We start from the raw sequence: 57,671 nt of genomic DNA on the forward strand, positions 1-57,671 counted from the left end.
GTACTGGGGCGACCCTCCGCCTTGCGATCGCACGCACCGGCCGCCTCCGAGCCCGCCCTCCGGGCGGACGGCGCTACTTTGAAGACAGGACCTAGATGCCGCCTGCGTCTGGCAGGGTGCGTCGTGGAAGACGGCCGGCCACTGCGGCGGGCCGCAGAGCGTTTCCAGGTCAGCCACACCACCGCGGCCCGGCGGGAATGGAGGACCGCTCCAGCCGCCCACACCACCAGCCCCTGCGCACACCCGACGCCGTCGAGGAACAGGTCATCCGCCTGCGGCGCCTGCCGGGCCACCCATGTCCGCGGCCAGCGCCGCGTAGATGTACTCGCTGCCCCAGCGATCCCCGTCGAGGTCGTTCTCGACCAGGTGCGCCTCCCGACGCATCCCGAGGCGCTCACAGACCCGCACAGACCCGGTGTTCTCCACATCCAGCCGTGCGTAGAGCCGATGCACGCCCAGCCTGTCGAAGGCAAACCCGGCCAGCGCCACGGCCGCCTCGGTCGCATAGCCGTGCCCCTCGTGACGTGGGTCGAGAGTCCAGCCGATCTCGGCCTGGGCGGCGTGGGCACTGGCCAGGGTGAGCGTCACCTCGCCGAGAACGCCGGGCTCATCGCGTCGGCACACAGCGAGCGCCAGCTTGTCCCCGTCGGCGCGCCAAACCGAGTGCGCCGCGCGCTCGGCCGCAACCTGCTCGCTGCGCTCCCGCGTGTGCGCCGGCCGGTACAAGTAGCGCGCCACGCTCGGCAGGCTCTGGTAGGCGTGAAGGTCGTCGACGTCGCCGGGAGTGAACAGACGCAGCGACAACCGGGGCGTGGTCATCGGCAGCAGAGAGGCGATGTCCATGCGGACCTCCGGAACGCGGATTTGATCAAGATGCGGACCGATTGTCGCATCACGACTGACGGGCAGCCACGCCTTTTCAACAGCAGCGCCCGACAGCCCCACTCCACCACCCGGCGCGGCATTCCAGGAGTTGTTCACTGACCCACGCTCCTAGGGCCTGTCTCAAATGTCACGTCTGTCCGGCGAGCCGTCGACGGGAAGCGGGGCCGGTGGGAAGATCACCGCCCGCAGGGGCGCCAGCAGTTCATTGACGTGCTCGATCCCCTCGGGCGTTCCCAGCGGGAGCGGCGTCGTCGCCGAGGGTTTCAGCGCGTCGGGGGCACCGCGGTCGCCGAAGAACATCAGGGACTCCAGGGGCCGGTTGCGGCGCGCCTGCCAGCGCAGGCCCTGGGCCCAGGGGGCGCTGTCGCGCAAGTACCGGGCCCAGCGGCGGGTGAAGGCGTACTGCGGGCCGTCGGCCTCGACGAGCCAGCCGTCCTGGCACACCGCCGCCAGTTCCACCGCCGAGCACAGCGACACCACCCGCAGATCCTCGGTGACCTCCAGCGCGGACAGGGTCCGCTCCGCGACCTCATGGCCGAGGATCACCCGTACCCCGAGCCTCATGTCGAAGTCCCGGTCGCGCAGCAGCACTTCGGCGAGCGCCGTCGCGGGGTCGGGCGCGGCGTACAGGAACGGGTACGGGCTCTCGGTGACGCCGTCGAAGCGTGAGCCGCCGAAGTAGGGATCGGCGGGACGGGGGTTGAAGTCCGTCACCGCGCGGGTGGATCTATGGACCCGCCACAGCACCGTTCCGGCGGGGACGGTGTGCGCGTGGGGGAAGACCGGTACGTCCGGCAGGGCCTGCGCGGTCATGTCAGTCCTCCCCCAGGGTCGCACCGGCGCAGGCCACCAGATCGTCGTCCCTGTCCGCGCCCAGCAGATCGGCGGGCGGGTTCCCCAGCCAGACGTTCGTGGCCAGCCACCAGGCGGTCACGCCCCATGGGTCCCGGTCGGCGCCGAGCAGCCGGTTGACCCGTACCACCACCTCCCGGGGCCGGCCCGAGGGCTCGAACTGGAAGCGGGGGAAGGCCGTCGCCGCTCCGGGCCTGTCCAGCCGGATGAGGTCGCGCGCCACTCCGTTCCGGCGCAGGGCGCGTGCCTCGTCGTCGCTGAGCACGGGGGTGACCGCGAGCACGCGCTTGCGGACGAGGTCCATGAGCGCGGCGGGTCCGGGGACCGTGGTACCGGCGCCCTCCGGCTCGAAGGAGAGACCGGCGAGGGCCAGGATGGCCGCCGCCTCCGCGTCGATGGCCGCGCGGTCCAGTACGTCCGGAGCCCGCCAGTTGGCCTGCCGCAGGATCGCCAGCGCCACCGGGTGGTCGGGCGGCAGCGCCTCGGCGAGGGCGAGCAGCAGCCGTCTCGCGTACGGCTTCGGGTCACTGGCGGCTCGCATCCGGGCCTGGATCGAGGCGACTTCGGCCCGGTCGCGGGCGTCGAGCCGCGCGACCAGGTCGGCCCGGTGGTCCGCCACGATCCTGTTCAGGTCTGCCAAGCTCATCGGCGTCAACTCCGGCTGGACGGTGGGAGGTCAGCGGCCCTGGTGGGTGTACGCGGCCCAGGCGTGGATGTGGAGGTGTTCGGGGTCGGTCACCTGCCCGGCCATCAGCCGGCTCATGCCGGGGACGGGCGCGCGCTCCGGGTCGAGCATCCACAGCTGCGCGGCGCGCAGGGCGTGTGCGGGGGTGACGCCCTGGGAGAGATGGTGATGGAGCACGGTCATGAGCAGGCCGCTCGGCCGGTCCGGTACGTTCCAGCGCGAGCCGACGACACCGGTCGCTCCCGCGGTCAGGAAGGCGGTGGCGAGAGTAAGTGCCTCGTCATGGTCACGTTCGCTCAGATCGCTGAGACAGGCGTTGAGCACGACCAGACCGCCGGGGCTGCCGGGGCGGCGGCCCGCCGCCCGTTCCAGCACCCGGGAGATCGGGAGCTTCAGCTCGGTCCGCGCGGCACGCTCGCTCTCCCGGGTCCCGCCGAAGAGCAGGGCCGAATCGAGCGGGACCTCTCGGGTGTCGGCGTGGCAGCCGAGATGGAGGAGGGAGGCGCCCGGCTCTCCCCGGCCGGGCAGGCAGGCGAGTACGCGCTCGGGAAGTCGGGCGTGTTCCTCGGCCGTTTCCGTCTCGGCACCCAGGATGCGGGCCTGTGGGTAGTGGGCGTCGCGGATGCCCTCCGCCTCCAGGACCGGCCACAGGAGGTCGCCGCTGGGGTCGAGAACGATGACGGGGTCGTCGGCGGGCGGCAGTTGGTCGCGTCCGGCCGCCTCCGCGAACTGCCTGCCACTCGCCGCGTAGGACACCACCGCGTCCTGGATCACATACCGGTACGCCGTCGCGTCGCCGGTGCCGGGGGCCGGGGCACGGGCGGCGTGCCAGGTGACCACGCCGAGGGTGGAGCAGGGCACAAGCACCAGATGCGGGGGCCGGGCGCGGTCCCGGTCCCAGGCCGCGATCTCGTCGAGCACCGGTCCCATGGCCGCCGGGTACGCCCAGTCGCAGAGGCGATCCAGCGCGGCCCGCCAGTCGCTCTCGGCGCTTTCGCGCCCGGCGCCGCGGGCCCGGGAGAACGCCGTGCGGGCGGAGATGTAGGACCGGAGTGGAGCACAGGCACGCCGCGCCAGTCCGGGCAGGGGTACGTGGACGACGCGGCCCTCCGTGTCCACCAGCAGCGCGGCGCCGGGGGCGTCGCTGTCCTCGGGCCCGTCCAGGAGGTAGACCAGCGCGTCGGCGTCCACCGCGGCGAGGGACTTGCCGAGCGCCGCCGGGGTGAGCGCTTCGTGCAGGTTGTGCCGGCCGTCGTGTTCGGCGAGTACGCCCAGTGCCTCCCGCCGCAGCTCGCTGGGGATCTCCCCGCCGGGCATGCCCTGTTCGAGGAGGAGCCGCACCGTACCGCGCAGGCTCTCGGTCAGGACGGCGTCCCGGTCCGCCGCGCCACCGGATCCGGGTGCGGGCGCGGGCGCCGAGGGGGGCACCGGAGGCAGCACCGGCTCCGGGCTGTCGAGTACACGCTCGCGCCAGCGGTCGGCGAGATCCGACCGCCCGGCGGCCACCAGCCGGTCCGGTACGTCGGTCGCGGTGGTCGAGGCGCGCAGTACGAGCGCCCGCCCCAGTTCCAGCGCCTCCACGGCCGTGCGCGGATGTCCGTCCGCCAGACTCCAGTGCGCGACGCGTACGGCCCTGCGCGCCGCACCCCTGGCCGGGAGCAGTCCGTGGTGGGCACCGCGCTGGAGCATCACCTCCGCGGCCACGGTCCGGATCACGGCGAGACCCGCGTCGACCGCGGCGGAGGGGTCGCCCGCCGCGGGGTCGCCGCGCCGCCGGTATCCGTCGGCGAGGCCGTCCAGTACGGCCACGGCCGCGATGGGCGGCGTATCGGGGCCCATCCGCTCGCGGGCGCGCTCCAGGCCGAGCAGCGCCGTCGCCAGTACCTCCGGATCGTCGTTGAGCAGGTTCAGCAGCAGCCGGGCCGAGCCGAGGGCGCAGTGCCCCACGAGGCGTACGTCCGCGGGAAGCCCCGACTCGTCCGCCATCAGCTCTTCCAGCAGGGACGTCCCGCGCCGCAGTTCGGCGGTGTCCCCGCGGACCGTCCCTCGCACCACGGCGGCCAGCCCGCCGAACGCGGCCGCCATCGGCCGGAACCAGGCGACGGAGGGGTCGTCACCGAGCGCCGCCTCGTCCAGGAGGTCCAGCGCGGCGGACAGTTCGTCCCAGTTTTTGTTCGTCTCGGCCTGTCTGATCGCGCCGAAGGCCCTGGCGATACTCAGCGATGCGGGCCACAGGTGTGAGCCGTCGCGCTCGACGAGGGTATGGAGCTCGGCGAGCGCGTCCGCCGCGCCGGCGCCTTCCTCATGGGCACGCAGTTGCAGGGCGAGGGCCCGGAAGGTCTCGCCGAACTTCTGATATCTGGCGGGGCGCTTCAGCGGCCGGTGCGCGGCCGCGGCGCCGGTGGCGTGGTCCAGGAAGATCAGTCCCGTATCGGCGTCCTGGCGGGTGCCGTGGCGCAGATAGTGGTAGCCGAGCGTGCCGCCCAGCATCGCCAGAGCGGCCGGGGCGACGGCGTGCTCCGCCGGGATCAGTTCGGTGGCCCTGCGCAGATGCGCCAGGGCGCGCCGGCTGTCCTCCGTCTCTCCGGAGATCACGGCCCGGAGCATCAGCGAACCGCCCACCTGGAGATGGGCGACGCCGGGGTGGGAGTCGTCCGGGGCGAGCCCGGCCGTACGCTCCAGCATGTCGTCCGCGGCCTCCAGCGCCTCGGACAGACCGTTCGTCGGGACGGCCCGGGGAGCGGGCGCGCCGTCGGGACGCCAGCGCAGCAGCGCGCGCACCCCGGCCACGACCGACTCGTCCACCAGCTCCGGGGAGCGGTGCCGCAGCGCCTCCAGGAACTGCCGCGAGCCGAGAAGATCCAGCACCGAGTCGTGCCACGGGCTGCCGGCGGTGATCTCCGCCCTCGCCCTGGCCAGCACGGCGGACGCGGCCTCCAGATCCTCGTCGGTGCCCGAGTCCGACGCCCGGTCCAGATACTCCTGCGCCAATTCGCCGAGCAGCGCGTCCCGCAGGAGGTGTCCCGGGGGAAGCGTGTCGATGGCCTCCTCCAGCGCCGGGCCGGTCTCACCGGGCGTGCCGTCGGTGTGGCGGGACACCTCCAGGGCGGCCAGTCGCGCGAAGGACTGGAACTCGGTCCGGTTCACGGCGCCCTTGGGCATCAGCCCCACCCCCTGCTGGAACAGGGGCAGCGATCTCATCAGCGACAGGGGATCGAAGGGCTGTCCGAGCGCCATGCGCAGCACCGGTACCACCCCGAGCATGAGCTTCAGCGAGCCATGGACGGGTTCCGGCCACCGCGGGCAGGCGCTGCTGTACTGGAGATAGCCGATCGACTCGTCGAGATGGGCGACGAGTCGCGCCCGCACCGCGGGATCGCTCGGCGGAGCCTGCATCGATCGCCTGGCCGACTCGAAGTCGACGGGGGCGCCGAGTCTCAACTGCCGTGGCAGTGCGGGGAAGAAGAGCATCCAGCCGAGCCACAGCTGGGCGTAGTCATGGTCCCAGGTGCCCGGCCGGGCGGTGTTGAGAACGCGCCGGAACACCGTCAGCGCGAGCTGCCGTTCCTCGTCCTCGCCACCGAACCGGATGTGCCGGATCATCAGTACGCTGCCGAGCCTGACGTCCAGGCGGAGGCGACGGGGATCGTCGAGGGGCAGTTCCCGGTCGGCCTCCATCAGCACGTCCCGTGCCTCCCGCACGGCCAGTTCACTGCTCTTCATCTCCCGTACCCGGTCGGGCGCGAGGGGATCGGCCCCGGTCGTACGGTCTCCCAGCCGCAGGAAGCGATCGGCCAGCGCGATCCCCCAGTCGGCGAGTTGCCGCGCCCGCCCGACCGGGTCCATTCCTTGGATCTCCGTCATCGCGATCCTCCCCTGCGGTCGTCACTGACGTACCGTCAGTGCCACTTCACCGTAACGCCGTTGCCCGTGCCCGGGGGCGGTCATGCCGCCACTGTGCGGTGCGGGGAGGCCGTACGGAGGGGAGCGCCCGGAAGACAACCGGAAGGCGACCTGAAGGCGACCGCTCGAAGGGCCGGCCTTCTCCGGCGGATTTGTTGTCCAAGCCTTTGACGTTGCCGGGCTTGGCAAGGAGTCCCCGTCGGAGCACCGTATAGGGCGACTGGGCGGCCGGGAGCGATCACATCGAACCGGGCTCGCGTACTTGCTTGTTGAACGCTGCGCAGTTCGCCGCGCCGCCAGTCGACCCCCGGTGCGGTGAGCCGCACTGAGGGAAGAGTGGAAGAGACCGGCGTGGAACGAGTCAGCGGGGGACACTCCCCGGACATCACTCTGGAGTCACTGACGACGGAGCCTCTGCTCGGGCGTGAGTATCAGGACCACCCGGAGGCCGTGCACGAGCGGTTACGAAGCCGGCACGGCGCGGTGGCTCCCGTGGACCTGTTGGGTGTACCCGTCTGGCTGGTGCTGGGATACCAGGAAGCCCTGCACGTGCTCCAGAACGACGCGATGTGGCCCAAAGGCATACAGCACTGGCGCGCCCGCAACGAAGGCCGCGTTCCGGACGACTGGCCGGTCGCTCCCGCGCTGGAGGCCGACAACACGATGGCGCGCGGCGGGGCCGACCACACCAGGTACAGGACCGCGTGGGACGCGGCGCTGAAACCCTTCCAGGACCCGGGTCATCCGCAGTCCCGCCGGCTCAAGGACAACATCCGCAGGACCGCGAACGAGCTCGTCACGCTCCTCGCCCAGGAGGGCAGGTCGGGTGCGGCGGATCTGGCCGCGCGGTTCACCCGGCCGCTGCCCCTGATGGTGGCCGGCGAGCTGCTGGGCGCCTCGGGATCCCAGAGCGAGCGGACCCTCATGGACATCTGGCGGATCCTGGACGCCGGACCCGACTCGGCCGTGGCCTCCGGGCGCGTACACACCGCCATGTACGCCCTCGCCGAGGAGAAGCGGCGCCGGCCCGGCGAGGATTTCCCCTCCTACATGCTGGCCGCTCAGCCCCGGCTGACGTCCTCGGAGCTGGCCCACGAACTCACCATGCTCATGGGGATGATCGCCGACCACGCGGGCATCCTCATCGCGAACGCCGTCGTCGAGATCATCACCGGCGACGGCCGCGCACGCGCGAGCCTGTCGGCGGGCATGATCCGCGAGACCGTCAACCATGTCGTCCTCCGGAAGCCTCCGCTGGCCAACTTCATGCCGCGGTTCCCGCTCAGGGACCAGCGGCTGGGTGAGTACGTCATCCGGGCGGGCGAGCCGGTATGGATCGCCACCGCGGCCACGCACGCGGACCTGCGCTCGGCGGCCGGGGCGTCGGCGGACCGGGCGACGAGCACGCGCGCGCATCTCTCCTGGGGAGCGGGACCGCGGCAGTGCCCGGCGCGTGAGCTCGCGACCACGATCACCACCCTGGCCCTTGAGTGCCTGTTCGAACATTTCGCACTGCTGGAACTGGCCGTACCGGCGGACCAGCTCCCCTGGCGCTCCTCGCCGTTCATAAGGGGCCTGCGCTTCCTGCCCATCAGATACGAGCTCAGGGCCGACTACGAGATCCCCTCCCCCGAGCGGTCGGCGGCCGACGAACGGACGGCGAGCGAGGAACGGTCCGCCCCGGCCTCCACACTGCGGCGGCTCCTCGCCGGCACGGTCACCGGGACGGTAGATCCCTACTCGTTCTAGGCCCTGTCTTCAAAGTCCCGCCTGCTCGGCGACGCCCGGCACGCACGCTCGCCGCGTTGTCGGGATCACCCCAGTACATCCAGTACTGGGGCGACCCTCCGCCTTGCGATCGCACGCACCGACCGCCGCCGAGCCCGCCCTCCGGGCGGACGGCGCTACTTTGAAGACAGGACCTAGCCCTGTCCGGTCGGACAGAAGCTAGACGCTTGCTTGAGGGCGTGGGGGGCGGGGCGGGTCAGGGGGTGTCGCCCTGCCAGTCCCACAGCCCCGGGTCCGCGGGCCCGGGGCCGTACAGCGCGTGACCCCCGGGCCCGTACGCGCCGATCTCGGTGGCCAGCACGGCGCCTTCCCGTAGCTGTCCGGCCGTCCAGCCGGTGACATCGAGAAGCAGGCCGTCCAGCGGGCCCGCGACCAGCTCCCGGTAGACATGGCCGGGCCGGGGCCCCGGGTCCGGGTCGTCGTGGTCGGCGCCGTACACCCGCCGCCGTATCAGTTCGTCCATGACAGCCAGCGTCCCACCCACCACTGACACTCACGCTCAGTGGACGAGCCGGCCCCTCAGACCGCGACCGGCAGCGATTCCAGTCCGCGGATCACGAAGTTCGGCTTGCGTACGGGCTCGGCGGCCAGACGCAGTCCGGGGGCCAGCTCCAGCACGGCGGCCATGGAGGCGGCCAGTTCGATACGGGCCAGTGGCGCGCCGATGCAGTAGTGGATTCCCGCGCTGAACGATATGTGCGGGTTGTCCCGGCGGGCCAGATCCAGGCCGTCCGGGTCGGCGAAGACCGCCGGGTCGCGGTTGGCGGAGCCGAAGAGCAGGGCGACCTCGGCTCCGCGCGGCACGGTGGTACCGCCGATCTCGACCGGATCGAGCACCCAGCGCTCGAAGAGCTGGAGCGGCGTGTCGTAGCGCATCAGCTCCTCGACGGCGGTGGGCAGCAGGGCCCTGTCCGCGCGCAGGGCGGCGAGCTGTCCGGGGTGCCGGAAGAGCGCGTACCACCCGTTGACGGTGGCGTTGACGGTCGCCTCGTGCCCGGCGTTCAGCAGCAGCGCGCAGGTGGCGACCATCTCGGCCTCGGTCAGCTTCTCGCCCTGGTCATGGGCGGCGATGAGCCCCGAGATCAGGTCCTCGCCCGGCTTCTCGCGCCGTACGGAGATGAGTTCACGCAGATACGCGGAGAACTCCTGGGAGGCGACGACCGCGCGGCGGGCCGTCTCCTCCGACGGGTTCAGCTCGTACATGCCGACGATCGCCGCCGACCACGGCCGCAGCAGCGCCCGGTCCGCCGCCGGGACGCCCAGCATCTCGGCGATGACGGCGACCGGCAGCGGTTCCGCGACGGACTCCAGCAGGTCGCCCCCGCCGCGCTCCACAAGCCGCTCCACCAGCTCGGTGGCGAGCCGCCGCACATACGGCTTGAGCTGTTCGACCGTACGCGGGGTGAACGCCTTCGACACCAGGCGCCGGATCCGGGTGTGGTCCGGTGGCTCCAGCTCCAGCATGCCGTGGTCGTTCAGCTCGTGGAACGGTTCACGGCCGGGCGGCGGCGCGGTCTTCCCGAACTCCTCGTGGCTGAATCGGTGCCCGTAGGAGCGGCCGAGCCGCCGGTCCCGGAGCAGCGCCGCCACGTCCGTGTGGTGCGGGACGAGCCATTGGTCGCTCGGCTCGTAGTAGTGCACCCGGCCGCGGGCGCGCAACTCCGCGTAGGCGGGGTAGGGGTCGGCGAGGAACGCGCTCGACCGGGGGGCGAAGTCAGGCATTCCAGGAAGGTATCCGGTGGCGGGAACGAAGACCAGTGCGGTCCGGCCGTGACGGAGTGGGGCAAAGGGGACAGCGCGCCGCGCGCGCCGGGCACCGCGACCGGCAACGACGTACCGGTGCCGATGCTCCAGGCCCGGCGCGACGACAAGGTCCGCTACGAGGCGGTGACCTTGTGCACGGTTGGCCTGTCCATGACCATGGAGCGCCGGATCACTCACGCAGCCGTGGAAGGGACTCGCCATGCCGCAGCACCCCACCGGGATACCTCGAAGGACCGCCCTGTCCGCCACCGTCGCGACCGCCGTCGTGGGCGTTCCCGCGCTGGCTTCGACGGCGACGGCGCTCCCCGCGGCCGCGTCCACCGGGCGGGGATCCGCGGACCGTCCCGCCACCGCCCAGTCCCCCGACCGGGAGTTGCGGGAACTGCTCAAGGAGGTCGACCGTGACCGGATCGAGGCGACCGTACGCCGGCTCGCCGCCTTCGGGACGCGGCACACGCTGTCCTCCCAGGACGATCCCGAGCGCGGGATCGGTGCCGCCCGGGACTGGATCTTCGCCGAGCTGAAGCGGTACGCCGAGGCGTCCGGCGGCCGGATGACGGTGGAACTCCAGTCGTATGTGCAGGAGCCCGCCTCACGGATCCCGGTGGCGACCCGTATCACCAACGTCGTCGCGACACTGCGTGGTTCGGTCGACCCCGACCGCATCCATGTCGTCTCCGGCCACTACGACTCGCGTGCCACCGACGTCATGGACGCGGTGAGCGACGCGCCGGGCGCCGATGACGACGCCTCCGGTGTCGCGGTGGCGATGGAGCTGGCCCGTGTGATGGCGAGACGGCGGCCCGCCGCGACCATCGTGTTCGCCGCCGTGGCCGGTGAGGAGCAGGGGCTGTACGGGGCCGCGCACATGGCGGAACGGTTCAAGGCGGCGGGCGCCGACGTCCGGGCCATGTTCACCAATGACATCGTCGGCAGCCCCCGGGCCGACGACGGCAGCCGTGACCCGTACACCGTGCGGCTCTTCGCCGAGGGCGTGCCCACCTCCGAAACCCCGCAGGAGGCCGCCACCCGCCGCTCGATCGGCGGCGAGAACGACTCGGCGACCCGTCAGCTGGCGCGATTCGTCCGGGACGTCGCGAGCAACGACGCCACGGGCATGGACATCCGGGTGATCTACCGCCGCGACCGCTATCTGCGCGGCGGTGACCATATCCCCTTCCTCGAACGCGGCTACAGCGCGGCCCGGTTCACCGAGCCGGCCGAGGACTTCGCGCACCAGCACCAGGACGTCCGGGCGGAGGACGGAACGCAGTACGGCGATCTGCCCGAGTTCTGCGACTTCGGCTATATCGCCCGCGTGGCGCGCGTCAACGCCGCGGTGCTGTGGACGCTCGCCCAGGCCCCGGCGACGCCGGGCGGGGTGAAGATCGTCACCAGCTCGCTGACCAACTCCACGGAGCTGGTGTGGGAGCCGGGGACCGAACCCGGTCTGGCCGGTTACGAGGTGGTGTGGCGCGAGACCACCGAGCCGGAGTGGACGCATGTGATCAGGGTCGGTGACGCGACGAGTCACACCGTTGACCTGTCCAAGGACAATGTCTTCTTCGGCGTCCGCGCGGTGAACCGGTCCGGTCATCGCAGCCCGGTGGCCTTCCCCGTACCGCAGCGCTGACCGTTCCCCGTCCGTCGAACGGCCGCGGGACGAAGCCCCGGGGCGGGGCGCCGCGCGCCCTGTCCCGGGGCTTCGGATCACGCGCGTACGTCAGTGCCGCAGGGCCCGGAACCGGCCATTCGCCGGCACCTGTCCACTCCTCAGACGAAGGGCACGTCAAGGCACGCGAGCCGGGCCCCCGCGGTTCCCGCCTCACCTGGATCCGTCATCGTGCCGTGGTCGTGGATCACCACGGAACGCGCCTCGCCCCGCCGGAAGCGCCAGTCGTGCCCGGACTCGGCGGCGCCCCGCCCCCGGACGTCGGTGGTGAGGTCCAGCCAGACCTCGTTGGCCGCGTTCGCGTAGGCGGGGTCGGTGGAGGGCTGGTGCGGATCCTTGACGTTCTGGTAATGCGGCCCCGCGTCCTCCGGGGCGCGGCCACAGGGCTTGGTGTGCACATGCGCCCCGTACACACGGTCCGGGCGCAGTCCGGACACGGCGAGTTCGATCCCGGTGGTCCTGGCACCGGTGCGCTCGACGACGGTGATGTGCGCGCCCACGGGCACCTTCGTCACGTCGTACGTCACCACGTCCGGCGGGAAGTACGGGGACGGCGGCAGGAATCGGCCCTCGGCCCTCACCGCGGGGGACGCGCCGTGGGCCGATGCCGCCGATGCCCCCGTGGGCGGCGTCGCGAGCATCGCGCTGACCGCGAGAACGGCTGAAACCGAAGCCTTGGAACGGAACGTACGGAACCTCACGAGCGGCCTCCTTCGACGGGTCTGAACAACGAGTCAACGGAGAGGGGCGCGCGGAGGTTGTGCGGGAACCCGAACGGGTCGCGGCCGACCGCCGGCTGACGCGGGGACGGATGACTGTACCTTCCCCTAATCCGAAACGTGCTAATTGCGCCCGGGGCCCCGGTATCGGCCTACCGCTAGGCTCCGCTCAATGCGCTCCCCACACCTCGTGCTCCTACGACTGGGCGCGGCGCGGCGTCGCTATGGAGACGGCCGTCGCCGGCCGCTGTCGCATGGGACGGAGCGGGGCCGGGCCGTCGGTATCACGGCCGCCGCGGCGATCGTGCTGGGCGTGGCCCTGACCGGATACGCGTCCGACACGGGGGTACGGGACGCGGGTACGGCGGCGGACCTGCCGGCGCCGGCGGACCAGGCCCCGCGGGGGCCGGACGAGACAGGGTTCGGGGGTCCCGCCCTACCCGCGCCGGCGCCGTGCTCGTCCCCTGCCGGTGTCGTCCTCTCCGGGCACAACGCCCTCGGGAGCTTTCCCGCCACCGCCGGCCGTATCGCTCTGCCCGCTCTCCCCCGTACGTTCACCTACGGCGTGCCGTCCCGTACCGGAACAGCGAGGACCCTGCCATGACCACCGCCCGTGCCCTCCTCGACGAGCCCGCCGAACCGCACATCCTGTTCGTGGAGGACGACGCGGTGATCCGCGACACCGTCCGGATCGCGCTCCAGCGCTACGGCTTCACCGTCTCCACCGCGGCCGACGGCCTCACCGGCCTTGAACTCTTCCGGAGCGCACACCCGGATCTGCTGCTGCTCGACGTCATGCTGCCGGAGCTGGACGGTATCGGACTGTGCCGGAAGATAAGGGAGTTCAGCCTCGTGCCGATCCTCATGGTGACGGCGCGCGGCGACGACCTGGGCATGATCTCCGGTCTTGAGGCGGGCGCCGACGACTATGTGGTCAAGCCGTGCGAGAGCGCGGTGCTCGTCGCGCGCATACGGTCGCTGCTGCGCCGTGCCTCCTTCGCGTCCGTACGTGAGGAGCCCGTGCGCGAGGAGGCCGGGACGGCGCGCGCCGGGACGCCGGACGGCGCGCGCGGCGAGGAGAGGGCGGGGGCGGCGGACGGCAGGGGCGTCCTCGCCTTCGGCGACCTGACCATCGACACCTGCGGCATGGAGGTGCGGCGCGCGGGCGAGGTGGTGGCGCTGACCCCTACGGAGCTGCGGCTGCTGCTGGTCTTCGCCGCGTCGCCCGGTGTCGTACTGGAACGGCGGACGCTGCTGAGGAAGGTATGGGACCACGCCTGGGACGGTGACGCCCGGGTGGTGGATCTGCATGTGAAGCGGCTGCGCGCCAAGATCGACGCCGAGCGGATCGAGACCGTACGCGGCTTCGGATACAAGCTGCGGCGCTGACCATGCCCGAGCGTCGGCTGTCCTCCCTGGCCTCCGGGTTCCGGCCGCGGTCCTTGCAGTGGCGCATCGCGGGGCTGGTGACCGCGGCGGCCTGTCTGGCCGTTGTCGTCCTGATGGTGCTGGTCCACCGGGCCTCGCGCGCCTTCGAGTTGGAGCAGTCACGCTCGGTCGCCATGCTCACGCTCGAACGGGCCTCCGTGTCCTATGCGCGTACGGGACTGGTCAGCGGCACGGGCGCCGAGCTGGACGCGGCCGGGGTGCCCGGCGAGCTGCGGTCGCTGGTGCGCCAGGGCCGGCACGGTACGCAGTACGCGGACGGTCCCGATGGCCCCGCGATGTGGGCGGCGCGCCCCGCGGGCCCGCGGATCCTGTCGGTGCGGCTCGCGTTGAGCACCACGCTCGGCGATCTGGACGCGTTCAACAAGAGCATTCTGCGGGCGGGCCTGCTGACGACCGTGGTCGTACTGCCGCCCGTCTGTCTGGTGGCCCGCGGGATGAGCCGCAGACTGCGCATGGCCGCGGGCACCGCGCGGCGGATAGCTGCCGGTGATCTGGACGCCCGGATATCCGCGCGGCCCCGCCCGTTCGACGAGATAGCCGAGATCTCCGGCGCGGTCGACTCGATGGCGGCCTCGCTCCAGGCGCGGCTGCGCGGCGAGCAGCGCTTCACCGCCGATGTCGCGCATGAGCTGCGCACGCCGCTGATGGGTCTGGTCACCTCCGCCGAACTCCTCCCGGACGGTGAGGCGGAGCGTTATGTACGGGACCGGGTGCGCACGCTGTGCGCGCTGGTGGAGGATCTTCTGGAGATCTCCCGGCTCGACGCGGGCGTGGAGCGGGCGGACCCGCAGCACTGCGCGCTGGTGGAACTGCTCGAAGAGACCGTGGAGCGGGTCGCGGTCCCGGCGGCGGTGCTGGGCCCTGTCGCCGTGATCCGTGGCGCGGCGGGCCCCGCGGACATTCGGGTGTGGACCGATCCCCGCAGGCTGGAGCGTATCGTCGCCAACCTCGTCGTCAACGCGCACCGGCACGGCCGGCCGCCGGTGACGGTCACGGTGGGCGTGGACGCCGACACCGGCGTGCCGACGGTCTCCGTGCGCGACAGCGGCCCCGGCTTCCCGGCCGGGCTGCTCGACGACGGCCCCCAGCGGTTCCGTACGGGCGCCCCCGAACGCGGTACGGGACACGGTCTCGGGCTGACCATCGCGCTCGGACAGGCACAAGTCGTCGGCGCCACGCTGACGTTCGGCAACGCGCCCGACGGCGGGGGCGCCGTGGTCGTCGTACGCCTGCCGCGCGGTCCGGCGGCGGAGCGGATACCGGGCTGACGCGAGATACCGGGCTGACACGCCGTCGACACCGTACAGACACACGGCGGACGTGCCGAGGCCGCACAGCCGAGCCAGTCCTGACCTCCCGTCCGGCCCGGGGCGGACACATTCGCCTCCCAGGATGGCATCACTTCGCGGACGGTCGGGCCCTCCTGGGCCACGCCGCGGAGAGCACCTGAACTGACGACGTCGCAGGGAAGGACTGCCGCGATGAACATGAACACCGCGCGAGAAGAGACCGAGGCCGACGAGACCGTGGTCGACCTCGCGGCGTACGGCGCGCGATTCGTCGAGAACCCCTATCCCGTATACGAGGAGCTGCGCGCGAAAGGACCGGTGCACCGGGTCCGCCTGCCCGGCCAGGAGCGGGACTGGTGGCTGGTCGTCCGCAATGAGGAGGGCCGTCTTCTCCTCGCCGACGCGCGCTTCAGCAAGGACTGGCGCTCCTCGGGGGTCTGGCCGGCCGACGCCCTGCCGATCAACGAGAACATGATCGAGAGCGATCCGCCCAAGCACACCCGACTGCGCGCCCTGGTGACCCGTGAGTTCACCTCGCGGCGGATCGAGGCGCTGGCCCCCCGGGTCCATGAACTGACCGCGGATCTCCTCGACTCGATGGCCGCGGACCCGGACGGGCAGGCCGATCTCGTCGCCGCCCTCTCCTTCCCGCTCTCCATGTCGGTGATCTGCGAGCTGCTGGGCGTGCCGGACCTGGACCGGCGGTCGTTCAAGGAGTGGTCCAACGAGATCGTGGCCCCCACCTCTCCGGAGGCGACCGTCGAGGCCGTACAGGCGGTCACCGCCTATCTCACCGGCCTCATCGAGCACAAGCGCGCCGAACCGGGCGACGACCTGCTGAGCGCCCTCCTGCGCACGACCGACGAGGAAGGGGACAAGCTGAGCCCGGACGAACTCGTCGGCATGGCCTTCCTGCTCCTCGCGGCCGGGCACGAGACCACCGTCGGGCTCATCTCGAACACGGTGCTCGCGCTGTTGCGCCACCCCGACCAACTCGCGCTGCTGCGGGCCGACTACTCCCTCGCCGGCAACGCGGTCGAGGAGACGCTGCGCTACGACAGCCCGGTGGAGAACTCCACCTACCGGTTCGCCACCGAGGACATGGACTTCTGCGGCGCCCGCTTCGAGAAGGGCGATCCGGTCCTCGTGTCGCTCGCCTCGGCCGGGCGCGACGGCGAACGCTTCGAGGACGCCGATCGCTTCGACATCACCCGCACCGCGCGCGGACACCTCACCTTCGGCCATGGCATCCACTACTGCCTGGGCGCCCCGCTCGCCCGGCTGGAGGCCCGGGTCGCGGTCCGGGCCCTGCTGGAGCGCTGCCCCGGTCTGCGGCTCGACACCTCCGAACCCCTCGTGTACCTCCCGGGGATGCTCGTCCGCGGTGTGCGCCGGCTGCCGGTGCGCTGGACCGCGTGAGCCCCGCGACCGTACCGCTCACCCCCCTCTCCACTCCTGCCTCGCTTCTTCCTGTCTCTGTCCCGAGCAACCCGAGCATCCCAAGCACCCCGGAGCACTCCATGAGTACCCATACGGTGAACCCGGCGCGCGACACGGCCCGCAGCCGGATCAGCAAGATCAGCACGGACGACAGCCACACCTTCTTCTTCGATCACCCCCTCGACCACATACCGGGCATGCTGGTCGTGGACACCGCCCTGCGTCAGGCGGAGGACCTGGCCGCGCGGACCGGCCGGGGCGCCGCCGAGCCGCTGCGGGTCCGGGCCCTCGACCTGGCGTTCAACGGTCTGTGCGAGCGGAGTTCCGACGCCTTCGTCCATCTCACGGAGGGTGAGCCCGGCGGGCGCGCGCTCACGGTGGACGTACGCCAGGACGGTGCGAGCGTCTGCTCGGGCTCGCTGCGGCTGGAGCCGGCTCCACGGCGCGAACTCTTCACGGAGGAGCCCCGGCGGGAGGGCCGCCCGGCACGCGCGCCGGCGGAGCTGGTCCACAAACAGTCCGAGGACAATGTGCTGATCGGGCCGCTGACACGGACCGGCGAGCACGCCTACACCACCGTCATGGTCGGGCCGCCCGCCCACCGCTGGCCGGATGTGCACCCCGCGACCGTACTGGTGGAGGCGATCCGGCAGACCGCCACCGCCACCTCCCACACCGTGTGGGACATCCCCACGGACTGGCAGTACATCCTGATGTCGATCCGCCTGACGCTCTCCGACACCCGCACCTGGCCCGCCACCCCCGAACTGGTCTGCCGCGTCAGCCCGTTGAAGGGCCGCGCCCGTGGCGGGATCGACATCGACGTCCTGGTGCGCGGGGCGCGGGTCGGCCATATGCGGCTGGAGGCGCGCGCCGTCCCTCCGGCCGCCTACCGGCGGATGCGCGAGGCGCACAACAGCCCGGCGCGCGACGGGGAGACGGCGCGATGAGGCAGTGGATCACCGAGAAGTTCCCCGCCCTCTTCTTCGTCACCGGATTCCTGGCCGGCGCCGGCGCTCTCGTCCGGGCCGCGCGGGACGGCGCGAGCCCCGCCTTCCCGATGCCCGCGGTGATGATCGGCGTCTATCTCTGCTGGGTCCTGCTGGAGGCGCGGATCACCTTCCGTACGGCGCGAATGCGGGACACCGAGGACGACCACGGTACGGAGATCCTTTACGGTCTGTCACGCTTCGCGACGGTCCTGGCCGCTCTCTACGGTCCGCTGCCGGACGGCGCGCCGCTGCCGGCGGCCGGCCCGCTGCTGCTCCTGCTCGCCGGGATCGCGCTGCGGCTCGTCTCGATCCGTACGCTCGGCGCGTTCTACTCGCACCGGGTACGGAAGGACGCCGACCACCGGATCGCCACCTCGGGCCCGTACCGGCTGCTCAGGCATCCGGCGTACGCGGGGATGATCCTCGCCCATGTCGGGCTGGTGGCGTATTTCCTCAATCCGTTCAGCGTCGCGCTGTTGCTGCTGCTGTTCGTCCCCGCGGTCGTGCGCAGGATCTCCGTCGAGGAGAAGGTGATGTCGACCGTCGCCGGCTATCGCGACTTCATGGCCGGCCGCAAACGGCTGGTGCCGTTCCTGTGGTGACGGGGGCGCGGGGCGCGGACCGGCTGCCGAGGATCGCGCTGACCGGGGCCACCGGTTATGTGGGCGGCGCCTTTCTGCGGCATCTGGCCGGGATGCCGTCGCCCTGGCCGGTCACCGCGCTGGTGCGGCGGCCGCCTCGGCGCCCGCTCCCGTTCGTCACCTACGTACAGGGCGAGATCCCTGGGCGGCTGCCCGTCGGCTTCCCGCCGCCGGGCACCGATGTCCTGGTCCATCTCGCCAACGAGAACCGGAGCCGCGACCGGGAGGTGCTGCACGCCGTGAATGTGGCGGGCACCCGCGCCCTGCTCGGCGCGGCCCCCGACTCCCTGAAGGGCGTGCTGCTCGGCAGCTCCATGTCCGTCTACGGCAGGGGCGCGCAGATCAGGGTGGCCGAGACGGCGCCGGTCCGGCCGTCCACGGCGCTGGGCCGGGCCCGGCTGGGCGCCGAGCGCGCGGTCGCCGAGGGCATGCGGCGCGGCGGGGGAACGGCGTATCTGCTGCGGCCCCGGTTCATCACCGGACGGAACGACCTCTCCTTCCTGCCCGGCATCAGCAGGCTGAGGCGGCTGCCCCTGCGGGTGCGCGCGGAGCGGACCCACTTCAGCGTGATCGATGTCGAGGACTACGGCTCGGTGATCGCCCAGCTCGCACGCCGGGTGCTGGAGCGTGCCGCACACAGCACACCCGTACGTACGGCGGTGAACGTCGGCTACCGCAGGCCCGTGGCCCTCCAGGAACTGTTCGACCTGCTGGCGCCGCCGCCCGGCCCCGGCCCCCTCCGCTGGCTGCCCGCCGCTCCGGCACGGGCCCTGTGTTCCGCCCTGCCGGGGCACGGGGCGTCCCGGCTCAGCGAACGGCTGGATCTGGTCACCCGCTCGCACTGGGCCGATGTCGGCCTCCTGGAGAGCGAGATCGGAACCGCCCTCACCGCGAAATCACCGGAAACGGTGGTGCGCTCCTACCGGGCGTACGAACCCGAACAGGAAACCTCATGATCGAGACACTTGGCGAAGCCATGTCCCCCGACGCCGTCGGCTGGAAGTTCGCCCGGCTGAAGACCCTCCATGACCGGGGTGTCCGGGTCCCGGGACTGTTCTGCCTCACCGGTGCGGCCTTCCACCGTGCGGTGGCACCGGTCGCGGACACCATCGACGCCCTGGTGCGGGACACCGACCTGGACGACTGGGAGCGGGTGCGTGCCACCAGCGCCCGGATCCATGACGTCATCGCCGGGGCGGGCCTGGGTCCCGAGGTGGAGCGGGCCCTCGAAGACCGGCTGGCCGCCGACTTCCCCGACGGTCCACTGCTGGCGGTGCGCGCTTCCGTCATCGGCGCCGGGGGCCAGGGCGAGGACTCGGCGCGGAACCCGTTCGCGGGCATGAGCGACAGCTTCCTCTATGTCCCGCCGTCCGGGGTCAAGGAGGCGGTGCTCAAGTGCTGGGCGTCGGCGTTCAGCCCGGAGGGCCTGCTCTACCGGCATCGTCAGCGCCTGCCGTTCTCCGGCCTTTCGGTCGCGGTCGGCGTCCAGCGGATGGTCTTCGGGGAGCGCTCCCTCGTCCTGTTCACCTGCGATCCCACCAGCTACGCGCGCGATACGGTCATCAGCGCGAGCTGGGGCATCGGCGAGGGCGTCGTCCAGGAGAAGGCCCCGGTCGACCACTACTTCGTGCATTCGCGCACCGGGAACGTCGAGAGCGTCGTGGCGCGCAAGACGACGATGGTCACGCTCGACGCCGAGCGGGGCCACGGCACCGTCGAGACCGCAGTGGCGAGCGAACGCGTCGACGTCCCCGTCCTGAGTGACGAGGAGGCCGGGTCGCTGGCCGCGCTCGGCCGCGACATCGAGAAGGTCTTCGGTGAGCCGCAGGACATCGAGGCGACGATCACCGAGGACGGCCTCGTGCACGTGGTGCAGTCGCGGCCCGTCACCATCGAGGCCGACCGGCACCGTATCTGGAGCAGCGCGAATGTGTCCGAGAGCTTCCCGGACACGACGACCCCGATGACGTACTCGGTGGCCCGGCGCTTCTACTGGCTGCTCAACCACGACTATCTGCGCCGCAGCGGGGTCCCCGAGAGCGAGCTGCACGATCTGCACGAGACGATGACCCGGCTGCTCGGCTTCCTCGACAACCGCATCTACCACAGCATCAACTCCTTCATCAGGATGCTGTCCGCCGTGCCGATGTTCGACAGCGTCCGGCGCGACTGGGAGCGTCTCGTCGCCGAACTCGACACCTTCTACCACCACGAGTCCGCCAAGCCCGCGGGCCTCGGGGCGCGCGGGCGCCGGGCGGTCCGGCTGGTCACCGGCTGGGGCCGGGTGGTACGCGGCTACCGCACCCTGCCACGCGACTTCAAGGACTTCGAGGAGCGGTGGGGCGCGCTGCTGGGGGAGGTACGGACCGGTACGACCGCGAGCGAGCACCCGCTGAAACTCGTCGCCGACTACCGGCACACCTGGCGCACCGCCGGGCAGCTGTGGGGCATCACACTGGTCAACTACCAGTTCATGGTGCTGTTCCACAAAGCCGTCGAGCTGGCCATGGACCGCTGGGGCGTCGATGAGCAGGAGACCCTTTTCAGCCAGCTGCTGTGCGGCGGCCGGCAGCTCAAGGGGGCGGAGATCGCGCTGAGCGCGGTGCGGCTGGCCGAACTGGTACGCGCGGACGCCGGACTCCACGATCTGTTCCTCGGCGGGCGGCCCCGGCGGATCTGGGACGGCTTGGCGGCCGGGAAGCTCCCCCGGGACTTCACCGAGGAGGTGCGCCGGCACATCGAGCGGTACGGCGACCGCGGTATCGCGGAACTGAAGCTGGAGAAGGCCAACCTCCGCGACACCCCGTGGGAGCTGATCCGGCTCGTCCAGCAATACGCGGCGAGCGATCTGACCGTCGCGGACATGGAGGAGGTCGAACGGGCCACGCGGCTGGCCGGAGAGGAGCTGCTGCGTGGCAAGCTGCCGCGTGCCCGGCTGCGGCGCGCCGTCCTGCTGGGCCTGTTCGACCGGCTGCGCACCACCCTGTACTACCGGGAGGTGGGCCGGTACATGCGCAGCGAACTGTTCGGTTACAGCAAGCAGGTGATCCGCGCCCTGGGCGTGGAGCTGCACCGCCGCGACGTGCTCGGCGATCCCGAGGACGTCTTCTTCCTCGATCTCGACGAACTCTTCGGTTTCGTGGACGGGACCGGCTCCACCCGTGATCTGGCGGGGCTGGTCGCGATCAGGCGGCGTGATCTGGAGAAGTCCCGCGCGCTGCGGCCGTTGCGGGAGTTCGCCACCGGCGATGTGGTGGCCACGTCCGTACCGCAGGAGGTGGAGGTGTCGCCGGCCGATACGGAGCGGGGGCTCGCGCTGCGCGGGCTCGGCTCGTGCCCGGGAAAGGTCCGCGGATACGCGCGGGTTCTGTCGAACCCCGGCCTGGACGGGGATTTCCCCGCCGACAGCATCCTCATCACCCGCGAGACGGACCCCGGCTGGCTCTATCTCATGCTCGCCTCGAAGGGGATCGTGGTCGAACGGGGCAGCCTGCTGTCGCACACCGCCATCACGGGCAGGAAGTTCGGCATACCGACGATCGTGGGCGTGCCGGACGCGACGCGGCGGATCCCCGACGGGAGCCTGATCGAGGTCGACGGGGGCACCGGCAGCGTCGTGATCCTGGACGAGGCCCCGCGATGAGTCCGCTGCGAGCGTTCTGGCGGTTCTTCTCCGGGCGCTTCCCCGCCCCCCGCTATCTGGCATACGTGGTGCTGTGGCCGGCGGGCGTCCTGGGCGCGCTCGCACCGCTGCGTCCACCGGGCGCGGCGGTGGGGCCGGGCGCGGCCGAGCAGGTGTGCGGCGCGCTGGCCGTGTTCGTGATCCTGTTCTTCATGCGGGCGGTCGACGAGATCAAGGACCTGGACTACGACCGGGAGTTCAACCCCGACCGCCCGCTCGTGACCGGCGAGACGGAGGTCGCCGCCGTCCGGGTCTATCTGGCGGGGTCGGCGGTGGCCGCTGTGGCGCTGAGCGCGGTCGTGGGCGCGGCGGCGGTCCTGACGGCGGTGCTGATCATGGCGTACAGCCTGTTCCTGCTCCTGCTGGAGCGGGTCTCCGAGCGCTTCCGCGAGAGCGTCTGGGGGAACATCGTCGTCACCATCCAGCTCAAGACCGGGCTGGTCTGCTATGTGGCGCTGCTGGCCCGGTCCGGTGGCGCCGGGACGCCGGCTCTGCCGACGGCGCTCGTGGTGCTCTCCTTCGTACTGGCCTATCTCCACTGGGAGATCGCGCGCAAGACGGTACGGGCGCGGTTCGCCCTGCCCGGCGAGAAGCTGTACTCGACGGCGCGCGGGGCCGCGTGGAGCCTGGGCGTGGCCGTGGTGCTGATGCTCGGGGCCTGTGCGCTGCGCGTGGTGGTGGCCCTGGGGCCGGACGCGGCCGAGGTGCGGCCGGCCGCGCCGGCCGTCCTGGCGGTGCCGCTCGCGCTCGTGCTCCGGAACGTCCTCGGCTTCCGTGGGCACGGCGAGGCGCGGCACAGCGCCGGGGGGCCCGCGTTCGCGGCCTATCTGGCCTTTCTCGCGGCGGGCGCGGCGCAGCCGGCGCTGATGGGCGAGGCGCCGGTCTGGTTCGGCTGAGGCGGGGCGGGCCTGCGTTGCCCCTGCCCTGCCCATTTCCCGTTTCTTCCTTCTCTTGTCTTCTGCCTCTTATCTTCTGCCGAAATGTGTGGTGAGTCATGAACGGACGTGTGATTTACGCCGACTTCGAGTACCCCATCCCGCTGGGCGGCGCGCGCATCCTGTCGGCACATGTGAAGCTCCTCGCGGAGGCGGGGGTGGACGCCTACCGGTGGTCGCCGACGCCGGGCTTCCGGTACGCGTGGTTCGACGACAGCGGCGTACCGACCCTCTCGGGCATGGAGATCGACCTGACGGCCGACGACCTCCTGGTCGTCCCGGAGATCTCGGTCCTGCCCGGCCATGACCCGGCGCCGGGTGCCCGCAAGGTCGTCTTCAACCAGGGGCACTTCCTCACCTTCCTCACCAGCGGCGCAGTCGACCGGTATCCGGGCTTCACCCCCGACCCCGGCATCTGGACGATCTCCCGGGAGAGCGTCGACGTCCTCGGCCGCGCGCACCCGTATCTGCCGACGCCCCTGCTGATCCCGAACCCCATCGACGGCGAGCGGTTCCGGCCCGCCGAGCGGCGGGTGGCGAGCATCGCGTGGATGCCGCGCAACCGGCCCGCCGAGTCGCTGCTGCTGGAACGGCTGCTGCGCAACGATCCGCGCCGCGAGGGCGTCGAGCTGCGCCCGATCCGGGGACTGAGCCACGAACAGGTCGCCGACGTCCTCGCCGACACATCGGTCTTCGTCGCGCTCGGCTCACCCGAGGGGGAGGGGTTCGGTCTGCCCGTCGCCGAGGCGCTGGCGAGCGGTTGTCTTGTCACCGGATATCCGCTGGGCGGCGGGGAAGAGCTCTTCGACGCGCCCTCGGCCTGGCGCGTACCGGATCTGCGTACGGGCCTGCTGGCCGACCGCGCCCTGGAACTCGTCCGGCGACCGGAGGACGGCGTACGCGCCGAGGGGCGCCGCTGGCTGCTGGAGCGTTACCACCGCAAGACGACCACGGAAGCGCTGCTCACGGCGGTCGACGCGGCACGGACCCTGCCGGGCGGCCCGGCCCGTGCGACGCATTTCCTGGCCTGGTCGGAGGAGTACCGGCCGTTCTTCGTGTCGCAGGTAGCGGCCATGGAGGCGGCCCACAGGCCGAGTTGAGCACGTCCGGGGCGCTCAGGTCCTGTCTTCGAAGTCCCGCCTGCTCGGCGACGCCCGGCACGCACGCTCGCGGCGTTGTCGGGATCACCCCAGTACATCCAGTACTGGGGCGACCCTCCGCCTTGCGATCGCACGCACCGCGGCGACATCTTGCCGCTGCCGCGGCGGGCGCCGAGCCCGCCCTCCGGGCGGACGGCGCTACTTTGAAGACAGGACCTAGCCCGCGTCGGCGGGCGAGGGATCGGCGAACACGCCGCGCAGCATGCCGGTCGCCTGCCCCACCTCCACCAGATAGCCGTCGGGATCGCGCAGATAGCAGCGCAGCTCGGCCTTGCGGTCGAGCGGTTCGGTCAGGAAGTGCGCGCCCTTGGCGGTGGCCTGCTCGTAGAACGCGGCCAGATCGGCGACCCGCACATTGAGGAACGACGACACGGGGTCGCCGGGCTCTGGCGGGGTGAGGACGACCTCGGGCTTGTCCGGGGTCGGCCCGCCGCCGGGGTTCATGATGATCCAGCCGTTGGCGATCCTCACGATGCCCGGGTTCTGCTCGAGCACCACCTCGCCGCCGAGGATGTCCGCGTAGAAGCGGCTGGAGACACGCACGTCCCGCACGGTCAGGAAGTGTGTCAGCACCAGCCCCTGCGCGGGGGCCGGCAGATCCTCTCGCTTCGCCATGGGTGTCGCCCTCTTTCGGCCTGCGGGGAGTCGAGGCAGTCGCCTCCACCCTGCTGGCCGCGGAGTACCCGGGCAACTCGGTGTCCGGACTCGGGCACGTTCGAACATCCTCACCGCCCGCGTCGTACGGACCGTCGGTGACGCCGGCTCACGGCTGAACAGCCCTGCCTCAGGCCGCCATTGACATGATCGAAGACTTGTCCAATCATCATCCCGACAGTGATGCCAGTGACATGAGCGACGCGAGTGATTGAAGGCACATGCTGATCAAACTGGTGAGCACAAGGCGCGGGTGTACGGACGAGACACCCCGATTCCGCGCCCGGCCGGCTGACTCGTCCCGGTTGATACGTACGGGTTGACGCGTGCGGGTTGATGCGTACGAGGAACGATCGCCGGCGCCTCGACCCACCCACTCAGGCACCGCCGCGATCCCACCTCCGCACTGAGCCTCCCCCAGGGGAAAGGGCTGGTCTTGTCGGCTATACGCACCTCCCAGACCACGGCCTCGGCCGCCACCCGCACGACCGGACAGACACCTCCGGCGCTGTCCCTGGCGCAGGAGCGACTGTGGGTGCTGGCGCAGATGGACGGCGCCAACGCGGCGTACAACGAGCCGGTGGCGTTCGCGCTGCGGGGTCCGCTGGACCGCGCGGCGCTGGTCCGCGCGCTGGACGCGCTGGTCGCCCGGCACGAGGCGCTGCGTACCCGCTTCATCCCCGTGGCGGGCGAGGCGTACCAGCGGATCGATCCGCCGGACACCGGTTTCACGCTCGTGGTGGAGGACCTGACCGGGCATCCGGACGCGGACGCCGACGCGCGGCTCGCCGCCCGGCAACTCGACGAATCCATCGCTCCGTTCGATCTGCGCCGGGGCCCGCCGGCCCGCGGCCGGCTGCTGGTGCTGGCCGCGCACCACCATGTGCTGCTCATCACGGTGCATCACATCGTGTTCGACGGCTGGTCCAGAAACATCATGCTGCGTGAACTGGGCCTGCTCTACACCGCGTTGCTGCGCGGTGAGGAGCCCGCGCTGCCGGAGCTGACCTGGCAGTACTCCGACTACGCCCGCGAGCAGCGGGAGTGGATGGCCGGCGAGGAGCCCGCCGGGCAGGGCGCGTACTGGGCGCGGACCCTGGCCGACGCCCCGCCCCTGCTCGAACTGCCCACCGACCGGCCGCGCCCCGCCGCGCTGGACTACCGCGGTGGCCGGGTGCGGGTCTCGCTCGACAAGGAGCTCACCGCGGCTCTGAAGGCTCTCGCCCAGCGGCACGGCACCACTCTGTACTCGACCCTTCTGACCGGCTGGTCCCTGCTGCTGTCGCGTCTGACCGGGCAGTCCGACATCGTTGTCGGAGCCCCCACGGCGAACCGTAGGCGCGGTGATGTCGCCGGACTGATGGGCTTCTTCGTCAACACCCTCGCGCTACGGGTCGACCTGTCGGGATCCCCGACCGGGGCCGACCTCCTGGGGCGGGTGCACGGCACCCTCCGCGGCGCCCTGGACCATGTCGACCTGCCCTTCGAGCGCGTGGTGGAACTCGTCAATCCGCCGCGCAGCGCCGCCCACACCCCGCTGTTCCAGACCATGTTCGCCTGGGTTCCTTCGCTGCGGGGGCTGCTCGACCTGCCGGACGTGGAGGTGGAGCCGCTTGACATCCCGTACGCGCCGGCCAAGTTCGATCTGGTGCTCGCGCTGACGGAGGAGGACGGCCGGGTCGTCGGTGATCTGGACTACGCCAGTGCCCTGTTCGACCACGAGACGGTGGAGCGGTACGCGCGCTATCTGCCTCGGGTACTGGCGTGGCTGGCCGCGGAGCCCGGCCGGGAGGTCGCGGACGTCGCTCTCATGGACGCGCGGGAGCGCCGGGAGCTGCTGGCGAACTGGAGCACCGCCGAGGAGACCGGGGCGCCCCCGGCCTCCCGGCCCGGCGGCCTGATCGAGCGCTTCGAGGCGCAGGTGCGGACCCGCCCCGGCGGCGCCGCCCTCGTCCACGCGGGCGAACGGCTCGACTACGCCACGCTGGAGCGGCGCGTCAACCGGCTGGCCCACGCTCTGATCGGCCGTGGCGCCGGACCGGGCCAGGTGGTGGGTCTGCACGCGGGGCGGTCGACGGAGCTGGTCGTGGGTGTCCTCGGCATCCTCGCTGCGGGCGCCGCCTATCTGCCGCTCGATCCGGGCCAGCCCGCCGGGCGGCTCGCCGCCATGGTCGAGGACGCCGCGCCCGTACTGGTACTGAGCGACTTCCCCGACACACCGCGCGCGCCGAGCGCAACGGACACACCGGGCACGCCGGGCGCACCGGGCGCGGACTGGCGGTCCCTGACCGCCGTCGAGGCCGAGGGGCGGCGCGATCACGCCCCCGGGATCGCGGCCCGCCCCTCGGATCCGGCATATGTCATCTACACCTCAGGCTCCACCGGCCGGCCCAAGGGTGTGGTGGTGACGCACGCCTCCGTCACCCATCTCTTCGACCAGTGGCTGGCCCGGTTCGGGGAGGTGCCAGGCGAGGCCGCGTCGGCCTGGTCGAGCATCGGCTTCGACGCCTCGGTGCACGAGATCCTGCTGCCGCTCACCACCGGCGCCGTCCTCCATCTGGTCCCGGACGAGCTGCGCGGCGACCCGGAGGCGCTGATGGGCTGGATGCGTGAACACCGCGTCGCGACGGCGTTCCTGCCCCCGTCCTATGTCAAGTGGATCGACGAGGCTCCCGAGGCCCGTCTGAGGGGACTGGCCCTGCGTCAGCTGCTGACCGGGGTGGAGTCCCTTCCCGAGATGGCGCTGTACCGCATGCGGCAGGCCCTGCCCGGTCTGCGTATCTGCTACGGGTACGGGCCGACCGAGGCCACGCTCTACAGCACCGCCTATACCGATCCGCGGCCGCTGGACCGGCCCTGCCCGATCGGCCGGCCGCTCCCCGGCACCCGTCTCTATCTGCTGGACGAGCGGCTGCGGCCGGTACCGCCCGGGGTGGCGGGCGAGGTCTGTATCGCGGGTGCGAGTCTGGCCCGCGGCTATGTGCGCCGCCCGGATCTGACGGCCGAACGGTTCGTCCCCGACCCCTTCGTGCTCGGCGAGCGCATGTACCGCACCGGCGACCTGGCCCGCTGGCTGCCGGACGGCAACGCCGTATACGTGGGCCGTCTCGACGACCAGCTCAAGCTGCGGGGCTTCCGTATCGAACCGGGCGAGGTGGAGGCGGCGCTGCTGGCGCTGCCCGGCGTACGGGAGGCGGCCGTACTCGCCGACCGCGACGCCCCCGGCGGACCGCGGCTGGTGGCGGGCGTCGGCCGGGGAGACGCGACCGCCCTGCCCCCGTACGAGTGGCGCGCGGCGCTCTCCGAGCGACTGCCGGACTACATGATCCCCTCGGTCTTCGTCGAACTCCCGCGCCTGCCGCTGAACCGGAGCGGCAAGCTGGACCGCAAGACGCTGCTGGAGAGTTCCCGGTCCGCGCTGCCCGCCCAGGTCAACACGGCCGCTCCGCGCGATCACGTGGAGATGGCGCTGCACCGGATCTGGACACGACTGCTGCTCCATCCCGCCATCGGCGTCACGGACGACTTCTTCGCTCTGGGCGGCACCTCGATATCCGCCATCAAGGTGGCCCACAGCGTCCAGGAGGAGTTCGGCGAGACCCTGCCGATCCGCGAGCTCATGCTGCACCCGACCATCGAGGCGCTGGCCGAGCGGCTGCGGAAGGGGGCGGCGCCCGGCAGGCCGGGCGACAACCTGATCGAGTTCCGCGCGGCCGACGGGGGGCGGCAGCGGGTGGTCTGTGTCCACCCGGCCGGCGGGACCGCCTTCTGCTATCTGCCGCTGGCCGCCGCGCTGCCCGGGTCGGTCGGCGTGCTCGGCATCCAGTCCCCCGGCATCAACGCCGGTGAGATACCGCTGACCACCGTCGAGGCCATGGCGGAGGAGTATCTGAAGCGTGTCGATCCGGGGCCCGACGAGTCGCTGGTCCTGTGCGGACTCTCCTACGGGGGGCTGATCGCGCATGAGATGGGACGCCGGCTGGCGTCGGCCGGACACACCCGGCTGAGCGTGGTCCTGCTCGACACGCACGGTACGGAGGACGCGGCGGAACGCACCGCGATCGAGCCGGTGGACGCCGCCGAGTTCCGGGAGAAGCTGGTCAGGTTCAACGGGATGTACCCGGGCATCGAGGACGACCAGATCGACCGGTACTTCCGTATCTACAACCACAACCGGATGACCGCCCGCGACTACCGGGTGCCCGCGTCAGCGGCCCGGCTGGTTCTCGTACAGGCCACCGCCGACGGCGAGGACGGCTCGGACGTACGCGCCTTCTGGCAACGGCGGGCCGATGGGGGTCTGTTGGCCGAACCGGTGGAGTGCGGTCACTGGGACATGCTGGAGAGCGACCAGGTGCCTCGGGTGGCCGAGCTGATCGCGGCGGAACTGACCCGGATGTCCGCCGCCCCCGCCCCGCCGGGCGACGAACCACCGAGTGCGGTGCGGCAGGCCGGTCCGTCCGTCGCCCTGGAGGCATGATGCGAGCCGGAACGGACCTCTCCGCGTCCGCGCCCGCGTCCGCGCCCGTGACTGGTGTGGCGCAGGGGGTGTACGAGCAGGCCCTGCGCACCCCGGGGGCGGTCGCGCTGGTTGACGGCGACCGGCGGATCGACTACGCCGAACTCGACGCCATCGGCGCGGCGGTGTCCGGGGCGCTGCGCCGCGCCGGTGTCCGTCCCGGCCAGGCGGTGGCCCTCGCGCTGCCCCGCTCCTGGCAGTTGGTCTGCGCCATGCTCGGCATCCTGCGGCTCGGCGCCCGGGTCGTACCGCTCGACGCGCAGAGCCCGCCGGAGCGCCGCCGTCACATCCTGACGGACTCGGCCGGTGTGGCGGTGATTCACGCGGGGACGGCGGCCCCGGACGGCCTGCCGGACTCCGTACGGCCGCTGCCGGTGGCCGGGCTCCTCGCGGCGGACCACGGTCAACAGGCCCAGCCCGAGCCGCCGTTCACCGGCGCGCCGGTCTCCTTTCTCTTCTACACCTCGGGAACGACGGGCCGCCCCAAGGGCGTCGAGGTACGGGACGCCGGGATCCTGCGCCTCGCCCGGCCCGGATACATCCGGCAGGCGAAGGGCGCGCGCTTCGCCTGTCTGTCCAATCCGGCGTTCGACGCGCTGAGTTTCGAGGTCTGGGTACCGCTGCTGACCGGCGGCTGCTGTGTGATCCTCGGCGACGAGGCGGTCCAGACACCGCACGAGCTGGCGGCGGCGCTGGTGCGCGAGCGTATCGATACGACGTTCGTCACGGTGGCGCTGTTCAACGCGGTGGTCGACGCGGTGCCCGACTGCTTCGCCGGGGTCGGGCAGGTCCTGGTGGGCGGCGAGCAGCTCAACGCCCGTGTGATACGCCGCTGGTACGGCCACAACACGGCGAGCGCCACCCGGCTCCACAACGTCTACGGGCCGACGGAGTCGACCACCTTCGCTCTGTGCCATCCCGTCCCGCGCGACTTCGACGGGGACCGGGTGCCGATCGGCCGGGCGTTGCCGGGGACCGATGTGCTGCTGGTGGTCCCCGGCACCACGCGTGTGGCCGCGCCCGGTGAGACGGCGGAGCTCCTGCTGGCGGGCGACGGTCTCGCGGCCGGCTACCGCAATCTGCCCGAGGAGACGGCGCGCCGCTTTGTCCGGCTCCCCTGGCACGACGGCGGTCGGGCGCCGCACTACCGCACCGGCGACCTCGTACGCGCCGACGCGGACGGCCTGGTCGAGTATGTCGGCCGCGCCGACCGCCAGGTGAAGGTCCGCGGCTTCCGTATCGAACCCGGCGAGCTGGAGCGGCGGATCGTCGCGCACCCCGCCGTACGCCAGGCGTACGTCTGTACCCGCCGCGACGGCGAGCACGGACCCAACGAGCTGCTGGCCTATGTGGTGCTGGGCGAGGAGCTGTCCTTCGAGGAGTTCGACCGCCATCTCATGGCCGGGCTGCCGACGTATATGCGCCCGCACCACATTCACGTCGTGGACGCGCTCCCCCGTAACGCCAACGGCAAGGTCGACCAGGCCGCGCTGGCGCGCGCCGGCCATCGCCCCTGGCGGAGCCCGCGGGGCGAGCGGCGGGCCGCCACCGCCTGGCAGCGCGAGGTGCTTGGCCTGGCCGCCGAGATCCTGCGGGTGCCGGAAGCGCGCCTCGACGACCGCTGGATCGCCGTCGGCGGCGACTCGCTCAAGGCCCTGCGGCTGCGCTTCGAGGTACGGCGGCGCTGGGGCCGCGAGCTGCCCCAGGCGGTCGTCCTCGACGGGAACCTCGCCGAGATCGCCGAGGCGATCGACAGGGCCGGGAGCGCCGGTGACCCGCCCTGTCCGGTGCCGGCCGCCCCGGCGGGGGCGCGTACGGCTCCGGCCACCAGCGAACAGCAGCGCCTGTGGCTCCTGCACCAGCGGACGCCGGGGTCCCGGGCCTACCACGTGGGGCAGGTCTTCCGGCTGGAGGGGACGATCGACGCGGTCGCGCTGCGGCGGTCGCTGCGGGGACTGGTGGAGCGTCACCCGGCGCTGCGTACGGCCTTCGAGGCGACGCCCGAGGGGCTGCGCCAGGTCGTGGGCGAGCCGTACGACCCGTGGACCGATCCCGATGACGCCCCGTGTACCGGCCACGATGACGGGGCGCGGACCTGCCCCGACGACGGGGCGGGGACCGGCCACGGTCCGGAAGCGCTCCATGAGGGAGGAACGGACGGCGAGGACACGCGCGGGCGGGCCTATGCCGACCGGTTCTTCGGCCGGCCCTTCGAGCTGGCCGAGCCCCGGATGCTGCGGGCGAGTTGGCTGCCCCGGGACGGTGGCGGCCTGCTGTTGCTGCACCTGCACCACATCGCGGTCGACGGCTGGTCGCTCAATGTGCTGCTGGCGGATCTGTCGGCCGGGTACGCCGACGCGCTGCGGGGCACGGACGCACCGGACGCGGTGGGCCCCGTACCCCCGTCCGGCTCCGGGGCGCCGACCCCGCTCGACTACGCCGTCTGGCAGGCCGAGTGGTTCTCCAGACCCGCGTACCTGGCCCAGCGCGCCGAGCTGCGCGCCCACTACGCCGGGCTGGACGAGCCGGGCGAACCGGTCGAGCCGCCGGGGGCGGCGGGAGCGGCGGGCTCCCGGCCGTTCTCGCCGGGGCGGCTGCTGCACACCTCGCTCGACGCCGTACGCCGCGCCTCCGTGGACCGGCTCTGTGCCGAACTGGGCCTGACACGTTTCCAGTTGCTGCTCGGCGTCTTCGCCTGGAGCCTGTACGGGGTGACCGGCCTGACCCGTCCGCGCGTCGCCGGTCCCGTGGCCAACCGCCCGGTCCGCGAGTTCGAGGCCAGTGTCGGCATGTTCGCCAACACCGTCCTGCTGCCGCTGACCGTCGCACCGCGCGAGGAGCCGCGCGCCCAGCTGCTGCGCCTGGGTGCCGGTGCCCGGGAAATACTCGACCGGCAGGATGTGGCGCTGGCCGACGTACTGTCCGACGTACCGGCCGGCCGTGGGGCGGGCGCCGGTGGGGCGCCGTTCGACTTCCTGTTCGTTCTGGAGAACACCGACTTCGGCGCGCTGGCGCTGCCCGACTGCTCCTCCCAGCCCCTGTGGTGGGCGCCGGCCGAGGCCAAGTGCCCGATGACACTGTCCGTCGTCGAGCGGCCGGACGGTCTCGACTGCCTGTGGGAGTACGCCGACGACCACTTCGAGGCCGCCGAAGTGGAGGCGATGGCCGCCCTGTTCGGGCGCGCCCTGGATCTGCTCGCCGACGGGGCGAGCACCACCCCGGCCGAGCTGGCGGCCCCGTACCGGCGCGCGCTGCCCGAGCCCGGCCGCGCCGAGCCGGTGCCCCTGATCTGTACGACAGTGGCGGAGGGCTTCGCGCGGCAGGTCGCGCGTACGCCCGGCGCGCCGGCCCTGATGAGCGGTGACGTAACCGTCAGCTACGCCGAACTCGACGCCCGCGCGGCGACGCTCGCCGCCGAGCTGCGGTCGGACCACCCGCTGCCGGAAGAGGGCGACCGGCCTTGCCATGTCGCGCTGTTCCTCGAACCCTCGGTCGAGCATGTGGTGGCGCTCCTGGCGCTGGCCCGGCTCAATCTGACGATCGTGCCGCTCGACCCGTCCTACCCGCCGGCGCTGCTGCGGCGGATCCTGGAGCGGGTGGATCCGCTCTGCGTGCTGCTCACGCCCGGCGGTGACGCGGCGTTCGACGCCGTCGATCCGGGCGGCACCGTACGGCACGTGGTCACGCTGTCGACCGCCCCCGCCCCGGCCGTACCGCCCGCCTCTCCGTCGCACGACGGTGCCCGTCCGCTCTACACCCTGTTCACCTCGGGCTCCACGGGCACGCCGAAGGGGGTGCGGGTGTCCGACCGCACTCTGTGCAACCTGTTGCAGTGGCAGGCGGAGTCGGGCGGTCTGGCGGCACCCGCCGTCACCCAGCAGTTCTCCATGCTCTCCTTCGACGTGTCCTTCCAGGAGATCTTCGGGACCCTGTGGACCGGGGGTTGTCTGCACCTGGTGCGGCCCGGCTGGCGGCAGGACGCCCCCGCTCTCCTCGATCAGCTGGAATCGGCGGGTGTGGAGCGCGTCTTCATGCCCTATGTGGCGCTCCAGCTCCTCGCCGAGCACGCCGTACACCTGGGCCGGTACCCCTCGCGGCTGCGGGAGGTGGTGACGGCGGGCGAGCAGTTGGTGTGCACCGAGGCGATCCGCCGCTGGTTCGCGGGCATGCCGGGCGCGCGGCTGTTCAACCACTACGGCCCGACCGAGACCCATGTGGTGAGCGCCCTGCTTCTCGACGGCGACCCGGCGCGCTGGCCGGACCGCCCGGCCATCGGCCGGCCGGTGGCGGGCGCGGTACTGCGGGTGGTGGACGGGGCGGGTGAGCCGGCGCCGCCGGGCCGCACCGGTGAGCTGCTGATCGGCGGAACGATGGCCGCCCGCTGCTATCTGGACGACTCGGAGCTCAACGACGCGCGATTCGTGGAGCTGCCCGGTCTCGGGCTCTTCTACCGCAGCGGCGACCGGGCGAGCTTCGACCGGGAGGGCCTGCTGCACTACCGGGGCCGGGACGACGATCAGATCAAGCTGAGCGGACACCGGCTGGAGCTGGGAGAGGTCGAGGCGGCGCTGCTGCGGCACCCGGAGATCGTCCAGGCCGTGGTGGTGCGTGACGGCGACGAGCTGGTGGCCTGCGTCCAGCGCCGCGACCGGACGCGAGGCCGGGCACCGGACAGGGCACCGGACCAGACACCGGGCCGGACGCTGACCGCGCGGTCTCTCACGGCCCATCTGGCACCCCTGCTGCCGCCCCATGTACGGATCAACCGTTTTCGGCTGCTGGCCGCCCTGCCGCGTACCCCCAGCGGCAAGCTGGACCGCGATGGCGCCCTGCGCGCCCCGGGCGAGGAGCTATGGCGTGGGCCCGACGTGCCGACCGTCCTCGGGGACGTCCCGTCGCACGCGCTCTCACTGCGAGAGACTGAGCTCGCCGAGGCGTTCGAGGCGGTGACCGGCTCGGCCATCGGCCCCGGTCAGACCTTCTTCGACGCCGGCGCGTCGAGCCTGGGACTGATGCGCTTCCACCTGCGCTGCACCACCGAACTGGGCCTGCGCTTCACCGTCGCCGACCTGTTCGAACACGTCACGATCCGTGCGCTGGCACGCTTCCTCGACGGGCAGGCGCCGAGGTACGACACGGACGGCGCCACCACGGCGGCCACAGCCGCCACAGCGGCCAGAGCGGCCACCGCGGCCGACGAACCGATCGCCGTCATCGGCATGGCGGTCCGGCTGCCCGGCGCCCCGGACCTGTCCGCCTTCTGGGACATGGTGAAGACGGGCGGCAGCGGTATCGAGCACTTCGACGCCCCCGACGGCGTCGTCGGGGCGCGCAGCCAGATGGACGGTCTGCTGGCCTTCGACCCGGACCACTTCAGCATCAGCCGGCAGGAGGCCAGGCTGATGGACCCGCAGCAGCGCCATCTGCTCATGAGCTGTGCCGACGCGCTGGCGCACGCAGGAATCGCCGACCCCTCCACCCGGCGCGTCGGGCTGGTCGCCGGTGCCGGTGAGAACACCTACTTCCAGGCCATGCTGCGCGAGGCCGACCCCGGGCAGCTGCCCGACGGGTTCCAGCTGGCCCTGCACCACGAGAAGGACTTCCTCGCGACGAAGGCCGCCTACCACCTGGGCCTGACGGGACCCGCCTTCACCGCCCAGGCGGCGTGCGCCAGTTCCCTGGTCGCCGTCCACCTCGCCGCCGGGCTGCTGCGCCAGGGCGACGCCGACGTGATGCTGGCCGGCGGGGTACTGGTCGATACGGAGCTGACCGACGGATACCGCTACCGGCCGCAGCACATCTTCTCCGTGGACGGACACTGCCGGGCCTTCAGCGACGACGCGAGCGGCACCATCGGCGCCAGCGGTGTCGGCGTGGTGGTGCTCAAGCCCCTGGGACTGGCCAGGCGCGACGGCGACACCGTCTACTCGGTGATCACCGGCTCGGCCATCAACAACGACGGTTCCGACAAGCTCAGTTACAGCGCGCCCTCACTCTCCGGCCAGCGTGAGGTGATCCGCGCGGCCCTGCGCCGCGCCGGCCGCGGCGGGGCCGACCTGGGCTATGTCGAAGCCCATGGCACCGGCACCCGGCTGGGCGACCCGGTCGAGGTCGGCGCTCTGCGGCAGGCGTTCGACCTGGCGGAATCCGGTCGCTGTGCCCTGACCTCGGTCAAGAGCCAGATAGGTCATCTGGGCGCCGCCGCCGGCGTGGTCGGGCTGGTGCGTGCCACCCTCGCCGTGCACCACGGCCTCATTCCGCCGCACGCCGATTTCCACGCCCTCAATCCCCGCATCGGCCCGGACCCGACGCCGTTCTACATCCCGACCGAGGCGCGGCCCTGGCCCGCCGGGCGCGACCGGGTGGCGGCGGTCAGCAGCTTCGGGATCGGTGGTACCAACGCCCATGTCCTTCTCGAAGCGGCTGAACGGGGCGACCCGACCGCGCCGGCCGCCATGGAACCCTGCCTGGTGCTGTCGAGCAATAGCGAGGCCGGGCTGCGTACGGACGCCGCCCGGATCGCCGACTATCTGACCGCCCGTCCCGAGACGTACGGGACAGTGCTGCGTCACCTGCGGGCGGGCCGGCCGGCGCGGCGCCTGCGGATCGCGGCGGTCTGCCCGGACGTGTCGACCGCGGTGGAGTGGCTGCGTACGGCGGTCCCGGCCACCGTCACCCAGGAACCGGCCGGGGAATCGGCCGGGGAACCGGTCACGGCGGCGGACCGTACGGCGGAGGAGCTGGCCGACGCCTGGCGTGCCGGACGGCGGATCGACTGGCCGGCCGGGCCCGCGCAGGCGCCATGGGACTTCCCGCCGCCCGCCTTCGAGTGGGCGGAGTACGACTTCGCGCGCACCACGGGGCCGGCGAGCCCGCTCGATACGGCGAGCCCGCTCGATACGGCGGGCGGCGAGGGGCCGCGACGGCTTCCGGAGGCCGACTGGCTCCACCAGCCCCACTGGGCACGACTGCGCCGCGCCGCCCCCGGCACCGGCACCGCGTCACCTACCTCCCGTCTGCTGGTGGTGATGACGGATCGTCCGGCACCTCCCGGGGCCCTCCGCGCCTTCGAGGCGGTCTACGCCCGGGTGGTACGGGTCAGCGCGGCCGGCGCGTTCGCCCGGCGGGGCGACGACGACTTCGAGGTCGACCCGGCCGACCATGTGTCGGTGCGCCATCTGCTCGACGCGCTCGCGGAAGCGGGCCGGGACGGCATCGACTGGCTGCACGCGCTGCCGCTGGCTGTCGAGGGCCCGGTCGGTTCCGACACACTGGCGCGCGCCCACCGGGCATGCCTCGACGCGCCGGCCGCGCTGGTACGGGCCGTCGCCGCCGGGCCCGGGGCACCAAGGGTGCGGCCGTGGTGGCTGTCGTACCGCGCCAGACCGGTGGAGGGCTCCGTACCGCGGCCGGAGCTGAACCTGCTGGCCGGTGCCGTCGAGGTGGCACCGCAGGAGGGGCCGGTGGACGGTCACTGGCTGGATCTGCCCGGCGCCGACCTGGCCGACTGGGCTCCGCTCCTGGCCGCGTTGCTGGCCTATACGGACGCCGGGACGGACGCCGGGACGGACGCCGGGAGGGACACCGGGAGGGACACCGGGAGGGACACCGGCCCCGAGGCCCGGCTGCCGAGACAGCTCGCGCTGCGCCAGGGCTACTGGTGGGAGCGGATCACGCTTCCGGTGTCCCCGGCCGGAACGGCCGGAATCGCCCCCATGGCGCTGGTCGAAGAGGAGAGCCAGGAGAGCGTCCAGCTGATTCTGGGCGGCACGGGCGGCATCGGAACCGCCCTCGCGTCCTGGCTCCTTGAGCGGACCGACGGCCGGGTCCTGCTGCTGGCCAGAACGTCCCGGCTCCCGGCGGAACTGACGCCCTGGGCCGACCGGGTCGAGCTGATCGAGGCGGACCTCGCGTCGTCGGCGCCCGAGGAGATCATGTCCCGGATCGGCCGTCGGACCGCTCGGCTCGACACCGTGGTCCACGCGGCCGGCGTGGCGGCCGGCGGCCTGCTCGTACGGCGTGACGCCACCGCGATGCGGGCGTCGACGGCGGCGAAGGTACAAGGCGCGCTGCTGATGGAGCGGTTGATCGAGCGTTACCGGCCGGCGGTCGCGGTCTACTGTTCGTCGATGTCGGCGCTGCTCGGCGGCGTCGGCCAGTTCGACTACGCCGCCGCCAACGCGCTCCTCGACGGCTTCGCCCACCACCGGTCGGGCGACGCCGAGACCACCGCGCGGATCACCGTCAACTGGGATGTGTGGCGTGAGGCCGGGATGGCGCTGCGGGCGCCCCTGTCCGACGCCCGCCATCAGGCACATGTGTCGGTCGGTCTGACGGTGGACGAGGGGAAGCGGCTGTTCGCACGAGCCGTCGGGCTGGGACTGCCGCAGCTCCTTGTCTCCACGACCGCTCTGGACGAGTCCCGCGTGTTCTACGCGGCATCAGCGGCCGACCCGGTTCCGGTGCCTGTCGCGGATTCCGGCTCGGCCGGGGACACGGCGGCCGGTCTCCTCACCGAGCGGCTGTCCGAATGGGTGGGCGTCGACCAGCTCGACCCGGACGTGCCGCTCTACGACCTGGGCGCGGACTCGCTGACGATGCTGGATCTGATCAGCGAGGTCAAACGCCACTTCGGTGTCGAACTCGAACTGTCGTGGCTCAGCCACCGGGTCTCGCTCAACGAGATCCTGACGCGACTCGACCAGGCGACTCCCACGGGGGCGGCGGCCGGATCCGTTGGCGCGGACGTGGCACTGGAGGTCTGGCAGGAGGGCACCGGACGCGAGGTGATCTGCCTGGTGCACCCCGTCGGCGGTGACATCCAGGCGTACCGCTCACTGGTGTCCGCCCTCGACCCCCGGCTGACCGTCTGTCTCATAGCCGACCCCGCGCTGCGGCGGCCCGTATCGCCGGCCTGGTCCCTGGCGGAACGGGCCCGGCGGTACCGCGCCGCGCTGCTCGCGCGCTTTCCCGACGCGGTGTGGCGGCTGCGGCTGGCCGGTTGGTCCTTCGGTGCCTGGGTGGCGGCCGAGATGGCCGCGGAGTCGGAGGCGGCCGGCCGGCCGGTGGAGGCGCTGCATCTGCTCGACCCGCCGCCGCCAGGTGCCGGGGCGCTGTTCCAGGCGTACGACGAGACACAGCTCGAAGCGGTGTTCGCGGCCGAACTCGGGCACAGCGGGGGCGCGTCGGCCGGTGAGCACGCGCGGGCCTATGCCGAGCGGCTCGCCCACTGCTGCCGGGCCAATCTGCTCAGCATGGCCGATCACCGGGTGCGACGGCTCGCCGTCACTCCCAGCCGGCTGTGGCTGGCCGAGCGGCCGGTGGCGGGCATGCCGTCGCTCGGCTCCCCGGAGGAGCAGCGGGCGCTGTGGCGGCCGTACCTCCCGGAGCCCACCTCCTGGCACCGGCTCGACACCACGCACTACGGCGTCGTCCGGCCGCCGTACGTACGGGCGGTGGCCGAGGCCATCAACGCGGCCTCGGCCTCGTACGAGGCGGCTTCACATGACGCGCCCGGGCACCACTGATCGCCGGGGCGGACGCCGCCCATCGGCACGCGACGCCGCCCCACCTATCCGCGCGGCGTCTCAAGCCCGAACCTGATTTCCCACCTCACAGGAGGAAGTTGTGGAGCAGTACGAACTGGACGCCCTGGAACGCGTCACCTCACGCCCCCCGAGGGGGTACCGGACCATCGAGGTCGGCTCCCTCACACCCGTCATCGGCGCCGAGGTCTCGGGCGTCGACCTCTCGAAGGAACTGTCGGAGGAGCAACTGCGCGAGGTGAGGACCGCGTTCCTCGATCACCATGTCCTGGTCTTCCGCGACCAGATCCTCACGCAGGAGGACCACAAGCGTTTCGCCGGCCACTTCGGCGAGCTGCGCCCGGTGAACCCACCGCCCGAGGAGGGCGATCCCTACATCCTGGAGATCAGCACCACCCCCGAGGCGGCGAACGTGGCGGGCAACGGCTGGCACGCCGACGGCACCGCCGACGCGGAACCCTCGCTGGGCTCGATGCTCTACCTCACCCGCGTACCGGAGACGGGCAGCGGCGGCGACACCCTGTTCGCGAATATGCACCTGGCCTACGAAATGCTCTCGCCGGCCATGCGCGGCCTCCTGGATGGTATGACCGCCATCCATGACGGCCTCATCGCCTTTCAGGGCCACACCCCGCCGCCGGGATATGTGATCCCCAAGAGCGAACACCCGCTGGTGGTGCGTCACCCCGAGACCAACCGGCCGATCCTCTACGTCAACAGGGCCTACACCGGGCGGATACCGCAGCTGTCGTCCGACGAGAGCCGGGCCGTGCTCGACATGCTGTTCGACGTGGTGCCGAACAGGCCGCTGCTGAGCTGCCGTGTCCGGTGGAGCCCCAACACGCTGGTGTTCTGGGACAACCGCTGCGTGCAGCACCACGCGACGTACGACTACTACCCGTTCGCGCGCTACGGGCAGCGGGTCGCCATCAACGGCGGCCCGCTCAAGGGTTAGTGGCTCCTTCCGAACAGCGGGTTCGGCCGGAGGGGGCCAGGTTCCGCATCGGCTCTTCCTGACCGATGATGACGTGCAGGGCTGCCCTCTTCGGTGCGGCACCGGTTGTCCCAGGAAGGGGTTCCCGATGGACGAAGCCGAGGTCATCGTGGTGGGGGCCGGGCCGGCCGGCTCGTCCGCCGCCTACCATCTGGCCACAGCGGGCGTCGATGTCCTGCTGTTGGAGAAGACCCGCTTCCCCCGGGAAAAGGTGTGCGGCGACGGGCTGACCCCTCGGGCGGTGCACCAGCTCGTCCGGATGGGCGTCGACATCAAGGCTCCGGGGTGGATGCGTTCACGCGGGATGCGCTGGGTGGCCGGGGAGCACCGGGTCCATATCGACTGGCCCGGCCTGGGGAGCTATCCGGACTTCGGTCTCACGCGCAGCCGGCACGATTTCGACGACATCCTGGCCCGGCGCGCGGTCGCCGCCGGAGCCCGGCTGCGCGAGGGCGTGAAGGTGACGAGCCCGGTGACCGATCGCGCCGGCCGGGTCACGGGCGTCACCGCGGCGGCGGGGGCGGCAGCGGGAGCGGCGGACGGGGCCGGGGAGCCCGCGGTCTACCGGGCACCGATCGTCATCGCCGCCGACGGCGCCTCCGCCCGCCTCGCCCTCGCCCTGGGCCTGCAACGGGACCCGAACAGGCAGATCGCCACAGCCGCCCGCCGTTACTACCGCAGCGCGGACCGCTCCCAGGACGAGTACCTGGAGCTATGGGCCGATCTGCGCTACCCGGGGAGCGATCACTACCTGCCCGGCTACGGCTGGATCTTCCCCATGGGCGACGGCCGGGTCAATGTCGGTCTCGGCGCGCTGCCTCACCGGCGGTACGGGAACGCGGATCTGCGGACCGCGCTGGACCACTGGCTCGCCCGTACCCCGCACGCGTGGGGGCTGCGTGAGGAGAAGAACGCGGAAGGCCCCGTCAGAAGCGCGGCTCTGCCGCTGGGCTTCAACCGTCATCCGCTGTACACACGCGGGCTCCTGCTGGTCGGTGACTCGGGGGGCATGATCAGCCCCTGGAACGGTGAGGGCATCGCCCAGGCCCTGGAAGCCGGCGAGGTGGCCGCCGAGAGGGCCGCGCTCGCCCTGGCCCTCCCCCAGGGGCCCAGGCGTGAGCATGTGCTGCTCAACTACCCCGTGGAGATGAACCGCCGCTGGGGGCGCTACTACCGTCTCGGCAATGCCGCCGCCGACCTCGTCTTCAGCAGGTCGGGCTTCCAACCGGTCCTGAACCGCTACGTGATGGGCTCGCCGTTCCTGCTCAAGGCCCTGGCCCGGCTGCTCGCCAATCTCACCGACAAGCCCTCGCGGGACATGATCGACCATCTGCTCAACACCGTCGTCCGTCTGGTTCCGGCACCGGCCGTACGTCGCCGCTGAGGTCGGCGGCCGTCCGCGACACCGGAGCGGCGGGTTCCGGCCGACCGCGTCCGGCGTGGCCGCTCGTGCGATGCTGAGGCGTGGACAGGGCCTCAGCGGACAGGTCCTGAGCGGGCGGGGACTCGGCGGGCGGGGCCTCAGCGGACAGCGGAACCCGGCAACCCGGCAACCCGGCGGGAGAACAGGAGCGTCCGGCAGCGTGAGGGCAGGAACACGGCGGACCGGGACCGGTATCTGGGATCGCCTCGCGGCGTCCGACCCGGGTCTGCTGCGGCTGATGGCGGGGCTGCGTACGGTCGCGGCGATCGCGCTCACCCTTCTCGTCCTCGCCCTGCTCGGCACCGGCGTCACCTACCTGGTCGCGGGCGCCATGACGGCGATGGTCTCCACCTTCGCGATCAAGGAGAAGCAGGTACGCGGCCAGGCGATCACGCTCGCGCTCGGTCTGCCGGTCGCGCTCGCCGCGATGTCCCTGGGAGCGCTGCTCAGCACCCGGATCATCGCGGGTGACGCGCTCTTCATCGCCCTGATCTTCGCCGCCGTCTACAGCCGCAGATTCGGTGAACGGGGTACCGCCCTGGGGCTGATCGGCTTTCAGATCTACTTCGTCGCCCTGTTCGTGGGCGCCCGCCCGGCCGATCTGCCCGTGCTGTGGGCGACCTTGGCCATCGCTTCCGTGTGCAGCGCGATCGTACGGTTCGCCGTCGTACCGGAAACGCCCCAGCGCGTACTGAAGCGGCTGCGCGACGCCTTCCGGGCGCGGGTGGCCCAGGTCGTGACCAGTCAGATCGAGCTGCTGGACGCCACCCCCGATCATCTGGAGAAGGCCCTCGACGATCTGCGCCGGCGCACCGCCCGGCTGCACGAGGCGGCGCTGATGATCCAGGGCCGGCTGGAGGAAGGCACACGCGACGCGGCCACGGCGGCGCTGCTGCAACGCCGGGTCGCGGACGCCGAGATCGCCACGGAGCGGCTGGGTGTACTGCTGCTGAACGCCCGCAGCGCCGAGCGGGCCGACACCCTCACGCTTCATCTGCCGGACGCGCCCGTGCCCGCCACGGGCAACCTGGTGACGGCCGCCGACGGCGATGTGATCGGGACGCTGCGCCGGGATCTGAACGCCCTGCGCCTGCTGGTGGCCCGGGCGGGAACCGACGACCGCGGTACGGCGTTGGCGCACGTACGCAACAGGCTGCTCGGCTACCGCGACGAGGAGCGACTGCCGCGCGCCTCGGACGCCGTCCAGGACGTCTTCCGCGGCATCGGTGAGCTCGCCCGCGCCGTCCTGGGCCTGCGGCTCGCGCTGGACGGGCCGCAGGACGAGTCCGGCGACTCACCGGCGACCACCCGCTCGCGCGAGGAGTTCGACGCCGAGGACGTCTCGCTCGCCGGTCCCGAAGAGCCCGAGGGACCTGAGGGGCCCGAGGGGCCCGAGGGGCCCGAGGGGCCCGAGGGGAAAGTCCGCGCCGCTCTTCGGCGCCCCACCACCCGGGCCGCGTTCCAGGTTTCCGTGGGATCGGTCCTGGCCATCGTCGGCGGTGAGTTCCTGTCGACGCAGCGCTGGTACTGGGCGGTGCTGACCTGCTGGGTGGTCTTCCTCAACACCGCGTCCACGGGCGAGATCCTGGTCAAGGGCTACCGCAGGCTGCTCGGTACGGTCCTCGGGGTGGTCGCCGGAGTCGTGCTGGCGGGACTGGTCGGTCATCACACCTGGCTGGCGTTCACGCTCGTCCTGGTCCTCATCTTCGCCATGTTCTTCACCGCGCCGTTGTCGTACGCGCTCATGTCGTTCTTCGTCACGGCGACGCTGGGACTGCTCTACACGCTGCTGAACAAGTACACCCTCGCCGTGCTGGTGCTGCGGATCGAGGAGACGGCGCTCGGCGCCGCCTGCGGCATCATCGCGGCCGTACTGGTGCTGCCGGTGCACACCGACCGCCGCACCGACGAACTGCTGGGCACGGTCCTGGACCGGCTGGGCGATGTCGTGTCGGCTGCGGTGCGGCAGCTCAGTGGCGGCCCCGCGTCCGATCTGCTGAGCAAGGCGCGGGATCTGGACACCGCTCTGGACGATCTGCGCGACTCCACCGAGCCGTTGACGCATCCGATCTCGCCGCTGCGCGTCCGGCGCCGGACCGTCCGCTATCTGGTGGCGCTGCTGGAGACCTGCGCCTACCACGCCCGTTCCCTGGCGGCGACGGCCGAGTTGGTACCGCAGAGCAGAACGGTCACGGCCGACCCGCGCCTGGAGCGGGCGGGCCGACGCATCGCCCACAACATCGAAGTGCTCGCCGCACGCGTCAAGGACGGGAAAGCCGAGGGCGAGGTCGAGTCCGGCGCGAGCATCGCCTCCATGCTCAAGACCGACGCCTCCGGCGCGCCGCCCTCGGACACGGTGACCGCCCGCGTACTGCGCCATCTGCAACGCCTCGACGAGGGCGTGGTGGGCCTCGCGCGCCCCGTGGGCGTACCGGTCGCCGACCGCACGGAGCGCAAGACCACGCGCGGCTGACGGCCGGCGCCACTTCGCGTCACTCCGCGTCACTTCCGCCATGTGACCGCGCGCGAGCGACGCCCCGGTGTCCTACGTACGGTGCGCGGCGACAGCCGGCTCGTAACCAGGCCCTGTCCGGTCGGGCAGGACCTGGGCGTCGGGACCGTCCGGCGCCTTCCGGTCGCGGCGGACGAGAAGTGTGCCGATCACGCACGCGACGCCCGCCAGGACGAAGCCGTACCACGGGGTGGCCCCGGAGGGATGGGTCTCGTACACGAGCGCCGCCGACAGCACGGTCAGCACCGTGCCGGTGCGGCCGTACGGCGCGGTGGCGGCGATCACCGTCATGCCCCAGAGCAGGTACCACGGCTGCACCATCGGAGAGAGCGCGACCAGTGCCAGCAGAGCCAGCCCCAGGGCATGGACCGGACTCAAGGAACCATCGGGTTCCGAAGCGGGGCCCGGGCGGACACGCACTGTCCGCCATGCCAGGCGGGCGGTCAGTACGAGCGCCACCCCCAGCCCCAGGTTCTGTACGGCGGCCTTGACCGGGTCCGGGTCGGCGCCCACGAGAAGGCGCAGCAGCTCGCCGAGACCGAGACCGAGGTCGCTGGTGGCCGACAGCGCGGTATGGATGGTGCCCGCGACACTCTGGGTCCTGAGCCAGCCGAAGCCGGTGCCGCCGAGCAGCGCCGCCGCGACGGCGACAGCCACCGCGACCAGGCCGGGCGCCACGCCCTTCGCCACCCGCCGTACGACCGGGCCGGTCGCCGCCCTGCCGACGAACACGGCGATGAACAGCAGCGCCATCGCCGCCGGGGACTTGACCATCATGGCGAGCCCGACGAGCGCGCCTCCCGCGATCCACCCGCCGCGCATGGCGAGCGCCACGCCCGCCAGCATGAGACCGATCATCAGCCCGTCGTTGTGCATGCCGCCGACCACATGCATGAGCAGCAGCGGATTGAGCGCCCCGAGCCACAGCGCGCCGCTCTCGCTCGTGCCGCGGTCCCGCGCGAGCTGCCGCAGAGCCCACACGATCAGCACCAGCGCGCCGACGGCGATGAGGCGCATCCCCAGCACGGCGGGGACGATCGTCCCGCCCGTCGCCCAGGTCACGCCGCGCGCGAGGATCAGGAAGAACGGACCGTACGGCGCGGGGGTGTCGGTCCAGTGCCCCCCGACGCTCGCGGCGGCGTCGCCGCCGAGCCCGGCGGGGTCGAGGACGGACGGCCCCGCGCTGTAGACGTCGTGTCCTTCGAGGACCATCGCGCCCTGGGCGATGTAGCTGTACACGTCGGCGCTGTAGAGCGGCGGCGCCAGCGCGAGCGGGGTCGCCCACAGGACAAGGGTGACGAGCGTGTCGCGCGTGGAGGCCCCGGTCCTGCCGTACCGCCACCAGGCGAATACCAGCACTGTCAGCCCGACGTAGGCCAGGACGGCGCCCAGCACGGTCACCACGGTCCCGTGGGGCACCCAGAGCCCCCACGGATCACGGGCCGGCAGCGTACCGGCGACCCAGCCGCCGGCAGCGATCGCGACGGAACCGGCCGCGCCCAGCCGACGGTACCCACCGGCGTTCAATGCCCACATGACCGGCCAACCTACCGAACGTGTCCGCGGGCCCGCGGGCCGCGGTCGCCCTCTGGTTCATCCTGTTCATCCTGTACGGCAGCGACCGCGGGTGCGACCGACACCACGGGCGCGGCGGCCCGGCGCGTAGCCCCCGGGGCTACACCGCCACAAGTTCCGGCTTCGGTTCGGCCTCCGCCTTGGCCTTCGCGGGGCTCCGCGCCGGCTCCGTCTCTACGGTCTCCCCGGCTCCGTCGGGTTCCTCGGCGCCGCCCGCACCGCCCTCGACGAGGCTGAGGAAGCCGCGGATCGCCTCGACCGACAGCCCGAGTTCCTCGGAGGCGCTCTGCTCGCTCCCGAAGACCTCGACCGCTTCCGCCACGGCCTCGGCCAGCTCCGCTTCGGCCTTCCTGAGCTTCGCCTCGGCCTTGTCGATGGTGTCGACGACGGCCAGCTGGCGCCGCTGCTTCTCCTGGAGTCGCTGCTTGCGGGACGGGCTCTTCTCGGGGGTCTGCGAAGTCATAACCAAGATCATAAACCGACCGTGGGCCCCGCCGGAAATCCCCAACTGACGTTCGACGGACGGGCGTTCCCCTACGGGCGCCACCCACCCGCCCGACCGCGAGGCTCGACGCCCGCGACCGCTGCCCCGTCCAGCGGGCACCCGCACAGGCCCCCGCCCGCGTCGGCCGGACCGAGCGGCGGAATAACGGGAACGGGTGGGCGGCGTCACCCCGTTGTCCGTGGGCTCCGACCGGAAAACGACGCTTCGCGATGCCACTCGACTCGGCCGTGCATACGGTGAGATCCGAACAGAATCGGGTCGACGAACATCGGTCATTTCGGCCGGCTCCCGGCCACCTCGGCGCGAGGCCCACCGGAGGAGGGCCTGTTCGGGGATGCCTCGTCCGAGCGGAACACCAGATGCGGCCATCGGCGGCATCCGGCCGACCTTTCGGTATTTTTTTCATCGTCGTAAGAGAAAGCTTTATGCGACGTGGCGCACACTCACCTCGCGCTGGCGTGATACCTGGCACGGAACGTCGAGAACGAGCCAAAATTCACGGCTGAAGCATCCGACTTGTCGTGCCGCACCCTCTTACCTACGAGTAAGGCGTCACTATCGCTAGGTACGCAGGGTTGGCCCCGGAGGGAGGCGTTCCATGCGCCCGCTCCCCGGGTCGCATCAGAGAGGCAATGGGGCGACAATTGCAGATCAATCTTCTGGGACCGCTGGAAGTAATCGATGACGGGGTTCAGGTCCGGATACCGGGAGAGAAGTTACGCTCAATACTGGCGGCCCTCTCATTATCGGTGGGCCGCTCGGTCTCACGCAGTGAACTCATCGACGAGTTATGGGGCGAAGAGCCGCCGAACAGCGCCGAGAATTCACTGCACGGCCATATCGCCCGGCTGCGCCGGGTACTGGTCGCTCACGGTGGGAAGGCAGCTCTGCGCAACGTCATCCGGACGTCGCCGACCGGATACGTTCTGGAACTGACCGAGGAGGATGTCGACGCTTCCCGGCTCGTCCATCTGGTGTCCCGCGCCGACGCGGCGAGCACGCACAACCCCCAAGTCGCCGTCGATCTGCTGAACGAGGCGGTTTCGTTGTGGCGCGGTCCGGCGCTGATTGACGCCGGCCACGGAATGATCTGCCAGGTGGCGTACACCCAGCTGGAAGAGGTCAGGCTGGGCGCCTACGAAAGGCTCTTCGACATCCGGCTCCGGCTGGACCAGCCCCGGGCCGTCATCCCCGGGCTGGAGCAACTGCACGCCAGGTACCCGCTGCACGAGCGCTTCTGCGAACAGCTCATCACCGCCCTCTACCTGTCCGGACGGCAGGCCGACGCCCTCAACACCTACCACCGCACCCGCGAGTACCTGTCGCAGCATCTGGGACTTCAGCCCGGACACGGACTGAGAGACAGGTTCCAGGACATCCTCCGGCAGTCCCCCCATCTGTCCATATCGGGGGCCGGGGAAGAGGTCATACCGATTTCGTGACCCGCAGGATCTGCCAGATGGCACCCGGCCTCGCCCGCCCGTGGAAGGCCAGATACTCGGGAAGCACCAGCTGGGGGCCCCACTTCTCCTTGTAGGCGAGCTGGCTGGCCGCGGGATAGACCTTGTCGCCGTGGTCGGCCAGCAACCGCATGATCCTGCGGGTGGCCCCGCTCGCCTCGGGCGGATCGTGCTCGGCGGACAGTCCGGTGAACGGTGTGAAGCCGAAGTGCAGCCATTGCGCGCCCTCCTGACGGAACGTCTCCAGCGCGGTGAGGTTGATGGCCTCCATCACACCGGGAGGCGCGTCAGGCAGCCGGCGGCTGAGGTCGTGCAGCCAGCCGGGACGTGAGCCGTACGCGGGTGAGTACGAGATGTAGGCGATGGGTACCCCGTCGAGCCGGCCCAGCATCAGCCGGCGCGCGTGCTGTACGGGCCCGCCCAACTCGCCGACCAGAAACTCGATCTCCTTGACATGACGGCCTTTGCTCCGCAGCCAGGCGCCGTCGATGCCGGCTAATTCCGCCACGCACTCCTCATGGGAGACCTCCGTCACCTCCAGACCACTGCGCCGCGCCCGCGAGATCTTGTTGCGGAGTTTCATGAAGCGCGTTCCGCGCAGGGCGAATTCGGGCAGGTGCACCGAGTACGACGAGCCCACCTGATTGACCGTGAAACCGCATTGGACGTACAGCTCGACGTCCGACGTGAGGACCTGTACGGCGACGACCTTGCGGCGCCGCCTGCGCGCGTGTGCGAGGAAGGCGCGCAGCAGCGTCTCCCGCTGTTCCGGCGGGGCGTGGACGCCACCGAACTGGATCAGATACGAGCCCGCCTCGCGATAGGCGACGACTCCGTCCGCCGAGGGATCGGAGAAGTACGCGTTACCGGAGTTCAGGGCGAGAAAAGCGCTGGGATTATCGCCGTCCTTCCGAAGCTTTTCCAGAACTTCGAGTACTTCTTCGTCGGATACCTCTCCGCTGCGCGTGGTCATCTCACTCCCGTTGCCTGAGGCGTCGAGTTACGGGCCGGGTGCCCGGGGGACATGCTCCTCACCCCCTCTTCCATTTCCCTGAAACGGCCGTCTCAGCGCCGTCTCAGCGCCGTCTCAGCGGCGTCTCCGAGGATTTTCAGGGCGCTCTGTGAAGGTGATAGCCGCCACTTGGAACTGCGAACATTCCCGTCGTCCGACGGGAATTGGAGAGCGGAGGGGCTGCGTGAGCAGCGATATCGCGACGCCTTCGGCGTCAGGAAAAGAAGATTCCGGAGCACCAGGTCCGGAAATCCCCACCTACCTTTCCCTCATTGACGGAAAGGACGTTCCGAGCGGGGCCTGGGTGTACGTGGTCGACTCGGACGCCCTGCTCGACGACGCCTTTTCCACGCTCACCATGAAGCGGAAGCTGGAGAGCGGCCGCATTCCCGCCGAGAATCTGCCGGCCACCATCGTCGGCCGGGTGGCGAGGGCGGACCGCCGGACCACGGATCTGGCGATCGAGGCGGCGGCCGCGGCCGCCGCGCCCTGGGCGGCGTTCCCCCCGGAAACCCGGATCGAACAGTTCGGCACCCTGCTGTACCGCAGGCTCGCCGAGCAGGCCGAGCGGATCACCGAAGTCCTCGTCCAGGAGGGGCATCCGCTGGCGCTGGCCCGCTGGCAGGTGTCCGGGGCGCTGGAGGTCTTCGGGCCCGAGTCGCTCGGCTTCTACCGGAGCCAGATGCTCCAGGAGTACCGGCACGGCGAGCGGCGGATCTCGGTGCGCCGCCGCCCCGACGGTGTGGTCTGCCTCAATCCCCCGCAGAACGCGCCGCTCTCCAGCGCGCTGCTCGGCGTGACCGCGATCATGGCCGGCAACTCCCTCGTCGTACGGGCGCCGCGCAGCGCCCCGCTGGGCGTCATGTACGTACTGCGGGAGGTGGTGGCGCCGGTGCTGGCGGAGCTGGGTGCTCCCCCGGGCACCCTCGGTGTGGTGTGCGGCGACCCGGCTCCGATGCTGGACGCCTGGCTGGAGAGCCCGCTCGTCGACGACATCATGTACTTCGGCAGCAGCGAGAACGGCATGCGCTTCCAGGAGCGCTGCATCGCGGCGGGCAAGAAGCCGATCCTCGAACTGGCCGGCAACGACGTGGTGCTGGTGTGGAAGGACGCCGACCTGGACCTGGCGGCCGAGGCCATCACGGAGAGCTTCTACGGCTCCGGCCAGCTGTGCATGATCCCCAACCAGGTGGTGGTCCACCCGGACGCCCGCGACGCACTGGTCGCCCTGCTGGCCGAGAAGGCCGCGCGGATCAGGCCCGGCCGGTCGTCGCAGGAGGGCGTTCTGCTCACTCCGGTGCTGCGCAACGAGAAGTTCTTCTCGTGCCTGCGCGACGCCCTCGACCGGGGCGCGGAGCTGGTGTGCGGTGGACACGCGATCCAGGAGGACGGAACGCGCGACACGGCCGGGATCTTCCTTGAGCCCACGGTGGTGGTGGTGCGGGGTCTTGAGGAGGCCCGGGAGGTCCAGGCGGTCCGCGAGGAGACGTTCTTCCCGCTGCTGCCGGTGATCGTGGCGGAGCCCGCCCCCGACGATGTGCTGCTGGACCGGTTCATCGACTTCGTCAACAGCAACGCCTACGGGCTGCGGAACTCGGCGTGGGCACGGGACCCCGAGGTGGTCGACCGGATCGTGACCCGGATCACCCAGGGCGGGCTGCTCAAGGTGAACGACTCCCACATCGGGTTTCTGCCCTATCTGCCGACCCACGGCGGGACCGGACTCACCGGGGGCGTGTTCGGCGAGGCCAACTACCCGATCCTGCGCACCTCTCATATCCAGGGCGTGAGTGTCGCCGCCGGCGCGCGTCCCTCCGAAGCGGTGTTCGGCGCCTGGAAGGCCCTCCAGGCCGCCGCCGGCCGCTGACCACGCCCCGTACGAATCGAGTCCCGTACGAGTCGAGTCACGAGTCGAGTCCCGTACAAGCCGGCACGACAGAACACCGGAACGACAGAACAGACAGAGGGGGATCCATGCGCTCGTTGGAAGCCGCACGCGAGACGTGCGAATCATTCCTGCCCGGCCTGCTCGATCTGCTCGCCGGCACTCCGCTGGAGGAGCTGGAAGCACCGAAGAACCCCGCCCTCGACCACTTCCGTGCGGCCGGCGGCCCCGGCCTGCTGATCCCCAAGACCTACGGCGGGGCGGGAGCCGATCCGCTCCAGGCCCTCGACGCGGTCCGGGCCCTGGCCTCCAAGGCGCCGTCCCTGGCGATCGCCACCACGATGCACCACTTCTCGGTGGCGACCCTGTTCACCCTGGCCGACTCCGTCCAGAGCAGCGGCATGGAGTGGGCGCTGCTCGAAGGGATCGCGGAACAGCGGCTGCTGGTCGCCTCGGGCTTCGCGGAGGGCCGGCCCGGCCGGGGCATCCTTTCGCCGATGATGACGGCGTCGAAGGCGGACGGCGGCTATGTGATCAACGGCGCCAAGAAGCCGTGCAGTCTGTCGCACTCGATGGACCTGCTCACCGCCAGCGTGGCGCTGCCGACCGACAGCGGTGAGCCGAGGATGGCGGTCCTGCTGATTCCCCGGGAGACCGAGGGGATCAGCGTCCATCCGTTCTGGGGCAGCCGGACTCTCGCGGGCGCGGAGAGCGACGAGGTGCGGCTCACGGACGTCTTCGTCGACGAGCAGCTGCTGATGCGCACCGAGCCGGGCGGCGACGCCGGGAACCTGGACGATCTCCAGACCGTCGGCCTGATCTGGTTCGAACTGCTCATCTCCGCCTGCTATCTCGGCATCGTCAGCGGACTGGTCGAGCGGGTCGTCGACACCGGCCGGGGCAGTGACTCCGACCGCGCCCGGGTGCTCACCCGGCTGGAGACGGCCGCGCTGCTGCTGGCGGGCACCGCACGCATGATCAGGGACGGCGAGACCGGCAACGCGGCGCTGGCCCGTACGCTCGTCGCCCGGTACGCCGCCCAGGACGCGCTGGGCGACGCGCTGAACCAGGCCGTCGAACTGCTCGGCGGCACGGCCTTCATGTCCTCTTCCGACGTGGCCTATCTGGCCGGCGCGGCTCACGGTCTGTCGTTCCACCCGCCGTCGCGGTCGAGCTTCACCGGTCCGTACCTCGACCACGTCGCGGGCCACCCGCTGCGCCTGACCTGACGAGGGAGACCCATGACATCCATGACATCCATGACATCGGCATCCACCACATCCGCATCCACTCTTCCACCGACCGTGTCCCCTGCCGTCCCCGCCACCGCGCCCGCCCTCGGGCGTGCGGAGCTGGGCAGGCTGTACCGTGCCCGTCTCAGCAAGGGCCGGGCGACCCTCGGCGAGCTGTTCGGCGGGCATATCGAGGTGGCGTCGGAAGGCGCCTGGGTCACCACCTCGACGGGCGAACGGTTCCTGAACTGCGGTGGATACGGCGTCTTCCTGATGGGCGCCCGGCATCCCACCGTCATCCGGCATGTCGCCGAGCAGCTGGCCACCCACCCCGTCGCCACCCGGCTCTTCCTCGAACCGCAGGTCGCGCTGGCCGCCGACGCCCTGGTGTCGGTGGCGCCGCGAGGACTGGAGCGCGTGCACTTCGCCGGTTCGGGGGCGGAGGCGGCCGAGACGGCCATCAAGCTGGCCCGCACCCGTGGCCACCACCGGCTCATCGCCATGGAGAACGGCTATCACGGCAAGACCATGGGCGCGCTCAGCCTCACCGGCAAGAGTGTCTTCCAGGAGCCGTTCCGGCCGCTGCTGCCCCGGACCAGCCATGTGCCGTACGGTGACGCCGCCGCTCTCGAATCGCTGCTGGCGACGGCCCCCGGCGAGGCGTGTGTGTTCGTCGAGCCCGTGCAGGGCGAGGCCGGGGTGGTGCTCCCGCCGGCGGGCTATCTGCGCGCGGTGCGCGAACTGTGCGACCGGTACGGTGCCTTCCTCGTCCTGGACGAGATCCAGACCGGACTGGGCCGGCTGGGTTCCTGGTGGGGCGCCGACCGGGAGGACATCGCCCCCGATGTGCTGCTCGTCGGCAAGGGGCTCAGCGGGGGCGTCGTACCGGTGTCGGCCGTGGTCGCCACCCGCGAGGCGTTCAGGGCCTTCGACCGGGACCCGTATCTGCACACCTCCACGTTCTCCGGGGCGCCGCTGGCGATGGCCGCCGTACGCGGGGCGCTCACGGCGATGCACGAGGACGATCTCGTGACCCGCTCCCGCGACCTCGGCGCCGAGATCCTGCCGGAACTGGACCGTATCGTCCGGTCGCACTACGGCGACGCCGTGCGTGAGGTGCGGGGCCAGGGGCTGCTGCTGGGGATCGAGTTCGCCGAGCCGGGACCGGCGGGCGATCTGCTGATCGAGCTGATCATGAACGGCGTCATCGCCAACCACTCCCTCAACTCCCATCTCGTCCTGCGCTTCACCCCGCCGGCGGTCCTGACCAGAAGCGACCTGGACTTCTTCTACGAGGCGGTCGACCGCGCGTGCCGAGCGCAGGGCGCCCGGTACGCACCCACAGCAGAAGGTGACAAAATCCATGCGTAGCGTGCAGGTGAAGGTCCGCGTTCACGACGTCGCCGCGGCGGTGGCGTTCGACCAGGTCGGCGCGTTCGGCCGGTACTCCGAATTCACCGACGTCATCCGCTCGGTGACGTCCCGTCAGGAGTCCGGGACGGAGGAAGTCAGCGACTGGGAGGTCTACTTCCGTAACGGCGTCCTGTGCTGGACCGAGGCCGACCGGTTCGACCGGGAAGCCCTGACCATCACCTTCGAGCAGATCGACGGTGACTTCGCGGAGTTCGCCGGTGTGTGGCGGCTCGTCGCGGACGGCAAGGACTGCGTGGTCGATTTCAGCGCCGAGTTCGACTTCGGTATCCCCAGCCTCGCGGGAATTCTCGACCCGGTCGCGGAGCGGGTCTTCAAGGAGACCATCGCCCGTGTCGTCATCAGCCTCTTCGAGGGCAACGCCTCGGTGGTCGGCGACGAGGCGGTCGCCCGCGCCGTCGCCGAGGTGATGGCCGCGCCCGTCGTCGCCGCGTCGGGATCACGCTGATGGACGGCAAGAACCTCTTCGAGACGCGGACCACCTACCGGCTGATCCGGCTGGAGTACGGGCTCGGGCTGCTGATCGCCGCGGTCTTCTTCTTCACCCATCTCGACGAGGTCAGATGGCTCCCCGCGATCGGGTTGTTCGCCTATATCGACCTCATCGGCTACATCCCGGGGGCGATCGCCTACCATCGCAGCGCGTCCAAGCGCATACACCGGGCGTACTACGTGCTCTACAACGTCATGCACAGCCTGGTCACCCAGACGCTCGTGGTGCTCGCGTGGATCTGGCTGTGGGGCCCCGAGTGGGCGCTGCTGGTCATCCCCATCCATCTGTTCGGCGACCGCGCGCTGTTCGGCAATTTCCTCAAGCCCTTCGCGCTGGACTTCGAACCGGTGGCCCATCCCGCCTACGCCCGCTTCACCGACCAGTTCGACGCGGCCCCGGCCGCGCGCCCCGGACCCGCCGACGGTGTGGCCGGTGGGGCCGGTGTGGCCACCGCCTCCCGGCAGCCGCAGAGCGGCTGACGCGCCCGCCGGCGCCAGACACCGGCGAACCCACCAACGCTTACGCTCCGGAAGGAAATCCCTCATGGAAGACGTCTACCAGCGCCTGCTGGAACTGCTGACCAGCACCTTCGGCCTGGACCCCGAGAGCATCGAACCGACCAGTACGCTCAGCGCCCTCGAACTCGATTCCCTCGCCCTCGTGGAGCTCTCCGTCGCCGCCCAGGAGGAGTTCGACGTACCGCTCGAAGACAGCGAGCTGGGCCCCGATTCGACCGTAGGACAGGCCGCCGAGCTCATCTCGGGCAAACTGGCCACCGTCTGATGGGCGGCCGTCCACCGACGACCGCCCCGGCACGGGCCCCGTTCGACGCCGCGATCACCGGAATCGGCATGGTCACCGCCGCCGGGGTCGGGGTGGAGCGGAGCTGGGAGCGGATCCGTGCCGGGGCCGGTACGGCGGCCACCGACGTACCGGCGCTCGCCGGCATACCCGCCGACTTCGCGTGCGCCGTCACCGATTTCGACCCCAGCGGGCTCATCGAACGCAAACAGGCGTGGCGGCTGGACCGCAGCAGCCAGCTGGCCATGGTCGCCGCCCATGAGGCGGTCACCGACTCCGGCCTCGACCGGGACTCCTGGGACGCCACCAGGGTCGGTGTCATCCTCGGCAACGGCATCGGCGGCGCCACCACCTGGGAGAAACAGCACAAGGTGCTGCTGGAACGCGGGGCACGCAAGGTCTCCCCGCTGCTCGTCCCCATGCTGTCGCCCAACATGTGCGCGGGATATGTCTCCATGATGTTCGGCGCCCGTGGCCCCAGCCTGGTGACGGCGACGGCCTGCGCCTCCGGGACCACCGCGGTGGGCATGGCGCGCGAACTGCTGCGGAGCGGAGCCTGCGACGTGGTGATCACCGGGGGCACCGAGGCGCCCCTGGTCCCCTCGCTGATCACGGGTTTCGGCCAGATGCGGGCCCTGGCCGGCCGGCGCGACGATCTGTCCGCCACCTCCCGTCCCTTCGACGCCGACCGGGACGGCTTCGTGCCGGCCGAGGGCGCGGCCGTACTCGTCCTGGAACGCGCCGAGGACGCCAGGGCGCGCGGAGCCACGATCCGGGCCATGGTCAGCGGGTACGGCGCCTCCGCCGACGCGTTCCACGCGACCGCCCCTGATCCGGACGGCGGGGGCGCCGAACTCGCCGTGCGCGCCGCGCTGCGCGACGCCGGGGTCGGCCCCGGCGAGGTGGACCATGTCAACGCGCACGGCACGGCGACGGTACTCAACGACGCCACCGAGGCCCGCATGATCCGCCGGGTGCTCGGGGAGCGGCCCGCCGTCACCTCCGTCAAGGGCGTGGTGGGCCACTCCCTGGCCGCGGCCGGGGCCATCGAGGCGGTGGTGACGGCGCTGGCCCTCCAAGAGGGCCACATCCCGCCGACCGCCAACCTGGAGAGCCTGGATCCGGAACTGGAACTGGACATGGTGTTCAAGGCGGGGCGCGATCTGCGCGCCGAGGTGGCCGTCAGCAACTCCTTCGGGTTCGGCGGTCAGAATGCCGTACTGCTGTTCACCAGGGCGTGACCGGTCCGTGGTCGGCCCCGGCCGTGGACACGGCGGCGGCCGTCCGAGCGCCGAGGGCACGCACCACGGCAGCGGCCGCGACCGCGTGGCCGAGACTGTTCGGCCGCGCCCGGTCGCGGCTCCACACGGCCGCCGTCCCGGGGTCGGAGCAGTGGGACGCGAGGTCGATGTAGAGCGTGCCATGGCGCAGGGCGACGGCTCTGGCCTGTTCGGACATCCGTTTCTGCTGTTCGGCCACCTGTTCCCGGCGGCCGGCCGGCAGTCCGGGCCAGTCGGCCAACCGGTAGGAGCCGAGCAGCGCGACGTCGTAGCCGGCGTCGCGCAACGGCGCGACGATCCGTACCAGTTCGGCGGTCGGTCCGTTCATGGCGAGCGTCTCGTCCGGTGTGTACGCGGTGCCGCAGCAGACCAGCGCGAGGTCCCCCCGGAAGGCGAGCGCGGCCGGGAGTTGCCCGGAGCGCACCTGCGCGGCGCGCAGTTCCCGCCGGCCGAGGAGGTTGAGGTACGCGAAGCCCTCGGCGGCGTCACCCAGGGCCGTCGCGACCCTGTCGTACCAGGGCCTCGGTCCGTATCCCTCGACCTGTTCCGCGGCCCGCTCCACCGCGATGTCGCCCAGCACCACCAAGCGGCGCCACGGGGCCCCGGCGAGGAGTTCTCCGGCCTCGCCGGGCCGCAGGCACCGCGGGTCCGCCCCCTCGTGGACACGGGACATTCGCTGTTCGGTCGTGTCGTCCATGGTGCTCCCCTCGTTCTGAACCCTTCCTTGCTGCCCGCTTCGATTCCGCTCCACTCCATCGATTTGCCCACGTCCGGGGCGCGCCGAGCGGTCTCAGGAAGATCTCAGCGCGATCTCAGGAAGCTGCGGCAGCATCGATGGCGCGGCGGCAGCGGCGGCCGGTACGCCTCCGGGGCCGGACAGGCCCCGGGCCCGCGCAGGTTCGAATCCGGCCCTTTCCGCCGACCGTCCGATGCCGTGCCGCGGCGCCGTCCCCGTTGGCCGGGGGACCGCGCCCAGGGCCGTCAGGCGGACGGGACACCGGTGTGCCGCTCGCTGTCCGCGCCGTGGCCCGCGTACCCATTCCCGGAAGTCGCCGGGCCCGCCCTCCGGTGCCGGCGGCCCATTCCGTGGCACCACCCGAGACGTTGCGAATCGCGAAGGGAAGTCCGGATGATCGACAAACTGCTGAAGAGGCCGCTGGAGTTGGTGGAGGACAACTTCCGGCAGCCGAACGGGCGCGCCGGTCGGCTGATCGGCCATGTGATGGCGAAGCAGCACCGTACGCTCACCGTGTGGGCGATCGAGCACATGGAGGTACGGCGTTCCCAGCGTGTGCTGGACATCGGCTGTGGCGGCGGAATGGCCGTCAAGCTGCTGTCGGAGCAGGCGAGTGGGGGGTTCGTCGCCGGAGTGGACTACTCCACGGAGATGGTCCGTCAGTCCGTACTGCGCAATGTCGACGGCGTCGCCGCGGGACGGGTGGAGATCAAGCGGGGCGACGCGGGCGAGCTGCCGTACGGCGACGCCTCCTTCGACCAGGTCAGCGCCATCGAGACGTTCTACTTCTGGCCCGACCCGATGCGTGGGCTCAGCGAGGCGTACCGGGTGCTCAAGCCCGGCGGGCAGGTGTCGATCACCCTGGAGATGAGCCGGGAGGCCGCCGAGAGGCCCACGGCGAAACAACGTCTCCTCGGGCGGCGGTTCACCGAGCGTTCCGAGCGCGAGGGCCTGCGCATCCTCTCGGGGGCCGATCTGGTGGACATGCTGGGCAAGGCCGGTTTCCGGGACGCCCGGTACGTCGCGGAGCCGGCCCGCTCGTTCGGCTGGGTCTGCGCCCTGGCCCGGAAGTGAAGGGGAGGGACACTCGTATGACGACATCACGCGGCACCGCCGCCACCGTTCCGTCCCCGTCCCCGTCCTCGTCCCCGTCCTGGGCCGCGACCCCCTCGGCGCCCGAGGCGCGCGGGCTGCCCGTGCTGGGGAGCGTGCTCGACTTCCGCAAGGACATCCTGGACGCCATGCACCAGGGCTGGCGCGACCACGGCGATCTGGTCCGCTACCGCCTCGGTCCGGTCGTCGTCCACGGCGTCTCCAGCGCCGAGCTGGCCGGTGAGGTCCTTACGGACAGCGCGACCTACGGCAAGCTCGGCCCGGACAATCCGCTCCGGCTGATCCTCGGTGAGGGCCTGCTCACCAGTGACGACCACGAGAGCTGGATGCGCAACAGGCGCATGATGCAGCCCATTTACACCAAGCAGGCCATCGCCCGCATGTTCGACTCGATGACGGAGTCGACCGTACGGCAGGTCGACCACATGGCCGCCGCCTACCGGAGCGGCGATGTGGTGGACGTGCACGAGGAGATGATGCGGGTCACGCTCGACATCGTCAGCCGGTGCATGTTCAGTACCGATGTCGAGCAGACCCGGGACGGCATCAGCCCGGAGGCCGTCGACGTCGCCATCAACTACGCCTTCGACCGGCTGCAGAACCCCTTCAGCCCGCCGACCCAGTGGCCCACACCGCGCAACCGCC

General features: G+C 71.6%; 39 protein-coding genes and 1 pseudogene (1 of these 40 running past the window's edge). 28 read left to right on the plus strand and 12 right to left on the minus strand.

From position 1 onward, the window contains the following. Positions 1–78 precede the first annotated feature (78 nt). Positions 79–278: pseudogene (locus ACFRMN_RS33520) on the plus strand (IS481 family transposase); the annotation flags it as partial. Here ACFRMN_RS33520 and ACFRMN_RS33525 read toward each other — a convergent pair. The 4 genes from ACFRMN_RS33525 to ACFRMN_RS33540 form a co-directional block, all read right to left on the minus strand. Beyond that, complete coding sequence (locus ACFRMN_RS33525; RefSeq protein ID WP_383027105.1) at positions 265–843, minus strand: GNAT family N-acetyltransferase; 579 nt, start codon at positions 841–843, stop codon at positions 265–267. The pseudogene ACFRMN_RS33520 and the gene ACFRMN_RS33525 sit on opposite strands and share 14 nt — an antisense overlap. A 162-nt stretch (positions 844–1,005) precedes the next feature. After that, positions 1,006–1,698 (minus strand): RES family NAD+ phosphorylase, encoded by a 693-nt coding sequence (locus ACFRMN_RS33530; RefSeq protein WP_383026972.1) that lies wholly within the window; start codon positions 1,696–1,698, stop codon positions 1,006–1,008. A gap of 1 nt (position 1,699) precedes the next feature. Further along, a complete protein-coding gene (locus ACFRMN_RS33535; RefSeq protein WP_383026975.1) occupies positions 1,700–2,383 on the minus strand; it encodes a hypothetical protein in 684 nt (227 codons plus the stop codon). A 30-nt stretch (positions 2,384–2,413) separates the two neighbouring features. Continuing rightward, positions 2,414–6,286 (minus strand): CHAT domain-containing protein, encoded by a 3,873-nt coding sequence (locus ACFRMN_RS33540; RefSeq protein ID WP_383026978.1) that lies wholly within the window; start codon positions 6,284–6,286, stop codon positions 2,414–2,416. 390 nt (positions 6,287–6,676) lie between these two features. Here ACFRMN_RS33540 and ACFRMN_RS33545 point away from each other — a divergent pair, with 390 nt between their 5' ends. Continuing rightward, on the plus strand, positions 6,677–8,074 hold the full coding sequence (locus tag ACFRMN_RS33545; protein ID WP_383026981.1) for a cytochrome: 1,398 nt from the start codon (positions 6,677–6,679) through the stop codon (positions 8,072–8,074). A gap of 235 nt (positions 8,075–8,309) precedes the next feature. On the opposite strand, the gene ACFRMN_RS33550 is transcribed toward ACFRMN_RS33545, so the two are convergent. Both ACFRMN_RS33550 and ACFRMN_RS33555 read right to left on the minus strand, forming a co-directional pair. Next, complete coding sequence (locus tag ACFRMN_RS33550) at positions 8,310–8,576, minus strand: hypothetical protein (protein WP_383026984.1); 267 nt, start codon at positions 8,574–8,576, stop codon at positions 8,310–8,312. 56 nt (positions 8,577–8,632) lie between these two features. Beyond that, positions 8,633–9,835 carry a cytochrome P450 gene (locus tag ACFRMN_RS33555; protein ID WP_383026987.1) on the minus strand — a complete coding sequence of 401 codons (1,203 nt, stop codon included), beginning with the start codon at positions 9,833–9,835 and terminating at the stop codon, positions 8,633–8,635. A gap of 241 nt (positions 9,836–10,076) precedes the next feature. Between ACFRMN_RS33555 and ACFRMN_RS33560 the strand changes: the two genes are divergently transcribed. Continuing rightward, positions 10,077–11,510 carry a M20/M25/M40 family metallo-hydrolase gene (locus ACFRMN_RS33560; protein WP_383026990.1) on the plus strand — a complete coding sequence of 478 codons (1,434 nt, stop codon included), beginning with the start codon at positions 10,077–10,079 and terminating at the stop codon, positions 11,508–11,510. Positions 11,511–11,650: 140 nt separating this feature from the next. Here ACFRMN_RS33560 and ACFRMN_RS33565 read toward each other — a convergent pair whose 3' ends face one another. Further along, a complete protein-coding gene (locus ACFRMN_RS33565) occupies positions 11,651–12,250 on the minus strand; it encodes a superoxide dismutase family protein (RefSeq protein ID WP_383026993.1) in 600 nt (199 codons plus the stop codon). A 190-nt stretch (positions 12,251–12,440) separates the two neighbouring features. Here ACFRMN_RS33565 and ACFRMN_RS33570 point away from each other — a divergent pair, with 190 nt between their 5' ends. From ACFRMN_RS33570 to ACFRMN_RS33615, 10 genes are all read left to right on the plus strand, one after another. Beyond that, on the plus strand, positions 12,441–12,872 hold the full coding sequence (locus ACFRMN_RS33570) for a hypothetical protein (RefSeq protein WP_383026996.1): 432 nt from the start codon (positions 12,441–12,443) through the stop codon (positions 12,870–12,872). Continuing rightward, positions 12,869–13,657 carry a response regulator transcription factor gene (locus tag ACFRMN_RS33575; protein ID WP_383026999.1) on the plus strand — a complete coding sequence of 263 codons (789 nt, stop codon included), beginning with the start codon at positions 12,869–12,871 and terminating at the stop codon, positions 13,655–13,657. The genes ACFRMN_RS33570 and ACFRMN_RS33575 overlap by 4 nt, the downstream gene beginning before the upstream one ends. Positions 13,658–13,659: 2 nt before the next feature. Next, entirely contained in the window at positions 13,660–14,985 is a 1,326-nt protein-coding gene (locus tag ACFRMN_RS33580; protein WP_383027002.1) for a sensor histidine kinase, read from the plus strand. Between the two features lie 213 nt (positions 14,986–15,198). Further along, on the plus strand, positions 15,199–16,425 hold the full coding sequence (locus ACFRMN_RS33585; protein WP_383027005.1) for a cytochrome P450: 1,227 nt from the start codon (positions 15,199–15,201) through the stop codon (positions 16,423–16,425). A gap of 101 nt (positions 16,426–16,526) precedes the next feature. Further along, the gene (locus ACFRMN_RS33590) at positions 16,527–17,396 is read left to right on the plus strand and encodes an AfsA-related hotdog domain-containing protein (RefSeq protein WP_383027007.1); all 870 of its coding nucleotides are present in this window, start codon (positions 16,527–16,529) and stop codon (positions 17,394–17,396) included. Then, positions 17,393–18,040: a methyltransferase family protein gene (locus tag ACFRMN_RS33595; RefSeq protein ID WP_383027010.1), complete on the plus strand. Its 648-nt coding sequence runs from the start codon at positions 17,393–17,395 to the stop codon at positions 18,038–18,040. The genes ACFRMN_RS33590 and ACFRMN_RS33595 overlap by 4 nt, the downstream gene beginning before the upstream one ends. Further along, a complete protein-coding gene (locus ACFRMN_RS33600; protein ID WP_383027012.1) occupies positions 18,037–19,035 on the plus strand; it encodes an NAD-dependent epimerase/dehydratase family protein in 999 nt (332 codons plus the stop codon). The genes ACFRMN_RS33595 and ACFRMN_RS33600 overlap by 4 nt, the downstream gene beginning before the upstream one ends. Then, positions 19,032–21,722, plus strand: a complete 2,691-nt coding sequence (locus ACFRMN_RS33605) for a PEP/pyruvate-binding domain-containing protein (RefSeq protein ID WP_383027015.1) — start codon at positions 19,032–19,034, stop codon at positions 21,720–21,722. The genes ACFRMN_RS33600 and ACFRMN_RS33605 overlap by 4 nt, the downstream gene beginning before the upstream one ends. After that, on the plus strand, positions 21,719–22,657 hold the full coding sequence (locus tag ACFRMN_RS33610) for a hypothetical protein (RefSeq protein ID WP_383027018.1): 939 nt from the start codon (positions 21,719–21,721) through the stop codon (positions 22,655–22,657). The genes ACFRMN_RS33605 and ACFRMN_RS33610 overlap by 4 nt, the downstream gene beginning before the upstream one ends. A 98-nt stretch (positions 22,658–22,755) precedes the next feature. Further along, positions 22,756–23,796 carry a hypothetical protein gene (locus tag ACFRMN_RS33615; RefSeq protein WP_383027021.1) on the plus strand — a complete coding sequence of 347 codons (1,041 nt, stop codon included), beginning with the start codon at positions 22,756–22,758 and terminating at the stop codon, positions 23,794–23,796. Positions 23,797–24,012: 216 nt separating this feature from the next. Here the strand turns inward: ACFRMN_RS33615 and ACFRMN_RS33620 are convergent, their stop codons facing one another. Beyond that, a complete protein-coding gene (locus ACFRMN_RS33620; RefSeq protein WP_383027023.1) occupies positions 24,013–24,471 on the minus strand; it encodes a VOC family protein in 459 nt (152 codons plus the stop codon). A 475-nt stretch (positions 24,472–24,946) separates the two neighbouring features. Between ACFRMN_RS33620 and ACFRMN_RS33625 the strand changes: the two genes are divergently transcribed. From ACFRMN_RS33625 to ACFRMN_RS33645, 5 genes are all read left to right on the plus strand, one after another. Next, complete coding sequence (locus ACFRMN_RS33625; RefSeq protein ID WP_383027026.1) at positions 24,947–28,990, plus strand: amino acid adenylation domain-containing protein; 4,044 nt, start codon at positions 24,947–24,949, stop codon at positions 28,988–28,990. Then, complete coding sequence (locus ACFRMN_RS33630; protein ID WP_383027029.1) at positions 28,987–38,556, plus strand: amino acid adenylation domain-containing protein; 9,570 nt, start codon at positions 28,987–28,989, stop codon at positions 38,554–38,556. The genes ACFRMN_RS33625 and ACFRMN_RS33630 overlap by 4 nt, the downstream gene beginning before the upstream one ends. Before the next feature lie 100 nt (positions 38,557–38,656). After that, on the plus strand, positions 38,657–39,529 hold the full coding sequence (locus tag ACFRMN_RS33635) for a TauD/TfdA dioxygenase family protein (protein WP_383027032.1): 873 nt from the start codon (positions 38,657–38,659) through the stop codon (positions 39,527–39,529). Positions 39,530–39,656: 127 nt separating this feature from the next. Continuing rightward, positions 39,657–40,952, plus strand: a complete 1,296-nt coding sequence (locus ACFRMN_RS33640) for a geranylgeranyl reductase family protein (protein ID WP_383027035.1) — start codon at positions 39,657–39,659, stop codon at positions 40,950–40,952. Positions 40,953–41,229: 277 nt separating this feature from the next. Next, entirely contained in the window at positions 41,230–43,464 is a 2,235-nt protein-coding gene (locus tag ACFRMN_RS33645) for an FUSC family protein (protein ID WP_383027108.1), read from the plus strand. 72 nt (positions 43,465–43,536) lie between these two features. Here ACFRMN_RS33645 and mptB read toward each other — a convergent pair whose 3' ends face one another. Beyond that, positions 43,537–45,039, minus strand: a complete 1,503-nt coding sequence (gene mptB / locus ACFRMN_RS33650; RefSeq protein ID WP_383027038.1) for a polyprenol phosphomannose-dependent alpha 1,6 mannosyltransferase MptB — start codon at positions 45,037–45,039, stop codon at positions 43,537–43,539. A gap of 139 nt (positions 45,040–45,178) precedes the next feature. Continuing rightward, positions 45,179–45,541: a hypothetical protein gene (locus ACFRMN_RS33655; RefSeq protein ID WP_383027041.1), complete on the minus strand. Its 363-nt coding sequence runs from the start codon at positions 45,539–45,541 to the stop codon at positions 45,179–45,181. A 686-nt stretch (positions 45,542–46,227) separates the two neighbouring features. On the opposite strand from ACFRMN_RS33655, the gene ACFRMN_RS33660 reads away from it, so the two are divergent. Further along, a complete protein-coding gene (locus ACFRMN_RS33660; RefSeq protein ID WP_383027043.1) occupies positions 46,228–47,025 on the plus strand; it encodes a BTAD domain-containing putative transcriptional regulator in 798 nt (265 codons plus the stop codon). On the opposite strand, the gene ACFRMN_RS33665 is transcribed toward ACFRMN_RS33660, so the two are convergent. Then, the gene (locus ACFRMN_RS33665) at positions 47,009–48,016 is read right to left on the minus strand and encodes a bifunctional lysylphosphatidylglycerol flippase/synthetase MprF (protein ID WP_383027046.1); all 1,008 of its coding nucleotides are present in this window, start codon (positions 48,014–48,016) and stop codon (positions 47,009–47,011) included. The genes ACFRMN_RS33660 and ACFRMN_RS33665 overlap by 17 nt on opposite strands. 397 nt (positions 48,017–48,413) lie before the next feature. On the opposite strand from ACFRMN_RS33665, the gene ACFRMN_RS33670 reads away from it, so the two are divergent. From ACFRMN_RS33670 to ACFRMN_RS33700, 7 genes are all read left to right on the plus strand, one after another. Further along, positions 48,414–49,922, plus strand: a complete 1,509-nt coding sequence (locus ACFRMN_RS33670) for an aldehyde dehydrogenase family protein (protein ID WP_383027110.1) — start codon at positions 48,414–48,416, stop codon at positions 49,920–49,922. A gap of 107 nt (positions 49,923–50,029) precedes the next feature. Next, complete coding sequence (locus tag ACFRMN_RS33675) at positions 50,030–51,169, plus strand: acyl-CoA dehydrogenase (protein WP_383027049.1); 1,140 nt, start codon at positions 50,030–50,032, stop codon at positions 51,167–51,169. Positions 51,170–51,244: 75 nt separating this feature from the next. Beyond that, a complete protein-coding gene (locus ACFRMN_RS33680) occupies positions 51,245–52,543 on the plus strand; it encodes an aspartate aminotransferase family protein (RefSeq protein WP_383027052.1) in 1,299 nt (432 codons plus the stop codon). After that, the gene (locus tag ACFRMN_RS33685) at positions 52,536–53,051 is read left to right on the plus strand and encodes a type II toxin-antitoxin system RatA family toxin (RefSeq protein ID WP_383027055.1); all 516 of its coding nucleotides are present in this window, start codon (positions 52,536–52,538) and stop codon (positions 53,049–53,051) included. The genes ACFRMN_RS33680 and ACFRMN_RS33685 overlap by 8 nt, the downstream gene beginning before the upstream one ends. After that, the gene (locus ACFRMN_RS33690) at positions 53,051–53,575 is read left to right on the plus strand and encodes a hypothetical protein (protein ID WP_383027058.1); all 525 of its coding nucleotides are present in this window, start codon (positions 53,051–53,053) and stop codon (positions 53,573–53,575) included. The genes ACFRMN_RS33685 and ACFRMN_RS33690 overlap by 1 nt, the downstream gene beginning before the upstream one ends. Positions 53,576–53,639: 64 nt before the next feature. Then, the gene (locus ACFRMN_RS33695; RefSeq protein ID WP_383027061.1) at positions 53,640–53,879 is read left to right on the plus strand and encodes an acyl carrier protein; all 240 of its coding nucleotides are present in this window, start codon (positions 53,640–53,642) and stop codon (positions 53,877–53,879) included. After that, entirely contained in the window at positions 53,879–55,138 is a 1,260-nt protein-coding gene (locus ACFRMN_RS33700) for a beta-ketoacyl-[acyl-carrier-protein] synthase family protein (RefSeq protein ID WP_383027064.1), read from the plus strand. Before ACFRMN_RS33695 ends, ACFRMN_RS33700 begins: the two co-directional genes overlap by 1 nt. Here ACFRMN_RS33700 and ACFRMN_RS33705 read toward each other — a convergent pair. Then, positions 55,125–55,874 (minus strand): GDSL-type esterase/lipase family protein, encoded by a 750-nt coding sequence (locus tag ACFRMN_RS33705; protein ID WP_383027066.1) that lies wholly within the window; start codon positions 55,872–55,874, stop codon positions 55,125–55,127. The two genes, ACFRMN_RS33700 and ACFRMN_RS33705, sit on opposite strands and share 14 nt — an antisense overlap. A 432-nt stretch (positions 55,875–56,306) precedes the next feature. On the opposite strand from ACFRMN_RS33705, the gene ACFRMN_RS33710 reads away from it, so the two are divergent. Next, positions 56,307–56,987 (plus strand): class I SAM-dependent methyltransferase, encoded by a 681-nt coding sequence (locus ACFRMN_RS33710; protein WP_383027069.1) that lies wholly within the window; start codon positions 56,307–56,309, stop codon positions 56,985–56,987. Between the two features lie 17 nt (positions 56,988–57,004). Continuing rightward, a protein-coding gene (locus ACFRMN_RS33715; RefSeq protein ID WP_383027072.1) for a cytochrome P450 crosses the window boundary here: on the plus strand, positions 57,005–57,671 show its start. 791 nt of this gene lie beyond the right edge of the window; the window shows 667 of its 1,458 coding nt (coding positions 1–667); its start codon is at positions 57,005–57,007; its stop codon lies beyond the right edge, outside the window.

The organism is Streptomyces sp. NPDC056835, assembly GCF_042789485.1.
Lineage (GTDB): Bacteria > Actinomycetota > Actinomycetes > Streptomycetales > Streptomycetaceae > Streptomyces.

Bases quoted from the DNA above. Each gene is read 5' to 3' on its own strand.
- ACFRMN_RS33525 (WP_383027105.1), bottom strand. From the start codon at position 843: ATGGACATCGCCTCTCTGCTGCCGATGACCACGCCCCGGTTGTCGCTG.
- ACFRMN_RS33530 (WP_383026972.1), bottom strand. From the start codon at position 1,698: ATGACCGCGCAGGCCCTGCCGGACGTACCGGTCTTCCCCCACGCGCAC.
- ACFRMN_RS33535 (WP_383026975.1), bottom strand. From the start codon at position 2,383: ATGAGCTTGGCAGACCTGAACAGGATCGTGGCGGACCACCGGGCCGAC.
- ACFRMN_RS33540 (WP_383026978.1), bottom strand. From the start codon at position 6,286: ATGACGGAGATCCAAGGAATGGACCCGGTCGGGCGGGCGCGGCAACTC.
- ACFRMN_RS33550 (WP_383026984.1), bottom strand. From the start codon at position 8,576: ATGGACGAACTGATACGGCGGCGGGTGTACGGCGCCGACCACGACGAC.
- ACFRMN_RS33555 (WP_383026987.1), bottom strand. From the start codon at position 9,835: ATGCCTGACTTCGCCCCCCGGTCGAGCGCGTTCCTCGCCGACCCCTAC.
- ACFRMN_RS33560 (WP_383026990.1), top strand. From the start codon at position 10,077: ATGCCGCAGCACCCCACCGGGATACCTCGAAGGACCGCCCTGTCCGCC.
- ACFRMN_RS33570 (WP_383026996.1), top strand. From the start codon at position 12,441: ATGCGCTCCCCACACCTCGTGCTCCTACGACTGGGCGCGGCGCGGCGT.
- ACFRMN_RS33575 (WP_383026999.1), top strand. From the start codon at position 12,869: ATGACCACCGCCCGTGCCCTCCTCGACGAGCCCGCCGAACCGCACATC.
- ACFRMN_RS33580 (WP_383027002.1), top strand. From the start codon at position 13,660: ATGCCCGAGCGTCGGCTGTCCTCCCTGGCCTCCGGGTTCCGGCCGCGG.
- ACFRMN_RS33585 (WP_383027005.1), top strand. From the start codon at position 15,199: ATGAACATGAACACCGCGCGAGAAGAGACCGAGGCCGACGAGACCGTG.
- ACFRMN_RS33590 (WP_383027007.1), top strand. From the start codon at position 16,527: ATGAGTACCCATACGGTGAACCCGGCGCGCGACACGGCCCGCAGCCGG.
- ACFRMN_RS33595 (WP_383027010.1), top strand. From the start codon at position 17,393: ATGAGGCAGTGGATCACCGAGAAGTTCCCCGCCCTCTTCTTCGTCACC.
- ACFRMN_RS33605 (WP_383027015.1), top strand. From the start codon at position 19,032: ATGATCGAGACACTTGGCGAAGCCATGTCCCCCGACGCCGTCGGCTGG.
- ACFRMN_RS33610 (WP_383027018.1), top strand. From the start codon at position 21,719: ATGAGTCCGCTGCGAGCGTTCTGGCGGTTCTTCTCCGGGCGCTTCCCC.
- ACFRMN_RS33615 (WP_383027021.1), top strand. From the start codon at position 22,756: ATGAACGGACGTGTGATTTACGCCGACTTCGAGTACCCCATCCCGCTG.
- ACFRMN_RS33620 (WP_383027023.1), bottom strand. From the start codon at position 24,471: ATGGCGAAGCGAGAGGATCTGCCGGCCCCCGCGCAGGGGCTGGTGCTG.
- ACFRMN_RS33630 (WP_383027029.1), top strand. From the start codon at position 28,987: ATGATGCGAGCCGGAACGGACCTCTCCGCGTCCGCGCCCGCGTCCGCG.
- ACFRMN_RS33640 (WP_383027035.1), top strand. From the start codon at position 39,657: ATGGACGAAGCCGAGGTCATCGTGGTGGGGGCCGGGCCGGCCGGCTCG.
- ACFRMN_RS33645 (WP_383027108.1), top strand. From the start codon at position 41,230: ATGGCGGGGCTGCGTACGGTCGCGGCGATCGCGCTCACCCTTCTCGTC.
- mptB (WP_383027038.1), bottom strand. From the start codon at position 45,039: ATGTGGGCATTGAACGCCGGTGGGTACCGTCGGCTGGGCGCGGCCGGT.
- ACFRMN_RS33655 (WP_383027041.1), bottom strand. From the start codon at position 45,541: ATGACTTCGCAGACCCCCGAGAAGAGCCCGTCCCGCAAGCAGCGACTC.
- ACFRMN_RS33665 (WP_383027046.1), bottom strand. From the start codon at position 48,016: ATGACCACGCGCAGCGGAGAGGTATCCGACGAAGAAGTACTCGAAGTT.
- ACFRMN_RS33670 (WP_383027110.1), top strand. From the start codon at position 48,414: ATGAAGCGGAAGCTGGAGAGCGGCCGCATTCCCGCCGAGAATCTGCCG.
- ACFRMN_RS33675 (WP_383027049.1), top strand. From the start codon at position 50,030: ATGCGCTCGTTGGAAGCCGCACGCGAGACGTGCGAATCATTCCTGCCC.
- ACFRMN_RS33685 (WP_383027055.1), top strand. From the start codon at position 52,536: ATGCGTAGCGTGCAGGTGAAGGTCCGCGTTCACGACGTCGCCGCGGCG.
- ACFRMN_RS33690 (WP_383027058.1), top strand. From the start codon at position 53,051: ATGGACGGCAAGAACCTCTTCGAGACGCGGACCACCTACCGGCTGATC.
- ACFRMN_RS33695 (WP_383027061.1), top strand. From the start codon at position 53,640: ATGGAAGACGTCTACCAGCGCCTGCTGGAACTGCTGACCAGCACCTTC.
- ACFRMN_RS33700 (WP_383027064.1), top strand. From the start codon at position 53,879: ATGGGCGGCCGTCCACCGACGACCGCCCCGGCACGGGCCCCGTTCGAC.
- ACFRMN_RS33705 (WP_383027066.1), bottom strand. From the start codon at position 55,874: ATGGACGACACGACCGAACAGCGAATGTCCCGTGTCCACGAGGGGGCG.
- ACFRMN_RS33710 (WP_383027069.1), top strand. From the start codon at position 56,307: ATGATCGACAAACTGCTGAAGAGGCCGCTGGAGTTGGTGGAGGACAAC.